This window comes from Nonomuraea sp. NPDC049269 (assembly GCF_043197155.1).
Lineage (GTDB): Bacteria > Actinomycetota > Actinomycetes > Streptosporangiales > Streptosporangiaceae > Nonomuraea.
This window is the reverse complement of the sequence record NZ_JBICSO010000009.1, coordinates 506,589-562,535: the sequence shown is the minus strand read 5'-3', so window position 1 is coordinate 562,535 and position 55,947 is coordinate 506,589. Positions and strand designations below refer to the sequence as shown.

53 protein-coding genes and 4 pseudogenes (1 of these 57 cut by a window edge) are annotated in these 55,947 nt (G+C 69.7%); 42 read left to right on the top strand and 15 right to left on the bottom strand.

The features are described from left to right. Both ACGFNP_RS45845 and ACGFNP_RS45840 read right to left on the bottom strand, forming a co-directional pair. Nucleotides 1-125 carry the beginning of an MFS transporter gene (locus ACGFNP_RS45845; protein WP_393329287.1) on the bottom strand. 1,066 nt of this gene lie to the left of the window's left edge, so 125 of the gene's 1,191 nt are visible here — the first part of the coding sequence; the start codon lies at nt 123-125; its stop codon lies beyond the left edge, outside the window. Nucleotides 126-209: 84 nt separating this feature from the next. Then, nucleotides 210-1,316 (bottom strand): cytochrome P450, encoded by a 1,107-nt coding sequence (locus tag ACGFNP_RS45840; RefSeq protein WP_393329285.1) that lies wholly within the window; start codon nt 1,314-1,316, stop codon nt 210-212. Nucleotides 1,317-1,560: 244 nt separating this feature from the next. Between ACGFNP_RS45840 and ACGFNP_RS45835 the strand changes: the two genes are divergently transcribed. From ACGFNP_RS45835 to ACGFNP_RS45815, 5 genes are all read left to right on the top strand, one after another. Further along, nucleotides 1,561-1,824 carry a phosphoribosyl-ATP diphosphatase gene (locus ACGFNP_RS45835; protein WP_214636287.1) on the top strand — a complete coding sequence of 88 codons (264 nt, stop codon included), beginning with the start codon at nt 1,561-1,563 and terminating at the stop codon, nt 1,822-1,824. Nucleotides 1,825-1,886: 62 nt separating this feature from the next. Next, nucleotides 1,887-2,738, top strand: a complete 852-nt coding sequence (gene hisG, locus ACGFNP_RS45830) for an ATP phosphoribosyltransferase (protein ID WP_219528546.1) — start codon at nt 1,887-1,889, stop codon at nt 2,736-2,738. Between the two features lie 115 nt (nt 2,739-2,853). Continuing rightward, nucleotides 2,854-3,387, top strand: coding sequence for a carbonic anhydrase (locus ACGFNP_RS45825; protein ID WP_393329283.1), 534 nt, complete (start codon nt 2,854-2,856; stop codon nt 3,385-3,387). 69 nt (nt 3,388-3,456) lie between these two features. Then, nucleotides 3,457-4,341 (top strand): ABC transporter ATP-binding protein, encoded by an 885-nt coding sequence (locus ACGFNP_RS45820; RefSeq protein ID WP_393329281.1) that lies wholly within the window; start codon nt 3,457-3,459, stop codon nt 4,339-4,341. Continuing rightward, nucleotides 4,341-5,075 (top strand): ABC transporter permease, encoded by a 735-nt coding sequence (locus ACGFNP_RS45815; RefSeq protein ID WP_393329279.1) that lies wholly within the window; start codon nt 4,341-4,343, stop codon nt 5,073-5,075. Before ACGFNP_RS45820 ends, ACGFNP_RS45815 begins: the two co-directional genes overlap by 1 nt. Nucleotides 5,076-5,176: 101 nt before the next feature. Here ACGFNP_RS45815 and ACGFNP_RS45810 read toward each other — a convergent pair. Then, nucleotides 5,177-6,280: pseudogene (locus ACGFNP_RS45810) on the bottom strand (RNA-guided endonuclease InsQ/TnpB family protein); the annotation flags it as partial. Nucleotides 6,281-6,366: 86 nt separating this feature from the next. Between ACGFNP_RS45810 and ACGFNP_RS45805 the strand changes: the two are divergent. Together ACGFNP_RS45805 and ACGFNP_RS45800 are read left to right on the top strand one after the other, a co-directional pair. Beyond that, on the top strand, nt 6,367-7,500 hold the full coding sequence (locus ACGFNP_RS45805; protein ID WP_393329277.1) for a sensor histidine kinase: 1,134 nt from the start codon (nt 6,367-6,369) through the stop codon (nt 7,498-7,500). Beyond that, nucleotides 7,497-8,102, top strand: a complete 606-nt coding sequence (locus tag ACGFNP_RS45800; RefSeq protein ID WP_358324645.1) for a response regulator transcription factor — start codon at nt 7,497-7,499, stop codon at nt 8,100-8,102. Before ACGFNP_RS45805 ends, ACGFNP_RS45800 begins: the two co-directional genes overlap by 4 nt. 155 nt (nt 8,103-8,257) lie before the next feature. Here the strand turns inward: ACGFNP_RS45800 and ACGFNP_RS45795 are convergent, their stop codons facing one another. Then, nucleotides 8,258-9,283: an EAL domain-containing protein gene (locus ACGFNP_RS45795; RefSeq protein WP_358324642.1), complete on the bottom strand. Its 1,026-nt coding sequence runs from the start codon at nt 9,281-9,283 to the stop codon at nt 8,258-8,260. 107 nt (nt 9,284-9,390) lie between these two features. On the opposite strand from ACGFNP_RS45795, the gene ACGFNP_RS45790 reads away from it, so the two are divergent. The 17 genes and pseudogenes from ACGFNP_RS45790 (at nt 9,391) to ACGFNP_RS45710 (ending at nt 28,719) form a co-directional block, all read left to right on the top strand. Next, nucleotides 9,391-10,062 carry an acVLRF1 family peptidyl-tRNA hydrolase gene (locus ACGFNP_RS45790; RefSeq protein WP_358324639.1) on the top strand — a complete coding sequence of 224 codons (672 nt, stop codon included), beginning with the start codon at nt 9,391-9,393 and terminating at the stop codon, nt 10,060-10,062. An 82-nt stretch (nt 10,063-10,144) separates the two neighbouring features. After that, nucleotides 10,145-11,062, top strand: a complete 918-nt coding sequence (locus ACGFNP_RS45785; protein WP_358324637.1) for an ATP-binding cassette domain-containing protein — start codon at nt 10,145-10,147, stop codon at nt 11,060-11,062. Further along, on the top strand, nt 11,059-11,829 hold the full coding sequence (locus ACGFNP_RS45780) for a hypothetical protein (protein ID WP_358324634.1): 771 nt from the start codon (nt 11,059-11,061) through the stop codon (nt 11,827-11,829). Before ACGFNP_RS45785 ends, ACGFNP_RS45780 begins: the two co-directional genes overlap by 4 nt. A gap of 233 nt (nt 11,830-12,062) precedes the next feature. After that, complete coding sequence (locus tag ACGFNP_RS45775; protein ID WP_393329274.1) at nt 12,063-13,754, top strand: histidine kinase; 1,692 nt, start codon at nt 12,063-12,065, stop codon at nt 13,752-13,754. Next, nucleotides 13,751-14,426 (top strand): annotated as a pseudogene (locus tag ACGFNP_RS45770) (response regulator). The gene ACGFNP_RS45775 and the pseudogene ACGFNP_RS45770 overlap by 4 nt, the downstream one beginning before the upstream one ends. Before the next feature lie 133 nt (nt 14,427-14,559). Then, entirely contained in the window at nt 14,560-15,633 is a 1,074-nt protein-coding gene (locus ACGFNP_RS45765; protein WP_358324625.1) for a substrate-binding domain-containing protein, read from the top strand. Further along, a complete protein-coding gene (locus tag ACGFNP_RS45760) occupies nt 15,633-16,286 on the top strand; it encodes a DUF1961 family protein (RefSeq protein ID WP_358324898.1) in 654 nt (217 codons plus the stop codon). Before ACGFNP_RS45765 ends, ACGFNP_RS45760 begins: the two co-directional genes overlap by 1 nt. 123 nt (nt 16,287-16,409) lie before the next feature. Continuing rightward, nucleotides 16,410-17,039 (top strand): YesL family protein, encoded by a 630-nt coding sequence (locus ACGFNP_RS45755; RefSeq protein ID WP_393329271.1) that lies wholly within the window; start codon nt 16,410-16,412, stop codon nt 17,037-17,039. Further along, nucleotides 17,036-18,586 (top strand): extracellular solute-binding protein, encoded by a 1,551-nt coding sequence (locus ACGFNP_RS45750; RefSeq protein WP_393329270.1) that lies wholly within the window; start codon nt 17,036-17,038, stop codon nt 18,584-18,586. Before ACGFNP_RS45755 ends, ACGFNP_RS45750 begins: the two co-directional genes overlap by 4 nt. Nucleotides 18,587-18,641: 55 nt before the next feature. Next, complete coding sequence (locus ACGFNP_RS45745) at nt 18,642-19,613, top strand: ABC transporter permease (RefSeq protein ID WP_393329268.1); 972 nt, start codon at nt 18,642-18,644, stop codon at nt 19,611-19,613. Nucleotides 19,614-19,624: 11 nt separating this feature from the next. Continuing rightward, a complete protein-coding gene (locus ACGFNP_RS45740; RefSeq protein WP_358324616.1) occupies nt 19,625-20,509 on the top strand; it encodes a carbohydrate ABC transporter permease in 885 nt (294 codons plus the stop codon). Further along, nucleotides 20,506-21,126, top strand: coding sequence for a rhamnogalacturonan acetylesterase (locus ACGFNP_RS45735; RefSeq protein ID WP_358324613.1), 621 nt, complete (start codon nt 20,506-20,508; stop codon nt 21,124-21,126). Before ACGFNP_RS45740 ends, ACGFNP_RS45735 begins: the two co-directional genes overlap by 4 nt. Then, nucleotides 21,123-23,759 (top strand): Tat pathway signal sequence domain protein, encoded by a 2,637-nt coding sequence (locus tag ACGFNP_RS45730; protein ID WP_393329267.1) that lies wholly within the window; start codon nt 21,123-21,125, stop codon nt 23,757-23,759. The genes ACGFNP_RS45735 and ACGFNP_RS45730 overlap by 4 nt, the downstream gene beginning before the upstream one ends. Before the next feature lie 115 nt (nt 23,760-23,874). Further along, on the top strand, nt 23,875-25,473 hold the full coding sequence (locus ACGFNP_RS45725) for an ABC-F family ATP-binding cassette domain-containing protein (RefSeq protein WP_358324607.1): 1,599 nt from the start codon (nt 23,875-23,877) through the stop codon (nt 25,471-25,473). 113 nt (nt 25,474-25,586) lie between these two features. Continuing rightward, nucleotides 25,587-25,802 (top strand): helix-turn-helix domain-containing protein, encoded by a 216-nt coding sequence (locus ACGFNP_RS45720; RefSeq protein ID WP_020547488.1) that lies wholly within the window; start codon nt 25,587-25,589, stop codon nt 25,800-25,802. Nucleotides 25,803-25,922: 120 nt separating this feature from the next. Further along, nucleotides 25,923-26,747, top strand: a complete 825-nt coding sequence (locus ACGFNP_RS45715; protein ID WP_358324604.1) for an enoyl-CoA hydratase/isomerase family protein — start codon at nt 25,923-25,925, stop codon at nt 26,745-26,747. Between the two features lie 85 nt (nt 26,748-26,832). Further along, entirely contained in the window at nt 26,833-28,719 is a 1,887-nt protein-coding gene (locus ACGFNP_RS45710; RefSeq protein WP_358324601.1) for an ABC transporter ATP-binding protein, read from the top strand. Here the strand turns inward: ACGFNP_RS45710 and ACGFNP_RS45705 are convergent. After that, entirely contained in the window at nt 28,691-29,575 is an 885-nt protein-coding gene (locus tag ACGFNP_RS45705) for a sulfotransferase family protein (RefSeq protein WP_393329265.1), read from the bottom strand. The genes ACGFNP_RS45710 and ACGFNP_RS45705 overlap by 29 nt on opposite strands. Before the next feature lie 76 nt (nt 29,576-29,651). Between ACGFNP_RS45705 and ACGFNP_RS45700 the strand changes: the two genes are divergently transcribed. After that, the gene (locus ACGFNP_RS45700) at nt 29,652-30,545 is read left to right on the top strand and encodes an LD-carboxypeptidase (protein ID WP_358324597.1); all 894 of its coding nucleotides are present in this window, start codon (nt 29,652-29,654) and stop codon (nt 30,543-30,545) included. Nucleotides 30,546-30,588: 43 nt separating this feature from the next. Next, nucleotides 30,589-31,458, top strand: coding sequence for a hypothetical protein (locus tag ACGFNP_RS45695; RefSeq protein ID WP_358324595.1), 870 nt, complete (start codon nt 30,589-30,591; stop codon nt 31,456-31,458). Nucleotides 31,459-31,476: 18 nt separating this feature from the next. Here ACGFNP_RS45695 and ACGFNP_RS45690 read toward each other — a convergent pair whose 3' ends face one another. Both ACGFNP_RS45690 and ACGFNP_RS45685 read right to left on the bottom strand, forming a co-directional pair. After that, nucleotides 31,477-33,240: a glycoside hydrolase family 15 protein gene (locus tag ACGFNP_RS45690; RefSeq protein WP_358324593.1), complete on the bottom strand. Its 1,764-nt coding sequence runs from the start codon at nt 33,238-33,240 to the stop codon at nt 31,477-31,479. Between the two features lie 78 nt (nt 33,241-33,318). Next, nucleotides 33,319-33,921, bottom strand: coding sequence for a YitT family protein (locus ACGFNP_RS45685; protein ID WP_393329262.1), 603 nt, complete (start codon nt 33,919-33,921; stop codon nt 33,319-33,321). A 64-nt stretch (nt 33,922-33,985) separates the two neighbouring features. Here ACGFNP_RS45685 and ACGFNP_RS45680 point away from each other — a divergent pair, with 64 nt between their 5' ends. Continuing rightward, nucleotides 33,986-35,419 (top strand): PLP-dependent aminotransferase family protein, encoded by a 1,434-nt coding sequence (locus ACGFNP_RS45680; RefSeq protein ID WP_358324588.1) that lies wholly within the window; start codon nt 33,986-33,988, stop codon nt 35,417-35,419. 16 nt (nt 35,420-35,435) lie between these two features. On the opposite strand, the gene ACGFNP_RS45675 is transcribed toward ACGFNP_RS45680, so the two are convergent. Further along, nucleotides 35,436-36,050, bottom strand: coding sequence for a trimeric intracellular cation channel family protein (locus ACGFNP_RS45675; RefSeq protein ID WP_358324586.1), 615 nt, complete (start codon nt 36,048-36,050; stop codon nt 35,436-35,438). Between the two features lie 11 nt (nt 36,051-36,061). Next, the gene (locus ACGFNP_RS45670) at nt 36,062-37,540 is read right to left on the bottom strand and encodes a peptide MFS transporter (RefSeq protein WP_358324583.1); all 1,479 of its coding nucleotides are present in this window, start codon (nt 37,538-37,540) and stop codon (nt 36,062-36,064) included. A 128-nt stretch (nt 37,541-37,668) separates the two neighbouring features. Here ACGFNP_RS45670 and ACGFNP_RS45665 point away from each other — a divergent pair, with 128 nt between their 5' ends. The 3 genes from ACGFNP_RS45665 to ACGFNP_RS45655 all read left to right on the top strand — a co-directional run bounded on the left by ACGFNP_RS45665 (nt 37,669) and on the right by ACGFNP_RS45655 (nt 41,679). Beyond that, nucleotides 37,669-39,507, top strand: coding sequence for an AMP-dependent synthetase/ligase (locus ACGFNP_RS45665; protein WP_358324580.1), 1,839 nt, complete (start codon nt 37,669-37,671; stop codon nt 39,505-39,507). Nucleotides 39,508-39,573: 66 nt separating this feature from the next. Beyond that, the gene (locus ACGFNP_RS45660) at nt 39,574-41,034 is read left to right on the top strand and encodes a hypothetical protein (RefSeq protein ID WP_393329259.1); all 1,461 of its coding nucleotides are present in this window, start codon (nt 39,574-39,576) and stop codon (nt 41,032-41,034) included. A 162-nt stretch (nt 41,035-41,196) separates the two neighbouring features. Then, nucleotides 41,197-41,679: a hypothetical protein gene (locus ACGFNP_RS45655; protein ID WP_393329257.1), complete on the top strand. Its 483-nt coding sequence runs from the start codon at nt 41,197-41,199 to the stop codon at nt 41,677-41,679. A gap of 91 nt (nt 41,680-41,770) precedes the next feature. Here ACGFNP_RS45655 and ACGFNP_RS45650 read toward each other — a convergent pair whose 3' ends face one another. After that, nucleotides 41,771-42,037, bottom strand: a complete 267-nt coding sequence (locus tag ACGFNP_RS45650; RefSeq protein ID WP_358324571.1) for an Atu4866 domain-containing protein — start codon at nt 42,035-42,037, stop codon at nt 41,771-41,773. A gap of 80 nt (nt 42,038-42,117) precedes the next feature. Here ACGFNP_RS45650 and ACGFNP_RS45645 point away from each other — a divergent pair, with 80 nt between their 5' ends. The 4 genes from ACGFNP_RS45645 (at nt 42,118) to ACGFNP_RS45630 (ending at nt 45,451) form a co-directional block, all read left to right on the top strand. Next, the gene (locus tag ACGFNP_RS45645) at nt 42,118-42,273 is read left to right on the top strand and encodes a hypothetical protein (protein ID WP_393329255.1); all 156 of its coding nucleotides are present in this window, start codon (nt 42,118-42,120) and stop codon (nt 42,271-42,273) included. 145 nt (nt 42,274-42,418) lie between these two features. After that, a complete protein-coding gene (locus ACGFNP_RS45640) occupies nt 42,419-43,183 on the top strand; it encodes a phosphotransferase (protein WP_393329253.1) in 765 nt (254 codons plus the stop codon). Nucleotides 43,184-43,292: 109 nt separating this feature from the next. Then, nucleotides 43,293-44,282 (top strand): GTP 3',8-cyclase MoaA, encoded by a 990-nt coding sequence (gene moaA / locus ACGFNP_RS45635; RefSeq protein ID WP_393329251.1) that lies wholly within the window; start codon nt 43,293-43,295, stop codon nt 44,280-44,282. A gap of 137 nt (nt 44,283-44,419) precedes the next feature. After that, a complete protein-coding gene (locus tag ACGFNP_RS45630) occupies nt 44,420-45,451 on the top strand; it encodes a DUF6457 domain-containing protein (protein ID WP_393329249.1) in 1,032 nt (343 codons plus the stop codon). Nucleotides 45,452-45,766: 315 nt separating this feature from the next. Here the strand turns inward: ACGFNP_RS45630 and ACGFNP_RS45625 are convergent, their stop codons facing one another. Then, nucleotides 45,767-46,081, bottom strand: a complete 315-nt coding sequence (locus ACGFNP_RS45625; RefSeq protein WP_358324893.1) for a DUF3099 domain-containing protein — start codon at nt 46,079-46,081, stop codon at nt 45,767-45,769. 99 nt (nt 46,082-46,180) lie between these two features. On the opposite strand from ACGFNP_RS45625, the gene ACGFNP_RS45620 reads away from it, so the two are divergent. Next, nucleotides 46,181-46,393: a dodecin gene (locus ACGFNP_RS45620; RefSeq protein ID WP_189126916.1), complete on the top strand. Its 213-nt coding sequence runs from the start codon at nt 46,181-46,183 to the stop codon at nt 46,391-46,393. A gap of 339 nt (nt 46,394-46,732) precedes the next feature. On the opposite strand, the gene ACGFNP_RS45615 is transcribed toward ACGFNP_RS45620, so the two are convergent. Beyond that, nucleotides 46,733-47,740 carry a helix-turn-helix transcriptional regulator gene (locus ACGFNP_RS45615; protein ID WP_393329247.1) on the bottom strand — a complete coding sequence of 336 codons (1,008 nt, stop codon included), beginning with the start codon at nt 47,738-47,740 and terminating at the stop codon, nt 46,733-46,735. A gap of 140 nt (nt 47,741-47,880) precedes the next feature. On the opposite strand from ACGFNP_RS45615, the gene ACGFNP_RS45610 reads away from it, so the two are divergent. From ACGFNP_RS45610 to ACGFNP_RS45580, 7 genes are all read left to right on the top strand, one after another. Beyond that, nucleotides 47,881-48,255 (top strand): nuclear transport factor 2 family protein, encoded by a 375-nt coding sequence (locus tag ACGFNP_RS45610; RefSeq protein ID WP_393329245.1) that lies wholly within the window; start codon nt 47,881-47,883, stop codon nt 48,253-48,255. A 177-nt stretch (nt 48,256-48,432) separates the two neighbouring features. Then, on the top strand, nt 48,433-49,299 hold the full coding sequence (locus ACGFNP_RS45605; protein WP_393329243.1) for an NmrA family NAD(P)-binding protein: 867 nt from the start codon (nt 48,433-48,435) through the stop codon (nt 49,297-49,299). Between the two features lie 203 nt (nt 49,300-49,502). Beyond that, a complete protein-coding gene (locus ACGFNP_RS45600; protein ID WP_393329241.1) occupies nt 49,503-50,444 on the top strand; it encodes an NAD(P)-dependent alcohol dehydrogenase in 942 nt (313 codons plus the stop codon). A gap of 181 nt (nt 50,445-50,625) precedes the next feature. Continuing rightward, a complete protein-coding gene (locus ACGFNP_RS45595; protein WP_393329239.1) occupies nt 50,626-51,057 on the top strand; it encodes a hypothetical protein in 432 nt (143 codons plus the stop codon). Nucleotides 51,058-51,263: 206 nt separating this feature from the next. Then, the gene (locus ACGFNP_RS45590) at nt 51,264-51,641 is read left to right on the top strand and encodes a nuclear transport factor 2 family protein (protein WP_393329237.1); all 378 of its coding nucleotides are present in this window, start codon (nt 51,264-51,266) and stop codon (nt 51,639-51,641) included. Nucleotides 51,642-51,804: 163 nt separating this feature from the next. Continuing rightward, nucleotides 51,805-52,575 (top strand): DNA/RNA nuclease SfsA, encoded by a 771-nt coding sequence (locus ACGFNP_RS45585; RefSeq protein WP_393329235.1) that lies wholly within the window; start codon nt 51,805-51,807, stop codon nt 52,573-52,575. A gap of 174 nt (nt 52,576-52,749) precedes the next feature. Further along, nucleotides 52,750-53,625 (top strand): recombinase family protein, encoded by an 876-nt coding sequence (locus ACGFNP_RS45580; protein WP_393329233.1) that lies wholly within the window; start codon nt 52,750-52,752, stop codon nt 53,623-53,625. A 176-nt stretch (nt 53,626-53,801) separates the two neighbouring features. On the opposite strand, the pseudogene ACGFNP_RS45575 reads toward ACGFNP_RS45580, so the two are convergent. The 3 genes and pseudogenes from ACGFNP_RS45575 to ACGFNP_RS45565 form a co-directional block, all read right to left on the bottom strand. Continuing rightward, nucleotides 53,802-54,317, bottom strand: a pseudogene (locus ACGFNP_RS45575) (TniQ family protein); the annotation flags it as partial. A gap of 23 nt (nt 54,318-54,340) precedes the next feature. Continuing rightward, a pseudogene (locus tag ACGFNP_RS45570) lies at nt 54,341-55,233 on the bottom strand (TniB family NTP-binding protein). A gap of 32 nt (nt 55,234-55,265) precedes the next feature. Next, a complete protein-coding gene (locus ACGFNP_RS45565) occupies nt 55,266-55,721 on the bottom strand; it encodes a Mu transposase C-terminal domain-containing protein (protein ID WP_393329231.1) in 456 nt (151 codons plus the stop codon). Nucleotides 55,722-55,947: the final 226 nt, after the last annotated feature.

Here is a 55,947-nt window from a genome sequence, read left to right as displayed (position 1 = left end):
GTCAGGGCGAACTGGGTCACGATCGTGCCCAGCATGCAGATGACGTGCGACAGGAAGATCGCCCGGAACTCGGGCACGGCCAGTGCGTCACGGTACCGGGCTCGGGCGGCCGCAGGCTGGTTCATCGAGTCCCCCCCAGGTGATGCCGGTCGCCGTGGCCGGCCCGGGCCACGGCGACCAGTCGGTCAGTAGGCGTACCGCATGTCGGATCACCTCCCCAGGTCGACGGGCAGAGTCCGAACTCCTCGCAGGGTGCCGCTGTCCCACATCACCGGCTCGGCGCGCGGCCGGACGGCGGGGTAGCCGCGGGCGAGCTCCGTGAACAGCGCCCTGGTCTGCATCGCGGCGACACCGGCGCCCAGGCAGGCGTGCAGGCCGCGGCCGAAGCCGAGGTGGGGATTGGGGGAACGGCCCAGCCGCAGGACGTCGGGGTCGGGAAAGACGGCCGGGTCGCGGTTGGCGGCCCCGATGATCAGCGTCACGCCCTCTCCTTCGCGGACCTTTCTGCCGCCGACTTCGGTGTCGGCCAGGCAGCCGCGGGCGAGCACCTGAACCTGACTGGTGTAGCGAATCAACTCTTCAACCGCTAAATCAGGATTTTTGGAGAATTCGAGGAGGCTGCCAGGATTATCGGTCAAGGCGAGGAGAGAGAGTGTCAGCAACCGGGCAGAGGATTCGAAGCCGGCGTGGAAGGTCGATCGGAGTGAATTCAGCACCAGGCGGCGGTCGGCTTCATGGGTACGATCACTGATAAACGCCAACATGCCGCCCGGATGATGGTCGGCCATCCAATGTTCTATTAACTCATCGAGTTCGGCCCGCGCGGCCATGCCCGCCGGTATCACCTCGGGGCGCAGTCCGCCGTCCATGGTGTCGATGACGGGCGGGGAAACACGGTTGAGCCAGTCGAGATCCGGGGGATCGACTCCCAGCACCTCGCAGATGGTCTCCACGGTCAGCGGGATGGCCAATTCGTGGACGAAGTCGAACTCGGTTCCCGCCAGCCCGGCCAGGCGCCGCCGTACCCGCTCCGAGGTGCGTCCGGCCAGCACCGCATGGTCCTGGGCCCGGTAGGCGGCGGTGAGCAGTCGCCGCACGGGCGGGTGGTCGGGTGGATCGACGGTCTGCAACATGACCAGCTCGTCGGGCGTTCGCTCGCCGAGCCGCCGCCAGTCGGAGGTGAAGCGATCCAGACCCTTGAGTACGGCGGCGCAATCGGCATATCGGGTGAGCACCCAGGTGCCGAGTTCGCCGTACCAGAAGAACGGGTCCGTTTCCCGCCAGGCGGCATAGACGGGAGCTGGATTGCGTAGCATTTCCGGTTTTAGTAGGACACGGAGCGAATGTGGAAAGGGACTTTCCGTCGACACCAAGTCTCCATATACCGCTAAAAACTGCGCCAATTGCCTTATTTAGCTCGTGTGACAATAGATGAGTAAGATGTGGGAGTCAACAGTGCGCTATAGTCGCCCGGTCGTCTCGCGTGGCGGACGGCGGGGCGGTGACCCGCGCGCGCAGACTAGGCTTGTCACGCACGCCTGCCGACCGACGAGAGAGATCATGAAGACCTTCGAAGAGCTGTTCGCCGAGCTGTCAGAGAAGGCACGCACCCGGCCCGCGGGCTCGGGCACCGTGGCCGCGCTCGACGCCGGCGTCCATGCCATCGGCAAGAAGGTCGTCGAGGAGGCCGCCGAGAGCTGGATGGCCGCCGAGCACGAGTCGAGTGACCGGGCCGCCGAGGAGATCTCCCAGCTGCTCTACCACGTGCAGGTGCTCATGCTCGCCAAGGGCATCGGGCTGGATGAGGTGTACAAGCATCTTTAGGGCGCCCCGCGCCCGTCAGCCCGTACACCTACCAGCCCGCGAGACATCAAGGACACACAGCCATGTTGCGTCTGGCCGTACCCAACAAGGGCGCGCTCAGTGAGGCCGCCCAGACCATGCTCAAAGAGGCCGGTTACCGGTCCCGCAGGGACAGCAAGGAGCTCGTCGTCGTCGACGAGGACAACGGTTGCGAGCTGTTCTTCCTGCGACCCCGCGACATCGCGGTCTACGTCGGCGAGGGCATGCTCGACGCCGGCATCACCGGCCGCGACATGCGCGTCGACTCCGGTGCCCCCGTCGAGGAGATCATGCCGCTCGGCTTCGGCGGCTCCACCTTCCGGCTGGCCGCCAAGGCGGGTGCCATGACGTCGGTCAAGGACCTCGACGGCCTGCGCATCGCCACCTCCTATGCCGGCGTGCTCGGCAAATACCTGTCCGAGTCCGGCGTCGACGCCCGCGTCATCAAGCTCGACGGGGCGGTCGAGACCGCCATCAGGCTGGGCGTCGCCGACGCGGTCGCCGACGTCGTCGAGACCGGCACCACGCTGCGCAACGTCGGCCTGGAGGTGTTCGGCGAGCCGATCATGCGCTCCGAGGCCGTGCTGATCAAGCAGCAGGGCAATGGCAACGGGGCGGACGCCGGCATCGAGCAGCTCGTCCGCCGCCTGCAGGGCGTCGTGCACGCCCGCGACTTCGTGATGATGGACTACGACATCCGCGCCGAGCGGATCGAGGAGGCCATCGCGCTCACGCCCGGCATGGAGGGCCCCACGGTCTCACCGCTGCACCGCGAGGGCTGGGTCGCCGTCCGGGTGATGGTCCGGCGGCGCGGGCACCAGCAGGTGATGGACCAGCTCTGGGAGATCGGGGCAAGGGCCATCCTGGCCACCGACATCTACGCCTGCCGCCTGTGAGATCTGTCCGCTAGGTGATGTCCCGTCCGGGAATCACATAGCTGTGCGTGACGAATCGCTTGCCACCCGTTATCTCCCCTTCTGTGATGCCGGGGCGTCGCAGGTGTGGGCTTCGTTGCAGCGCGGTAACCGGCGCTGGGCGGCGGGCGCGTCCCGCCGTCCGCGCCAGGACCCCGACCGCAGAAGGCAGGTGGCGGCGGGCCAGTCGCCATACGCGGTGGTGCTGTCGTGCATCGACTCACGGGTGCCGCCCGAGGTCGTCTTCGACGCCGGGCTGGGCGATCTGCTCGTCGTGCGTACGGCGGCGCACACCGTCGACCGGCTCGTCACCGCGGCGGTCCAGTTCGGCCCGCAGGCCTTGCACGCCAGGCTCGTCGTCGTCCTGGGGCACCAGCGCTGCGGCGCCGTCTCCGCCGCGGCCAGGGCGCTGCGCGAGCAGGAGACGCTGCCCGGCGAGCTGCCCAGCATCGTCGCCGCCCTCGAACCCGTCTACACCGGTTCCGGGGGCGAGGTGGACGCAATGGTCCGTGCGCACACCGTACGTACGGTAGCGAGTCTGAGAGCCGACGCCGTGTTATCCGGCCAGGCCGCCAGCGTGGTCGGCGCCTACTACAGCCTCGACACGGGACTGGTGCGGCGCGTCGCCTGACAAATGTCACCGCCAACCCCGGAGGTAACGCACTAACCAGGCAAGATCCACGAACCTACCGTTGACCTCATGAACGCCATCGTGTTCGACCACGTCAGCAAGGACTACGGGAACGTCCTCGCCGTCGACGATGTGTCCCTCTCCATAGAGCCCGGCAAGACCGTGGCCCTGCTCGGCCCCAACGGCGCCGGCAAGTCGACCTCCATCAACATGCTGCTCGGCCTGCTGCGACCGTCCAGGGGGACGGTCAGCGTGTTCGGCCGCACGCCCCGCCAGGCCGTCGCGGCCGGCCAGATGGGGGCCATGCTGCAGAGCGGCCAGCTCATCCCCGAGCTGTCGGTCAAGGAGCTCATCGACCTGGTCCGCAACCTGTACCCCGAGCCGCTGGGCCTGGAGGAGATCCTCAAGCTGGCCGACCTCACCGACCTGGTGAAGCGGCGCGCGAACAAGCTGTCCGGCGGCCAGTCCCAGCGCGTCAGGTTCGCCCTGGCGATCGCGGGCGCGCCCAAGGCGCTGCTGCTGGACGAGCCGACCGCGGCCATGGACGTGGAGTCGCGGCTGCGGTTCTGGGAGAGCATGCGCGGCTACGCGGCGGGCGGCCGGACCGTGCTGTTCGCCACGCACTACCTGGAGGAGGCCGATGAGCACTCCGACCGGGTGATCGTCATCGCCAAGGGCAAGGTGGTGGCCGACGGCACCGCCGCGCAGATCAAGGCGGACGTCGGCGGCCAGGCCGTCCGCTTCACCCTCGGCGAGCAGCCCGCGGCCGGGCTCGACCTGCTGCCCGGCGTCACCGCGGTCGAGATCGCCGCCGGCACGGCCACGCTGCGTACTTCCGACACCGACGCGACCCTCGCCGGGCTCTACCGGGGCACCACGCTCGACGTGCGCGACCTCCAGCTCTCCGGCGCCGACCTAGAGGACGCCTTCCTCGCCCTCACCAGGGAGTCCTGATGCTCTACTACGCCAAGATCGAGGCGCTGCGGATGCTGCGCAACCGGCGCTACATCATCTTCGTGGTGCTGTTCCCCGTCGTGTTCTACCTGATCAACGCCAACATCTACGGCGACCAGAAGGACGCCGGCGGCGTGCGGATGAGCACCTACCTGCTGGTGTCGATGGCCGCCTACGGCGCGCTCGCCTCGTCCATGATGAGCTCGGCCGTGCCCTGGGCGCAGGAACGCCAGTCTGGCTGGCTGCGCCAGCTGCAGATCACCCCGCTGCCGAGCTGGGCGATCATCGTCACCAAGCTCGGCGCCGCGATGGTCCTCGTGCTGCCGTCGCTGCTGCTGGTCAGCGCGGCCGGCGTGCTGCAGCAGGGCGTGTCGATGCCGGCCGGCCAGTGGCTGCCGCTGCTGCTGTCGCTGTGGATCGGCACGGTCCCGTTCATCGCGCTCGGGCTGTTCATCGGCTCGCTGCTGAGCGCCGACGCCGCCCAGCCCGCCGCGATGATCTGTATGTTCGCCCTGTCGCTGCTCGGCGGGCTCTGGTTCCCCATCGACGCCATCGGGGGCACGATGCGGACCCTCGCCCACTTCATGCCTTCCTACCACTACGCCAATCTCGGCTGGAACGTCATCGCGGGCAACGGTGTGCCGATGTCCGACGTGCTCATCGTGGTGGCGTGGGCGGTCGTGCTCGGAGGCGCCGCCGCGTACGCCTATCGGCGGGCTACTGTTCGGGCTTGACTGCTCCTCTTCCTTGAAGGGAGGGGATTCCTGCTTCACCGCCGGTCGCCCGTCGAGGAGGTCTCCTCTTGAGGTCTTACATCGGCTCCACAGGCGTTTCAGCTCTCCGCCAGCCCGGCGGCGAGCACGTTGTTGGCCGCGTTGACGTCCCGGTCATGGACCGCGCCGCAGGCGCATGTCCATTCCCGGACGTTCAGCGGCATCTTGTCGTGCAGCGTCCCGCATGCCGAGCACAACTTGGAGGAGGGGAACCAGCGGTCGACCGCCACGAGTGTGCGCCCGTACCAGGCTGCCTTGTACTCCAGCATCGAGCGGAGTTCGCGCCAGGACGCGTCGGAGATGGCGCGGGCCAGCGAGTGGTTCTTGACCATGTTGCGGACGGTCAGGTCTTCCACGGCGATCACTTGGTTCTCGCGAACAAGCCGTGTCGTGACCTTGTGCAGGTGGTCGCGTCTGCGGTCGGTGATGCGGGCGTGTATCTTGGCGACCTTCAGTTTCGCTTTGGCCAGGTTGGCCGAGCCTTTCTCCTTGCGGGCCAGCGCCCGCTGCGCCGTGGCCAGCTTGCGCCGGTCGCGGCTTTCGTGGCGGGGGTTGACGATCTTCTCGCCGGTCGACAGCGTGGCCAGCGCCGAGATGCCAGCGTCCACGCCCACATTCTGATCCACCGGTGGAAGCGGGCTGATCTTCTCCTCGACCAGCAGGGACACGAACCAGCGCCCGGCCGCGTCCCGGGACACGGTGACCGTGGACGGGAGCGCGCCATCGGGAAGCGGACGCGACCAGCGGATGTCCAGCGGCGCGTCCATTTTCGCCAGCGTCAGCGCGCCGTCTCGCCAGCGGAACGCCGACCTGGTGTACTCCGCCGACGTCCGCGACTTCTTGCGGGACTTGAATGTCGGGTACTTCGCGCGTTTGGCGAAGAAGTTCGCGAACGCCGCTTGCAGGTGCCGCAGCGCCTGTTGCAACGGGACGGACGACACCTCGGACAGGAAGTCGAACTCGCCGCTGCGCTTCCACGCCGTGAGCATCGCCGATGACTCGACGTAGGAGACGCGACGCTTTTGCAGCGTGTAGGCGCGGGTGCGTTCTTCCAGGGCTTTGTTGTAGACGAGGCGGACGCAGCCGAACGTCCGGGCCAGCTCTTCGGCCTGCCCGGACGTCGGGTAGAAGCGGTACTTGTATGCCCGCTTCACGATCTGCGCCACGCCTCACATTCTACTACACGATCATGTAAGTATCGTACGAGTGTTCGATATGGCCTGAAGGCGGGAGTTTCCCTCGGAGGTATCTGATGAACTGGGCCAATCTGCTGACCTTCGGCGGGACGAGAGGAGACTCGTCCCGCTACCGGCGGTTGTTCGGGATCTCCTTCGGGATGATCTACCTGATCTTCCCGTTGGCGGAGATCGTGACCGGGGAGGTCGCCGGCGTCAAGGCCGTCTGGGCGGGGCTGTCGCTGGTCGCGTTCGTGCTCTCGTACCTGGCGACCGTCGTGAGCCCGCGCAGCTTCCGTGAGCGGACGCCGTCGACCTACCCGCTGCTCGCCCTCACCACGACGCTGGCCGTGGGCGCCGCGCTGGTCTTCGGCGGCGGCTGGCTGAGCCTGCCCGTCTACACCACGGTGCTCTTCTCCATGATCCTGTCGCCCCGGCGGGCGGGGTTCGGCATCGTCGCCATGCTGGGGGTCGTCGTCGGCTGCGGGCTGCTGCACGGCAATGATGCCACCTCCATCGCCATACTGGGGCTCCAGGTGGTCACTCTGGGCGTGCTGTTCATCGGCGTACGCAACACCAGGGTCCTGGCCCAGCAACTGCGCGACGCGCAGGGCGAGGTGGCCCGGCTCGCCGCGGCGGACGAGCGGCTGCGCATCGCCCGCGACCTGCACGACCTGCTCGGCCACAGCCTCTCGCTGATCGTGCTCAAGAGCGAGCTGGCCGGGCGGCTGGCCGAGGACTCCCCACGGGTGTCCAAGGAGATCCAGGACATCGAGTCGGTGGCCAGACAGGCGCTGACCGAGGTGCGCGAGGCCGTGACCGGCTACCGCCAGCGCAGCCTGCCGGAAGAGCTCGACAACGCCAGGTCCGTGCTGCGGGCGGCGGGCGTGGAGCCGCAGGTGCGGATCTCGGGCACACCGCTGCCCGGTCTGCTCGACGGCCTGTTCGGGTGGGCGGTGCGCGAGGGCACCACCAATGTCGTACGGCACGCGCGGGCGCGTCGCTGCGAGATCGGGGTGACGTACGACGGCGAACACGCCATCCTGGAGATCATGGACGACGGGCAGGGCAAGGAGCCGTTCCGGCTCGGCAGCGGTCTGCAGGGCCTGACCGAGCGGGTGCGCGGAGCGGGCGGGACCGTGGAGGTGGGTCCGGGAGCCAGGGCGGGCTTCCGGCTGCGGGTGCTGGTCCCCGCCGGAGCGGCGGCGTGATCCGGGTGATCCTGGCCGAGGACCAGGGCATGGTACGCGGCGCGCTGGCGTCGCTGCTCGGCCTGGAGCCCGACATCGAGGTCGTCGGCGAGGCGGCCGACGGCGAGGCGGCGGTGGCCGTCGCGCTCGCGGAACGCCCGGACATCGCCCTGCTCGACATCGAGATGCCCGTCATGGACGGCCTCAGCGCGGGCGCCCGGATCACCGAACAGGTGCCCGGCTGCCGGGTGATGATCCTGACCACGTTCGGCCGCCCCGGCTACCTGCGTACCGCCATGGAGGCGGGTGCGGTGGCCTTCCTGGTCAAGGACAGCCCGGCCCGCGAGCTGGCGGCGGCGATCAGGCGCGTACACGCGGGGGAGCGGGTCATCGACCCGGGGCTGGCGGCGGCGGCGCTCAGCGCGGGGCCCAACCCGCTGTCGGCCCGCGAACGCGACGTGCTGGCCGCCGCGGCCGACGGATCGACCATCGGCGACATCGCCCGGCACCTGCACCTGTCGGAGGGCACCGTGCGCAACTACCTGTCGTCGGCCATCCAGAAGACGCACGCCCGCAACCGCATCGAGGCCGTCCAGCGCGCCAAAACCCAGGGCTGGCTCTAGTTCGGCCGGCACCGCGCTGCCGTACCTCCGACTCAGGGCGATCGGCCGCTGCGACAGCACCAGGAGCGAGGAGCTGCGCGCCTCGTGGTAGCCGTGTCTTGTTGCCTGGCCCGCCCACTCCTGCATGGCGATCACGTCAGGGTCGAGCTTGGCGATCACCCTGCCCAGGCCACCTGCCGGATGAGGTCCGACACCCGCACGATGCCCAGGCAGCGGTTCAGCTCGTCGGTCACCACGAGGTCGTCGTAGACGCGGCCCGAGTCCCGGCCCGCCGCCTGCATGGCCGCCACGGCGGGGGTGCTCTTCGGCACCGTACGCGGCGGGTCGGCCAGCCGCTGGGCGGGCTTCGAGCCGTGCAGCGCATGCCCGTAGCGGGCCGCGAACGACAGCAGGAACCGGCTGCGATCGAGGCTGCCCCTGGGCCGCTGGTACTCGTCCACCAGGATCACGCTGGTGATCGACGGCTCCTGCCCGAAGGCCGCCATCACCTCCTCCGCCTTCGCTCCGGCGGGCAGGGTCACGGCGGGCAGCAGGAGCTCCTGCACGCGCGGCCCGAGCCGTGCGGTGACGGACGGCTCCCCGGCGGTGGCCGGGAGCGGCACCCGTACCTTCCCGTCGGGTCCCGGGCTCAGCAGCGGCCCGCAGGCCAGCCGCACCTCCCAGCCGCGCACCGCGGCGAGCTGCGCCTCGTGCTCGACCCCCGCGACCAGCGCGTGCGCGCCGAGACCGCGGGCCAGTGCCACCACCGCCCGTGCCACCGCCGCCGGACGATGGTCGCCCGGCAGCCCCCCGGCCGGCTCCGGGGCCAGGGCCAGCAGGTACGGGGAGGCGTCCGCGATGATGTCGAGCGGCACGCTCTCCGTGCCCACGTCGCTGAAGCCCAGCAGGTAGCCGAGGTTGCGCAGCCCGTCGAGCGTCACTTTCAACACCGGCCGGTCGGCCGCCCCGCACGGGCCCGTGAGCAGCACGATGGCCTCGCGCGGGTGCCTGCCCGACCGCCGCATCGCCTCGTGCAGCGGAGCCAGCGCGCCCGCGCCCGCCAGCACGATCCGCATGGGCAGCTCCAGCACCATGGGCAGCGGGTCGGCCCTGAGGTAGCCCGCCGGGTCGATGACCGCCGGGCGTGCGATGACGGCTCCCGTGTCAAGATCCACTACGGGGCTGGTGAGCAGGGAGGACACGTTGCGATGATGGTGGTGCGCCACGTCGGGCAGAAGTGGCTTGAAGCGAAATTCACCGATATTTCCCACGGAGTTGGGCGTGGTCTCCGTTCGGATAGCCTTCCGGCATGAGTGCGCGACCGGCGAAGGGTGGCGGGCGGTGGGTGTCCGTGGTGCCCGAGCGCGTGCACCCGTGGATCGACGGCTTCGCCGACCGGCATGGCCCGTTCGAGGCCACCGGTGACGAGCGGGTCGTGCGCCTGGTGGCCGCCGACGGGGCGCTGGCGGAGCTGTACGTGCCCTTCCCGCCGCTGCAGGCCGGGCCGCCGTACGTGACCAGGCTTGTCGCCCACGCGCGGACGGAGCGGCACATAGGGGTCATATTGGTACGGATGGGCGGTTACGCGGCGGGCCTGTTCCATGGGTCGCGGCTGGTGACGTCCAAGGTCGGGTCGCGGCTGGTCCAGGGGCGTACCGCGGCGGGCGGGTGGTCGCAGCAGCGCTTCGCCAGACGCAGGCAGAACCAGGCGGGCCAGGCCTTCGAAGCGGCGGCCGAGACCGTGCTGCGCGTCCTGTCGCCGTGCCAGGGCGAGCTGGACGCGGTCGTGCTCGGCGGCGACCGCCGGGCCGTGGACGCGCTGCGCGCCGACCGGCGCCTGGCCGGCCTGCTGGCGCTGGAGACCGAACCGTTCCTCGTCGTCCCCGACCCGAAGCTCGCCGTACTCAAGGACACGCCCGCCCTGTTCCGCGCGGTACGCATTCGCGTGGTGGACCCACCCACCACAGGCGGGGCCTCGTAAGACCTGAGGCTGACACGCACGGCGGCCAAGACCAGACCCAGGGTGGTCGTGCGCCGAAGCGCCCGTCTCTAGCGTTGACCACGTGATCGAGATAAGGGAGCTGACCAAACGCTACGGGGGCGTCACCGCCGTCGACCACCTGTCCTTCTCCGTACGGCCGGGTCAGGTCACCGGCTTTCTGGGGCCCAACGGCGCCGGCAAGTCCACGACGATGCGCGCGATCGTGGGCCTCGACCGCCCGAGCGCCGGGACGGCCACCGTCAACGGCCGCCCCTACACCGACCACCCCGACCCGCTGCGGCAGGTCGGCGCGGTGCTGGAGGCGACACCCGCGCACCGGGGACGCACGGCCTACCACCACCTGCTGGCGCTGGCGCGCACGCACGGGATCGCCGCGTCCCGGGTGGACGAAGTGCTCGCGCTGACGGGCCTGGAGCCGGTGGCCAGGCGCCGGGCGGGCGGCTTCTCCCTGGGCATGCGCCAGCGGCTGGGCATCGCGGCGGCGCTGCTCGGCGACCCCGGCGTCCTTATCTTGGACGAACCGGTCAACGGGCTCGACCCCGACGGCGTGCTGTGGCTGCGTACCCTGCTCGGGCGACTGGCCGCCGACGGCCGCACCGTGCTGGTCTCCAGCCACCTGATGAGCGAGATGGCCATGACCGCGCAGCACCTGGTGATCATCGGCCGGGGCCGATTACTGGCCGACACCTCCACCACCGAGCTGATCGCCCGCTCCGGCGTGGATCGCGTGCGGGTCCGCAGCCCGCAGGCCACCGAGCTACGCGACCTGCTCGTCCGGCAGGGAGCCGCGGTGACGACCGATGAGCCGGGCACCCTGCTGATCGGCGGCCTGCCGGTCGAGACGATCAGCGCCCTGGCGAGGGGGCACGACCTGGCCCTGCACGAGCTCAGCCCGCGCCGCGCGTCGCTGGAGCAGGCCTATATGCGGCTCACCCGCGACGCCATGGAGTTCTCCGCGAAGGAAGGGAGCCTGCCGTGACCGCGTCCCAGATCACCTTCGGCCGGGTCCTGCGGTCGGAATGGACCAAGCTGTACACGCTGCGCGCTACGTGGTTCGTTTTCGGCATGATCCCGCAACTCCTGATCGGCCTGTCCGCGATCATCGGCTGGACCGCCGCCCGCGAGCCGGCGCCCGCGACACCGGTCGCGGATCAGGCGGTGGGCGGCGGGTTCCTGCTGTTCGCCCTGGCGATCGGCGTGTTCGGGGTGCTGATGATGACCAGCGAATACGGCGGTGGCCTGATTCGGGTCACGCTGACCGCGGTGCCGCGCCGGCTGCCGGTGCTGTGGGCCAAGGCGCTGGTCCTGGTCGCCGTCACCGCCCCCATCATGGTCGCGGCCTACTTACTGGCGTTCCTGGCCAACCAGGCGTTCGTCGACGAGACCGCCCGCCTCACGCTCGGTGACCCGCACATCGTCCGGGCGATCCTCGGGGTGGCGGCCGCCACGGTCGCGGTCGGCCTGCTCGGGCTGGGCATCGGCACGATGGTGCGGCACACCGCCGGCGCGATCGCCGTGTTCGTGGCCGTCATCGTGCTCCTTCCTCCGGTGCTGTCGGGCGCGCTGCCCGCCCCGGTGCGCGAGACCGTCCTGCCCTACCTGCCCACGCCCGCCCTGCAGGCCATGTACGAGATCGACGGCACCGGCGGCGTGCTGGAGCCCGTACCGGGGACGGTCGTGGTGCTCGGGTGGATCGTCTTGGCGCTGTGCGGTGCCGCGGTGATGCTGCGCGGGCGGGACGCATGAACGCCGCCTCCGCCCCTCGTAGGCCGCGTGCCTGGGCGGCGCCTGTCCGTCGGGTGCGTGTCTGGCTCGCCTCTGCCCGTCGGACGCATGCTGGGGCTGCTTCCGCCGGTCGGGTGCGTCCCGGGGCCGCTTCCGCCGGTCGGTTCCGTGCCGGGGCCGGTGCCGTCCGTCGGGTGCGCGTCTGGGCTGTTTCCGCTGGTCGGCTGCGTGCCTGGGCCGTCCGCCATCCGAAGATGGCGGACGCAGGGCTGGCCTGCCTGGTCGCGGCGCTGGCCATACCGGCGACGGCGGGGGGTGCGGATGCCCGCGGTGTGCTCGAACCGGGGACAGGTGTCACAGGGGCCGCCTGGCTGTGGTTCGCCGTCGTTCATGTTCCGCTGGTGTGGCGGCGGCGGGCGCCTGCCGTCGTGTTCTGGATCGTGCTGGGGCTGGTCGGCGTGAGCGGCCTGATCGGGGTCACTGGCGTGTTCCTGGTCTTCGTGCCGTTGCTGGCGGTGTATACGGTGGCCCGGCACCGCCCGCAGCGCCACCTGTGGCCGGCGGTGGGGGCGGTCGCGGGCGCCGTGGGGCTGAGTGGGTTGCGGGACGACCCCGGCTGGCCGACATTGATCGGGATGTCCTCGGTCCTGGTGGTCGTCGCGCTGCTGGGGGTCACCCTGCGGATGCGGCAGGGCTATCTGGCCGAGCGCGCCCGGCACCTGGCGGAGCAGCGCGATCACCAGGCCCGGCTGGCGGTGGCCGCCGAGCGGGCCAGGATCGCCAGGGAGGTGCACGATATCGTCGCGCACAGCCTGGCCGTCATGGTCGCGCTCGCTGACGGCGCTTCGTACACCGCCAGAGCTTCGCTCGCCGACAGGGCCCCGGGCACCGGCGGCATACAGTACGCCGCCGGTGCCGCGTTTACGGACGGTGCCTCACCTGCCGAGGGCGGCTCATGCTCCGGCGGGGGTTCACCTGTGGACGGTGCTTCGCCTGTGGACGGTGCCTCGCCTACCGACGGTGCTTCGCATGCCGCCAGAGACTCGCTGGCCGACAGCGCTTCTCACTCCGCCGGGGCCTCGCACGTCGACACTCCCTTGCACGTCGACACGCCCTTGCACGTCGACAGGGCCTCGTACTTCGCCGGAGTCGGTGACGAGCGGGTGGCGGTCATGATGGAGAAGGTCTCGGAGACCGGGCGGCAGGCGTTGTCGGAGATGCGGCGGCTGGTCGGTCTGCTGCGCGATGGCGGCGGTGAGTCGCGGCTGGGTGGAGGTTCGGATCGGGCGCCGCAGCCGGGGTTGGACGATCTCGACCGGTTGGTGGACCAGGTGCGGGAGGCGGGTGTACGGGTCGAGGTGCTCCGCGAGGGTGTGGCAGGCAACTGGGGCCCAGGGGCGGGGCTGGCCGTGTACCGGATCGTGCAGGAGGCGCTGACCAACGTCCTCAAGCACGCGGGACGGCGGGCCAGTGTGCGCGTCCAGCTCAGTTACACGACGTACGGCGCTGATCTGGAGATCACCGACGACGGCGCCGGCCGTCACGCACGTCCGGTGTCGGTTCGGCCGGACGGTGGCCGTGGATTGGTGGGGCCGGACGGTGCGCACGGGTTGGCAGGGTCGGATGGCAAAGACGGTCTGGCGGGGCCGGGTGGTCTTCACGGGTTGGCGGGCCCGGATGACGGAGGCGGTTTGGTGGGGCCGGATGGTGGCCCCAGCTGGGCGAGGCCGGATGGGGGCTACGGGACGGCGGGGCCGAGTGGTGGCCACGGGCTGGTGGGGTCGGGTGGTGGCTACGGGACGCCGGGGGCGGAGGGTGGTCATGGGCTGGCGGGGATGGTCGAGCGTGCCGCGTCGTACGGTGGCTGGGTTGAGGCGGGGCCAATCCCTGGCGGTGGGTGGCGGGTGCGCGTTCGCCTGCGGTTCGACGACAATATGCTCGCATGAGCATCCGATTACTGCTCGTCGACGATCAGCCCCTGCAACGGCTCGGGTTCCGGGCGGTGATCGAGACGCAGCCGGACCTGGAAGTGGTGGGCGAGGCGGGCGACGGTGCGCAGGCCGTGGCGATGACCGGGGCGCTGCGGCCCGACGTGGTGTTGATGGATGTACGGATGCCCGTGCTGGACGGCATCGAGGCGACCCGGCGGATCGTCGGGTCGGGGGCCGAGGCGAGGGTGCTGGTGGTGACCACGTTCGATCTCGACGAGTACGTTTACGCCGCGCTGCGGGCCGGAGCCAGCGGGTTCCTGCTCAAGGACGTGCCGCCGGCCGACCTGCTGACAGGTGTCCGGGCGGTGGCGGCCGGTGACGCGATGGTGTCGCCCGGTGTGACCCGCCGGCTCATCGACGCGTTCGCCGGTCACCTGCCCGACCCGGCGACCGGGCAGTCTCCGGCCGACCAGCTGCTCGGCCGGCTCACCGAGCGGGAGCGGGACGTGTTCAGGCAGGTGGCCCGGGGCTGGTCCAACATCGAGATCGCCGGGGTCGTTGACGATCTCTGAGGCGACGGTCAAGTCGCATATCGGGCGGATCCTTACCAAGCTTCACCTGCGTGATCGAGTACAGCTCGTGGTCCTCGCGTACGAGAGCGGCATCGTACGCCGTGGGGAGCGATGATGGCCTCGTGATCAGTGATCTGATGCGCGACGGCAAGCGAATTGGTATCTCATCGCCTTGAGTCGATTCAAAAAGATCATGTGTACGGCTATGATGAGGCCCGTTCAACACCGGAGCGGCCACGTGAGGATCAATGGCGACCACGAACATCAAGGAGGTCGCGCAGCGGGCACGCGTCTCCGTGGGCACCGTGAGCAACGTGCTCAACCGCCCCGAGATCGTCTCCCCCGCCACGCGTGAACGCGTTTTCAGCGCGATCCGCGAGCTGGGCTTCGTCCGCAACGAGGTGGCTCGCCACCTGCGGGTCGGCCGCAGCCGCACGGTCGGCCTGATCGTGCTGGACGTGGCCAACCCGTTCTTCGCCGACGTCGCGCAGGGCGCCGACACCCTGGCGGATGAGCACGACACCATGGTGGTGCTGTGCAACAGCGCCGCCGACCCGGCCCGCGAGCTGCGCTACCTCTACCAGCTCGAACAGCAGCGGGTGATGGGCATCCTGATCACGCCGGTCGACGCGGGCAACCCGCGGCTGGCGGAGCTCGCCGCCAGGGGCACGCCCGTGGTGCTCGTCGACAGCGCCGCCACCGGGCTGCAGTGCTCGGTGGCGGTCGACGACCGGCTCGGTGGCCACATCGCCGGATCGCACCTGATCGAGCGGGGACACCGCAAGATCCTGTTCGTGGGCGGGCCGCAGTCGATCAAGCAGGTGGCCGACCGGCACGCGGGCTTCACGAGCGCGGTCACCGAGGCGGGCGACACCGAGCCGGGCGGGGGAGTCGACCCGGGCGGCGGGATGGGACCGGGTGGTGGCGTCGAACTGGTCGCCTGGTTCATGCCCGCGCTGAGCGTCGCCAACGGGCGGAGCGCGGGTGAGCGGGTGGCGGCGCTGCCTTCCGGGGAGCGGCCGACGGCCGTCTTCTGCGCCAACGACCTGCTCGCCCTGGGGTTCCTGCAGGCCATGGCCGCGCGTGGGCTGCGCGTGCCGGACGACATGGCGATCGTCGGCTACGACGACATAGACTTCGCCGCCGCGGCGACCGTGCCGCTGTCGTCGGTCCGCCAGCCGCGTGAGCTGCTCGGGCGCACGGCCATCGACCTGTTGCTGGAGGAGGTCGCCGAGCCGGAGCTGCACCGGCACCGGCAGGTCATCTTTCAGCCGGACCTGGTGGTCCGGCAGTCCAGCGACCTGCACAGGAGTCCTCATTGATGGAGATCTACCGCAATCCGCTCGCCGGCCCCGACGATCTGGCCGGGTTCCGGCTGGAAGGGGACGGTGCGACGACGTTCCCCATGGGGCGGATGCGGCTGGAGAGTCTCAGGCCGCCGGCCGACGGGCAGGCGGCGAACGTGGTGCTGTGGTGCCCCGAGGACCTGCCCGCCGACGTGCGGATCGAATGGGACTTCTGGCCGGTCAGGGAGCCGGGGCTGTGCATCATGTTCTTCCATGCCCGCGGCCGGGGTGGCGAGGATCTGTTCGATCCGGGCCTCGCGCCGCGCAGCGGGCCGTACGAGCAGTACCACCACGGCGACATCGACGCCTACCACGTGTCCTACTTCCGCAGGATGTGGGCGTCGGAACGCGCCCTGCACACCTGCAACCTGCGCAAGAGCCATGGATTCCACCTGGTCGCGCAGGGTGCCGACCCGCTACCCGCGGTGCTCGACGCCGACGGTCCGTACGCCATGCGCCTGGACGTCGAGGGCGGCGTGATCACGTTCGCGATTAACGATGTCGTCTCGTTCCGCTGGACGGACGACGGCAGCACCGGCGGCCCCGCGCTGGTGGGCGGCAAGATCGGGTTCCGGCAGATGGCCCCGATGATCGGGGAATATGCGAATCTGCGGGTTTCTCGTCATTGACTTTGAGTCGATTCAACACTAATTTCGCACCAACCGCCGTTCACCCGTGCGAAACGGGCAAGGAACGGCGGCGCAACACTCCACCCCCGTGTCCGCGCACACGCCACGAGAAGGTGGTGCCGGATGAACCATCCCGCCACGTCGATCAGGATTCAAGCTGCCTGCTCAGAGCTCATCTGGGCGGCTCGCCTGAACCTCCTGTGGATCCTGTTCACCCTCGCGGGTGGCGTGATCCTGGGCCTCGGGCCCGCCACCGTAGCCGCCTACACGCTGGCTCGGCGGCATGCCCGCGGTGAATCGATTCAGGCCTGGACCGAATTCTGGACCGTCTACCGACGGGAGTTCGTCCGCGCCTCACTGCTGATCCTGCCGGTGGCGGTGCTCGCCACCGTCCTCGTGGGCAACTACCTGTACTTCTCCGCTCTCGGGCCCGGCTCGGGAGCGTTGCGGATCGCGACCCTTCTGGCGCTGGTGGCGCTGGCCGGGGTGGGGGCCTATCTTGGGCCGCTCTACGCGCACTACGACCTGCCGCTCTGGGCCTATGTTCCCAAAGCTTCGCTGTTAGCGCTAACTCGACCCGCTTCCTCAGCGCTGCTGCTGTTCGCGCTCGCGGCCATCGCCTTCGTGACCTCGGCGATGCCCGTCCTCGCAGCGGTGATCAGCATCGGTGCGTGGATCTATCTCAACACGTGGCTCTGCCTGCGTTTCTTCGAGGAGAACGAGGCGCGCCTGCATTCGAAAGGGAACTCATGAGCGCATCTCGTCGACGCCGGCTGGTCGCCGGTGTGCTGACGCTAACGGCTGCTCTTCTCGCGTCCGCCTGCTCCAGCGGCGGCGGGGGGAGTGAGACCGACAGCAGCACGGTGACCATGATGGTCCCGCTGTTCGGTACGGCCCCCGACCCCAAGGGCGAGATGCAGCAGGCGGTCGAGAAGCTCGTCGGCAAGAAGCTCCAGATCACCTGGGTGCCCAACGCCGACTACAACGACAAGACCAACGTCACGCTGGCCTCGGACAAGATGCCGCAGATCATGGTCATCCAGGGCGACAAGACCTCGTCGTTCGTCCGCGCCGCCCAGGCCGGGGCGTTCTGGGACCTGACCGACAAGCTGGACAAGTACCCGAACCTGAAGAACCGGGACGCGCAGACGGTCCGGAACTCCTCCACCAACGGCAAGATCTACGGCCTCTACCGGATCCGCCCCCTGCTCCGCTCGGCCGTCGTGATCAACAAGCAGTGGATGGACAAGCTCAAGCTGAAGACGCCTGAGACCGTCGACGACCTCTACGACATCGCCAAGGCGTTCACCGAGAAGGACCCTGACGGCAACGGCAAGAAGGACACCTACGGCCTGATCATCCCCAAGTGGCCGTCCCCCCAGTACGGCAGCGCCAGTCCGTACGACGTGATCGAGACCTGGTTCGGCGCCCCGAACGTCTGGGGTGAGCGGGACGGCAAGCTCGTCCCCGGCTTCGACACCCCTGAGTTCATCGAGGCGAACAAGTTCGTCAAGAAGATGGTCGACGAGGGCCTGGTCAACCCCGACTACGCCACCCTCGACTCGGCCAAGTGGAACGACCCGTTCGTCCAGGGCAAGGGCGGCATGATCATCGACGTCAACGTCCGCGGCACCAACCTCCTCGACCTGCTCAAGGAGAAGGACCCCAACGACTTCGACAAGGTCCTCACGGTCGGCAACCTCAAGCGCTCCGACGGCAAGAAGTTCTCCTACCCCTTCACCGGCTACAACGGCGTCATCGCCATCCCGCGGCAGAGCGTGCAGACCGAGCAGCAGCTCGACGAGGTGCTGGCGGTCCTGGACAAGCTGGCCTCCAAGGAGGGCGGGATCCTGCTGAGCAACGGGCTCGAGGGCCGCAACTTCAAGGTCCAGGACGGCGGCGCCGCCCGCATCAGCCAGGACGACCCCAAGGTCAAGCAGATCCAGCAGGACGTGGACAAGGCGTTCATCCAGCTCGGCACCACCGCCAGCGTCGGCCTCGGCGCCTACCCGGACATCTATCCGGACAAGCCGCACCAGGACCAGGTCACGCTGCGTAACAAGCTGGCCGAGGAGGACCTGAAGACCGCCGTGCACAACCCGGCGCTCGCGGTCATGGCGCCCACCACCATCGCCAAGGGCCAGACCCTCGACCCGATCATCACCGACGCCCGGATCAAGTTCATCTCCGGCGCGATCGACGAGGCGGGGCTGAAGGCCGAGATCAAGCGCTGGTACGACAACGGCGGCACCCAGATCGCCGCCGAGACCAACGACCTGGTCTCCAAGCTCGGCAACTGACCTCGCCCGAGGGGCCCGGGACATTCCCGGGCCCCTTCTGTGAAAGGAGGTGGCTGTGGCCACCGACCTGGCGCCGCCTCCCACGAAGGCGGCCACCAAACCCGGGCGCCGTCGCGAGAGGCTGACGTTCCGCACCGCCGTGCTGCGTTACCGCTGGCTGTACCTGATGCTGCTGCCCGGTCTCGCGTACTTCATCGTCTTCAAGTACCTGCCGATGTACGGCGTGACCATCGCCTTCCAGGACTTCCTGCCGTTCCTCGGCTACTCCGGCAGCCCGTGGGTCGGCTTCAAGCACTTCGAGGAGCTGTTCAACGGGCCGGACTTCGGCCGCCTGATGTTCAACACGCTCATCCTGGCGCTGCTGACGGCGGTCTTCGTCTTCCCCGCGCCGATCATCGTCGCGCTCATGCTGAACGAGCTGCGGCACAGCGTGCTCAAGCGGTCGATCCAGTCGCTGGTCTACATCCCGCACTTCCTGTCCTGGACGATCGTCGCCTCACTGACGTACCTGCTGTTCTCCGTGGACTTCGGGGTGATCGCCACCTTCTTCCACGAGTGGCTCGGCGGCAAGAAGATCGACTACGTGGCCCAGCCCGACTGGTTCCGGCCGATCATCGTCTTCCAGCTGCTGTGGAAGCAGACCGGCTGGGGCACGATCATCTATCTGGCCGCGCTGGCGGGCGTGAACACCGACCTGTACGAGGCGGCCCGCATGGACGGCGCCGGGCGCTTCCGGCAGTTCTGGCACGTCACGCTGCCCGCGATCCGCCCCACGATCGTGGTGATGGCCGTCCTGACATCGGGTCACCTGCTCGACACCGGCTTCGAGCAGATCTGGCTGATGACCGGCGCGCTGAACCGCTCGGCGGCGGACGTGTTCGACACCTTCGTCTACTACATGGGCATCACCCAGGGCGCCTTCAGCTACTCCACGGCCGTCGGCCTGTTCAAGGGACTGGTGGGCGTCCTCCTGATCTTCGGCTCCAACTGGCTGGCCAAGCGCCTCGGCCAGCGTGGACTGTTCTAAGGAGCGCTTGAATGCCCAACCAGTCGCCCACACACCAGCACACGCTCGGCAGTCGCGTGTTCGACGTGCTCAACATCGCCGTGCTGCTGTTCCTGGCGCTGATCACGATCCTGCCGCTGCTGTACGTGCTGGCCGGGTCGTTCGCCTCGGAGGCGGAGATCGCCTCACGGCCGTTCTTCCTGTGGCCGGAGAAGTTCGTCACCACCACCTATGAGTACATCTTCGACTCGGGCACGTTCGTCCGGGCGCTGCTGACCACGATCTGCGTGACGGCGGTGGGCACGGTGGTGCAGGTGCTGCTGACGTTCACGATGGCCTACCCCCTGGCCAAGCGGTACCTGCCGGGACGGACGTTGGTCCTGAACCTGGTCATCTTCACGCTCGTCTTCACCGGCGGCATGATCCCCACCTACCTGGTGGTGCGGGACCTGGGGATGCTCGACAGCTACTGGGCGCTGATCCTGCCGCTGGCGATCAACCCCTTCTACCTGATCATCGTGAAGAGCTTCTTCCAGGAGCTGCCGCAGGCGCTGGAGGAGGCGGCGCGCATCGACGGCTGCAACGAGATGGGCGTCTTCTTCAAGATCGTGCTGCCGCTCTCGAAGCCGATCATCGCGACGTTCTCGCTGTTCTACGCGGTGGGCATCTGGAACGACTACATGTCGCCGCTGCTGTACATCGACGACTCCAAGAAGTGGACGCTCCAGGTGCTCGTCAGGCAGCTGACCAGCCCCGACGCCCAGAACGCGATGGCCATGCTGGAGTCGGTGTTCTTCCCCACCCAGGGACTGAAGTTCGCGGTGGTCGTCATCGCGACGCTCCCGATCCTGTTCTTCTACCCGTTCCTGCAGAAGCACTTCTCCAAGGGTGTGCTGCTCGGGTCGGTCAAGGAGTGACCCGTACGGTCCTGCTGGCGGGTGACTCGACCGTCGCCTCCTGCCCGGCGGCCGAGGCGCCCATGTCGGGGTGGGGCGCGCAGCTCGCGGCCCACACCGGCGGCCCGGTGCGCAACTTCGCCAAGGGCGGCGCGACCACCGCCAGCCACCGGGCCGACGGGCTGTGGGCGGCGCTGCTGTTGGAGATCACGCCTGGTGACGTGGTGGTCCTGCAGTTCGGGCACAACGACCAGAAGGAACCTGGCCTGCCGTACCGGGAGAATCTCCGCCTCTTCGCCGAGGAGGCGCGGCAGGCGGGCGCGCTGCCGGTGCTGTGCACGCCGGTGCAGCGGCGCAGGTTCGACGGCGACCGGCTGGTGCCGACCCACGGCGGCTATCCCGGCCAGGTGCGCGAGCTGGCGGCAGCCGAGGGCCTGCCGCTGATCGACCTGACCGTCGCGACCACCGAGCTGTACGAGCGGCTCGGACCCGAGGGCTCCAAGGCCCTGTTCACCCATTTCGCGCCCGGCGAGCACCCGCTGTACCCCGACGGCGTGGCCGACGACACCCACTTCTGCTTCCGCGGCGCCGACGCGGTGGCGGTGATGGTCGCCGGGCGACTCAAGGAGATCTTTTGACCACGCTGAACTGGCTGGATCGGCCCACGGACCAGGGCGTGACCTGGGGGGTGCCGTGGCGGCGCGGCGAGGTGGAGCGCGCGGCCCCGTTCGCGCTCGCCGACCCCGAGGGGCGCGCGGTGCCGGTGCAGAGCTGGGTGACCGCCACCTGGCCGGACGGGTCGGTCAAGTGGTCGGCGCACGCGATCGGACCGCAGGCCGAGCCCGCCGCGTCGTACGAACTCACGACAAAGCGCCCGGCCACCGGCCAGGAAGGACAGGCGGCCGCCGACCAAGCCCGGCCGCGGGCCGCCGAGCCGGAGCGGCCCGTCACCGTCGTCCGCGAGGACGGCGTGCTGCGGGTGAGCACGGGACCCGTCACCTGGACGATCGAGGAGACGGGCGACACGCTGGCCCGCTCCGTCTACCACGGCGCCCGCGAGATCGCCAGGGACGTCCGCCTGATCAGCCTCCACCAGGACGGCCCCACCCCGGACGACGCCGGCGCGGTCACCCGCGAGCAGGCCACGGGGATCGTCCGCGAGGTCACCGTCGAGCAGGACGGCCCCGTCCGGGCCGTGATCCGCCTCACGGGCGACCACGACGGGCGGCTCCCGTTCACCGTCCGCCTGTACTTCTACGCGGGCGCCGAGGATGTGCGCGTCATGCACACGTTCGTCTGGGACGGCGACCCCGAGCGGGACTTCCTGGCCGGGCTCGGCCTGCGCGCCGACGTGGTCATGCGCGACGAGCTCCACGACCGCCACGTGCGGCTGGCCGGGCAGGACGGCTTCCTCACCGAGGCGGTACGCGGCCTGACCGGGCTGCGCCGCGACCCCGGGGAGGCCGTACGGCGGGCCCAGGTCGAGGGTCGGCCGTGCGGCCCGATCGGCAACCCCGAGGTGGCCGACCGCCTGCACCTCATCCCCGCGTGGAACGACTACACCCTCGACCAGACCTCGGCCGACGGCTTCACCCTGCGCAAACGCACCGCCGGCGGCCACGCCTGGGTGACCGTCCCGTCGGGCACCCGCTCGGCCGGGTACGGCTACCTCGGCGGCGCGAGCGGCGGCCTCGGCTTCGGCCTGCGCGACTTCTGGCGGCTGCACCCCACCCGGCTCGACGTCAGGGGCGCCGCCACCGGCCTGGCCACCGCGACCGTCTGGCTCTGGTCGCCCTCCGCCCCCGCCATGGACCTGCGCTTCTACCACGACGGCATGGGCCAGAACACCTTCGCCGAGCAGCTGGAGGGCCTGGAGATCACCTACGAGGACTACGAGCCGGGCTTCGGCGACGCCCACGGCATCGCCCGTACCCACGAACTCACGCTGCGCGTCCACGACGCCACGCCGTCGTCGGCGGCCCTGGCCGGGCACGCGGCCGCGATGAACGAGCCGGCGCTGCTGACCGCCGCCCCCGAACGCCTCCGCGCGGCGGGCGTGTTCGGCGACTGGGCGCTGCCCGACCGCTCCACGCCCGCCCATGCCGCGATCGAGGACCGGCTGGACCTGCTGTTCGACTTCTACCGGCGCGAGCGGGAGCAGCGCAGGTGGTACGGGTTCTGGGACTACGGCGACGTGATGCACACCTACGACGCCGACCGGCACACCTGGCGCTATGACGTCGGCGGCTACGCGTGGGACAACTCCGAGCTCTCGCCCGACCTGTGGCTCTGGTACCAGTATCTGCGCACGGGACGGGCCGACGTCTTCCGCTTCGCCGAGGCCATGACCCGCCACACCGGCGAGGTCGACGTCTATCATCTCGGCCGCTGGAAGGGCCTGGGCACCAGGCACAACGTGCAGCACTGGGGCTGCAGCGCCAAGCAGTTGCGCATCTCCAACGCCGCCTACCGGCGCTTCTTCTACTACCTGACCGCCGACGAGCGCACCGGCGACCTGCTCGACGAGCTGGCCAGGCCCGAGGAGACGTTCCTGGCGATCGACCCCACGCGCAAGGTGCGCCAGGACGTCTACACCCCCGACCCGTCCGCGCTGGCGGTCGGGCTCGGCACCGACTGGGGCTCGCTCGTGGCGGCCTGGCTCACCCGGTGGGAGCGCCACGGCGACGAGCACGCCAAGGACAGGCTGCTGGGCACGATGGCCGGCATCGGCGCGCTGCCACGGGGGTTCCTGACCGGTGAGGCCCGCCTCGACCTGGCCACGGGCCGGTTCGACACCTCCCGCGACCAGATCTCCGTCTCCCACCTGTCGTCGGTCTTCGGGCTGCCCGAGATGTGTTCCGAGCTCATCTCGCTCGGCCTGGACGTGCCCGGGTTCGAACAGGCCTGGCTGGACTACTGCCGGCTCTATCTCGCCCCCGCCGAGCAGCAGGCCGCCGAGGTGGGCCATCCGCTGAGCGGCATCTCGCTGGTGCAGGCGCACAGCCGCCTCACCGCGTACGCCGCCGCCCGCTCGGGCGACGCCGGGCTGGCCGCTCTGGCCTGGCGCAAGTTCTTCCTCGACGAGGGCGACCAGCTCAACCGCAACCCGCTGCAGCGCGAGCCGGACTGGCGTCTCACCCGCGTCGAGGGGCCGCACGTCCTGGCGCACGTGCTGGAGGCGCCGTTCGTCTCCACCAACGACGCCGCCCAGTACGGCCTGGCCGCGATCCAGAACCTGGCGCTGATCGGCGGCCACTTGGCGACGGATTAAGCAGAGGTGGGGTTCCCGGCGGGGGCCCTACACTGATCTGTATGCACACTCCCGATTGACCGGCGTCGCCACGCCCAACTCTTCTTACCCCTAGCTCGGGAGTGTTCCGTCAATCATGATCATCGCCAGTGACATCGAGCTGCGCGCGGGCGCGCGCCTGCTCATAGAGAACGCCTCCTTCCGGGTCAATCCCGGCGACAAGATCGGCCTCGTCGGCCGCAACGGCGCGGGCAAGACCACGCTGACCAAGGTCCTGGCCGGTGAGGGGCTGCCCGCCGGCGGCACCGTCACCACCAGCGGCGCCGTCGGCTACCTGCCGCAGGACCCGCGCACCGGCGACCTGCAGGTGCTCGCCCGCGACCGCATCCTGTCGGCCAGAGGGCTCGACGAGGTGCTGCGCAAGCTGCGCGCGGCCGAGCTCGGCATGTCCTCCGCCGACGTGCGCACCCGCGACAAGGCCGTCCGGCAGTACGGCAAGCTCGAGGACCAGATGCACGTGCTCGGCGGCTACGCGGCCGAGTCCGAGGCCGCCTCCATCGCCTCCAGTCTGGGCCTGCCCGACCGGGTGCTCGGGCAGCCACTGGAAACGCTTTCAGGCGGCCAGCGAAGGCGCGTGGAATTGGCACGCATTCTTTTCAGTGGAGCGGAAACTCTCCTTCTCGACGAGCCGACAAACCACCTAGATGCGGACTCAATCGGATGGCTTCGTGATTTTTTGCGATCCCATCAGGGCGGCTTGGTGATCATCAGTCACGACGTGGGCCTTCTTGAAGCGACGGTCAACAAGGTGCTGCACCTCGACGCCAACCGCAGTGTGATCGACCACTACAACGTCGGCTGGAAGGCCTATCTGGCCCAGCGCGAGACCGACGAGAAGCGCAGGAAGCGCGAGCGGGCCAACGCCGAGAAGCAGGCGGGCGCGCTGCTCTCGCAGGCCGACAAGATGCGGGCCAAGGCCACCAAGGCCAAGGCCGCCCAGGACATGATGCGCCGCGCGCACCGGCTGCTGGCCGGCACGGAGGAGGAGCGCCAGAGCGACAAGGTCGCCAAGCTGCGCTTCCCCGACCCACTGCCCTGCGGGCGCACGCCGCTGACGGGTGCGGGCCTGTCCAAGACGTACGGCTCGCTGGAGGTCTTCACCGACGTCGACGTGGCCATCGACCGAGGTCACCGGGTCGTGATCCTCGGGCTCAACGGCGCTGGCAAGACCACGCTGCTGCGGCTGCTGGGCGGGGTCGAACAACCCGACAGCGGCGAGATCAGGCCCGGACACGGCCTCAAGATCGGCTATTACGCCCAGGAGCACGAGACCCTCGAGGCCGACAGGACCCTCCTGGAGAACATGCGCTCGGCCGGTGGCGAGTTCACCGACACCGAGTTGCGCAAGGTGCTCGGCTCGTTCCTGTTCTCCGGCGACGACGCCGACAAGCCGGCGGGTGTGCTGTCCGGCGGCGAGAAGACTCGGCTGGCACTGGCCATGCTGGTCCTCTCGAGTGCGAACGTACTTCTGCTCGATGAGCCCACGAACAACCTAGATCCAGTCAGCCGCGAGCAAGTTCTGAACGCTCTGAGGTCGTATTCAGGAGCAATCGTCCTGGTCACCCATGACGAGGGTGCCGTTGACGCCTTGTCACCGGATAGGGTGATCTTGCTACCAGACGGAACTGAAGACGCATGGAGCGAAGAATTTTCCGATCTTGTGGCACTTGCCTGATCTTAATTTGGGTGGGTACGGATCTTTTCCCGTGGAGTAGGTAGCCGATCCCGCTGAAATGACTGATCATGGCGGAGTAACGCTGCGGAAGTCCGGCACTACAGGAGGTACTCGTGGCCGAGACACTGAAGAAGGGCACCCGGGTCACCGGGGCCGATCGTGAGAAACTGGCCGGCGATCTTAAGAAGCGCTACGCCGCGGGCGAGAGCATCCGCGCCCTGGCCGCTTCGACCGGTCGGTCATACGGGTTCATCCACCGCATCCTGAGCGAGTCCGGTGTGACTCTGCGCGGGCGCGGGGGAGCGACTCGAGGCAAGTCCAAGCGCTGACGGCCGCCTCGGTACGTGCGACCGCAGCCGCTCGTCCCAAGTCAGCCGCCGTCGCGCCCGAGCCAGAATCATATTCTGTAGGCTCGGGCGCGACGGCTAAGGCGAATGAGGGAGCGGGCGATGGCGGAAGCGAAGGCAGCGCCACAGCGCGGGGGGTACGCGGAGGAAGTCTCTGCCGAAAGGCTGGCGGAGATCGGACTCCGTTTCGAGGTGGACGGTGAGATCGCGACGATCGCGCTGGATCGGCCCAGTAAGCGCAACGCACAGACGTTCGCGACCTGGGCGGCACTGGCTGACATCGGGGGCAACCTGCCTGAGCAGGTGCGCATCGTCGTCGTGAAAGGTGAGGGACCGTCCTTCTCGGCAGGTATCGACCTGCAAATGTTCACGCCTGAGGGAGTGCCCGGACAGGGCTCGTTCAGCTCGGCGGCTCAACTCGACACCACAGCGTTCGAGGAGCGCATCAGGACATTCCAACAGGGATTCCTTTGGCTTCGCCGACCAGAGATCGTCTCCATCGCGGCTGTACAGGGGCACGCGATCGGCGCGGGATTCCAGCTCGCGCTCGCCTGCGACCTGCGCATCGTGGCCGACGACGTCAAGTTCTGCATGAAAGAGCCCGCCATGGGGCTGGTGCCCGATCTGACCGGCACCAAGCCACTGGTCGAACTGGTGGGCCTGGCCAAGGCGATCGACATCTGCCTGACCGCCAGGACCGTCCAGGCCGACGAGGCCATGCGGATCGGCCTCGCCGAACGCGTGGTCGCACCGGGCGACCTGGCGGGCGCCGTACAAGACAAGATCGCGGAGCTGCTGTCGACCAACCGGGACGCGGCGGCGGCGACCAAGCGACTCCTCCAGGGGGCGCGGGCGCGCACCCTGGAGGAGCAGAGCGCCGCGGAAGGGGCCGAGCAGGCCCAGCGCCTCAAAGCGCTGTTCGGCTGAGCCGCGCCGGGGTTTTTACGCGCTGAGCTGACCTGGGAATCGCCCGGCCGTCCCCGGTGCTGAGCCGGGGGAGGAGGACCCCCCGATGGCGATGATGGGAGGGGGCTTCGGCCCCCAGATATTTACGTCCCTGCGGCGCGACAACTCCGTGACCCAGCAGCGGCTCACACCCGGCACGGTCCGGCGCATCGCACGCTACGCACGGCCATATACCGGGCAGATCACCGCGTTCCTGCTGCTGGTGATAGCGGGCGCGGTCATCGTGATCGCCAACCCGCTGCTGATGAAGGCGATCATCGACGACGGCATCCTGCCCAGGAAGAGCGGCGTCGTGGCCGGCCTGGCCGTGGCGATCGCCGCGCTCGCGCTGGTCGACGCGGGTCTCACGCTCGTGCAGCGCTGGTTCTCCGCGCGCATCGGCGAAGGGCTGATCTACGACCTGCGCACCGAGGTGTTCGACCACGTGCAGCGCATGCCGGTCGCCTTCTTCATGCGCGCGCAGACCGGCGCGCTGGTCAGCCGGCTCAACAGCGACGTGATCGGCGCCCAGCGCGCTGTGACCAGCACGCTGTCGTCGGTCGTCAGCAACGTGATCAGCCTGATCCTGGTGCTGGGCGCGATGCTGGCGCTGTCGTGGCAGGTGACGCTGGTCGCGCTGGTGCTGCTGCCGATCTTCATCGTGCCCGCCAAGTGGGTCGGGCGGCGCATGTCCGCGCTGGCCCGCGAGCAGATGCAGCTCGACGCCGAGATGAGCTCGGTCACGACCGAGCGCTTCAACGTGGCGGGCGCGATGGTGGCCAAGCTCTACGGCCGGCCCGAGGACGACGCCGCCGTCTACGGCGCCCGCGCCGCCCGGGTGCGCGACGTGGGCGTGACGGTCGGGATGTACGGCACGGTGTTCCGGGTGGCGCTCGGCCTGGTCGCGGCGCTGGCCACCGCGCTGGTCTACGGCATCGGCGGCGTGCTGGCCGTCGGCGGCGCCTTCGAGCTGGGCACGCTGGTGGCCCTGGCCGCGCTGCTGATGCGGTTGTACGGCCCCCTCACCTCACTGTCCAACGTGCAGGTGGACGTGATGACCGCGCTCGTCAGCTTCGACCGGGTCTTCGAGATCCTCGACCTCAAGCCCATGGTGGCGGAGAAGCCCGACGCGAAGCCGCTGCCGGACGGGCCGGTGACGATCGACTTCGACGGCGTCCACTTCCGCTACCCGGCGGCCGAGGAGGTGTCGCTGGCCTCGCTGGAGTCGGTGGCCAGGCAGGACACGGGCCCGTCCCAGCCGGTGCTGCGCGGCGTGTCGTTCACGGCCGGCCCCGGCCGGCTCATCGCCCTGGTCGGTCCCTCGGGGGCGGGCAAGACCACGATCACCTCGCTGGTCTCCCGGCTCTACGACGTCAACGAGGGCGCGGTCCGGATCAACGGGCTCGACGTGCGCGACGCCACGCTCGCCTCGCTGCGCGACACCGTGGGAGTGGTCATGCAGGACGCTCATCTCTTCCATGACACGATCGGGGCCAACCTCCGTTACGCCAGGCCAGGGGCGAGTGACGAGGAGATCTGGGACGCTCTCAGGGCCGCGCAGATAGGCGACCTCATCGAGGGGCTGCCCGACGGGCTGGACACCGTCGTGGGCGACCGCGGCTACCGGCTGTCCGGCGGCGAGAAGCAGCGGCTGGCGCTGGCCAGGCTGCTGCTGAAGGCGCCGCGCGTGGTGGTGCTCGACGAGGCCACCGCGCACCTCGACTCGGAGTCGGAGGCGGCCGTGCAGCAGGCGCTGAAGACCGCGCTGGCCGGCCGCACCTCACTGGTGATCGCGCACCGGCTGTCGACGATCAGGGAGGCCGACGAGATCCTCGTCGTGCAGGACGGCCGCATCGCCGAGCGGGGCGGCCACGAGGAACTGCTGGCGCGCGGCGGGCTCTACGCCGAGCTCTACCGCACCCAGTTCAGTTCCTCAGGTAGCCCAGTCGCGTGAGCTCCTGCCTGGCGACCTTCTCCACCAGCGTGAGGTCGCCGGGCCGCAGGCGGGCGCGCCAGGAGCCGACCTCGGAGACGCGCGGGGCGTACAAGCCGATCTTGGAGACGCGCGTCTCCAGGAACTCCGTCAGCGCAGCCACCGGCTCGGCCGGCTTCCGCACGAGGTCCTCGTAGCGCAGCGTGAGCAGCTGGCCGGCGGGCAGGTCCTTGCGCAGCGTGGCGCTGAGCCGTACGGCGCTGCGCCAGCGCAGGGCGCTCTTGCCCGCGGCGGGCATGCCCTTCCACCGGTCGCGGTGCTCGTCGCGGTTGACGCCGAGGAAGGGATTGGGGAACTCGGTCTCCTCCGACAGCATCACCGGCTTGAACCAGGCCAGGCAGGCCGGATCGTCGAGCATGTCGGCGACCACGTCGCGGCCGTCGCGGATGAGCTGCACGAACCGGGCGTCGGGGAAGGCCTGGAGCAGCACGGGAGCGCTGTAGATCAGGTCGGGACTGCCGTCGCCGAACCTCGTCACCTCGCTCGTCGCCACGCACGGGCCCATGCTCGTGACGCCGCCGGCCTCCCTGCACGGCTCCGAGCACTGGCCGCACGATCGAGGCAGCACCTGCCACGCCTCGGCGAGCGCGTCGCGCAGCACGCGTACGGCCCCCGACGTCTGGCCGATCGACGGCTTGCGGGCGAAGGCGTAGACCACGTGCGCGACGGACGCCCGGCCCATCGTGACGTGGAAGCCGGGGGACCGTTTCAGGGCGCGGGCGAGCAGGTCCGCGCCGGAGTGCGGAGCACCGAGCAGGAAGACCGGCCTGCGGACCTTGATGCCGTTGACCACGAGGATGTGGGGCGGAAGTCGCATACGAGAGGTAAGTGTGACACCGTTTGGCGGGTGAAAAAGCCAACGTCGGTGTCGGTCCTCGTCAAGGAGTTGGTCGATGCGGCAGGGTGACACCGTCGCCGTCGTCTCGCCGTCGGGCTCGCCGAACGCCATCCTGCTCAGACGGGGGGTCGAGCGCCTGGAGGGGCTCGGGCTGAAGGTCGTGGTCGGCGAGCACGTGCTCGGCCGCCAGGAGCTCCCCTACCTCGCCGGAGCCGACGCCTCGCGCGCCGCCGACCTGCAGGCCGCCTGGTGCGACCCGGCCGTCTCCACGGTGTTCTGCGCCAGGGGCGGTTATGGCGCGGCCAGGCTGCTCGGCCTGCTCGACTGGGCCGCCATGCGCGCGGCGGGACCCAAGACGCTCATCGGGTCCAGCGACATCACGGCGCTGCATCACGCGTTCGCGATGGAGCTGGGCGTGCCCACGCTGCACGGGCCGATGCCGGCCTGCGACGTGATCGCCGACGAGAAGCGGCCCGAGCCGCGCACCTGGGAGCACCTGCGGGCCGCCCTGGACCGCCAGGCGCCACCCGTCATCGGCGACCTCGTGCTGTCTCCCGGCCGGGCCGAGGGTGTGCTGGCGGGCGGTAACCTGTCGCTGCTCGCCTCCATGTGCGGCACGCGCTACCACCCGTCGTTCGCCGGGAAGATCGTGCTGCTGGAGGACATCGGTGAGGAGCCGTACCGGATCGACCGGATGCTCACCCAGTTACTTCAGGCGGGCGCCTTCAACGGCGTGCGCGGGATCGCCCTCGGCTCGTGGGTGGGCTGCGGAGATCCCTACCCCGTCCTTAAAGACCGGCTGCTGCCGCTCGGAGTGCCGGTCCTGGCGGGGTTGCCGGTGGGGCACGGCGCACCACAGATGAGTGTGTGGCTTGGGGCTCTTGGGGCTATCGATACCGAATCGTGCTCGCTGGCTGGTCTGTTCCGCAACGAGGAGCAGGCAAGGTAGGAATACACGGATAGGGATGAAACGGACAGAGGGGACGCGGCGCGTGAACTTGTTCAAGCGTGACCGGGAGCCCTCTCGGCGGTCGATCGAGGATGTCGATCTCGACTCGCTGCTCGGGCTCGTCGCCGAGTCCCTAGGGTACACCTGCGTCTTCGCCGCCGACGGCGCCTCGCTGGCGCTGAGCGGCGACAGGGAGATCCTGGTCAGGCTGACCGGGTTGCGCCGCGAGGTGGGCCGCCGGCCAAGGGACGACTGGCCCATGCTGGTCTCCGAACACCTCGCGAACGCTCTCGCGGCGGCCGACGAACGCCTCGACGTCTGCGACCTCGACCAGGTCAAGCCGCTGCTGCGGACCCGTGTCGAGGCGGTCGACGAGGTCGCCGACCTGACCAGGGTGGTGGGTCGCCATCTCAACGGCGACCTGGTCGAGCTGCTCACGGTGGGCTCCAGGCCGGTACGCCCCGAGGAGGCCGGCTGCTGGCCCGTGCCGTCGGGCCGGGCGCTGGAACTGGCCATCACGAACGTCGGGCGGGACGAGCGGCTGGAGCTCGAGGCCATCGAGCTGTCGGGCACGCCGGTGTGGCGCCTGACCGGCCGGACCCCGGCCGCGGCCACCCATCTGCGCTGGCTCGGCGACTACCTGCCGATACCCGCCGACGGGGTGCTCGTGGTGCTCCCGGATCCGTACACACTGATCGTGCACCCGGTCGACGGGATCGGCGTGGTGCGGGCGCTGGAGCGCCTGCGCGTGCACGCCGTACGCACCGACGGGCTCAGCCCGCAGGTCTACTGGTGGCACGAGGGGCGGCTGACGCTCATCAGGGCGGACATCGTCCTGCAGGACGGCCTGGCCCGCCTCGTGGTGGCGCCGCCACCGGAGTTCGCCAAGGTGCTGGCCCGGCTCGCCGTCTGACCGCCGGGCCAGTGGAGCTCAGCCCGGTTGGGAGAGCGCGCGGGCGGCGTGTACGAGGGGGACGTGGCTGAACGCCTGGGGGAAATTTCCCACCATCCGAGCGTATCGCGGGTCGTACTCCTCGGCCAGCAGCCCCACGTCGTTGCGCAGCGCCAGCAACCGCTCGAACAGCTGCTTGGCCTCCTCCTTGCGCCCCTGCATGGCCATCACCTCGACCAGCCAGAAGCTGCACGCCAGGAACGCGCCCTCGCCGCCGGGCAGCCCGTCGACGTCGTTGTCCTCGGCCACCGGGTAACGCAGCACGAAACCGTCGGACATCAGCTCCTTCTCGACGGCCGCCACCGTGCCGGCCACGCGCGGGTCGTCGACCGGCAGGAAGCCCACCAGGGGCATGAGCAGCAGCGCGGCGTCGACGTCCGGCGAGCCGTAGGACTGGGTGAAGGTGTTGCGCCTGGCGTCGAAGCCCTTCTCGCAGATCTCGGCGTGGACGGCGTCGCGCAGCTCACGCCACCGCTCGACGGGGCCGGTCCTGCCGAACCGCTCCACGTACTGGACGGCCCGGTCGAGCGCCACCCAGCACATCACCTTGGAGTGGGTGAAGTGCCGGCGCGGGCCGCGTACCTCCCACAGCCCCTCGTCGGGCTCGTCCCAGTGCTCGGCCACGTAGTCGAGCAACTGGCGCTGGATCGCCCAGGCGCGGTCGTCGGCGGCCAGGCCGGAGGTCCTGGAGACGAACAGACAGCTCATCACCTCGCCGTAGACGTCCAGCTGGAGCTGCTTGACGGCCTGGTTGCCGATCCTGACCGGGCGGGAGTCCTCGTAGCCGTCGAGCCAGTCGAGCTGCATCTCCGGCAGCCGGCGCTCGCCCGCGACGCCGTACATGATCTGCAGGTCCTGCGGGCGGCCGGCGATCGCGCGCAGCAGCCACGCCCGCCAGGCTTCGGCCTCGTCCAGATAGCCGGAGTTGATCAGCGCGTCGAGCGTCATCGTGGCGTCACGCAGCCAGCAGTAGCGGTAGTCCCAGTTGCGCACGCCGCCCAGGTCCTCGGGGATGGAGGTGGTGGGGGCGGCCACGATGCCGCCGGTGGGGTCGTAGATGAGGCCCTTGAGCGTGATCAGTGAGCGGACGACGGCCTCGCGGTAGGGGCCTTCATAGGTGCATTTGGCCACCCATTCGGCCCACATCGCCTCGGTCTCGGCGAGCTGGGTCTCGGCGTGGATCCGCGGCGGCATCGGCTGGTGCGACGGGTGCCAGGTGAACACGAACGGCAGCCGCTCGCCCTCCTTGACGGTGAAGGTGGCGCGGTGCGCGTAGTCGCCGCCCTTGAGCGGGACGGGGGAGTGCAGCCAGATCGAGTCCGGGCCGCCGATCGCCTGCAGGTGGCCGTTGGTGCGGCGCACCCATGGCACGATCCTGCCGTAGTCGAAGCGGACCCTGAGCTGGGTGGACATCTGGACCGTGCCCGAGACGCCCTCGACGATGCGGACCACGTCGGGGTTGCGGTCACGGGGCGGCATGAAGTCGATCACGCGGACCGTGCCCGTGGGGGTGTCCCACTCGCTCTCCAGGATCAGCGTGTCGGGCCGGTAGCGCCGCCGGGTGGCGGCCCGCCTGCCGGTGGGGCCGAGCCACCAGTGGCCGTTGCGCTCGCTGCCGAGCAGCGCCGTGAAACAGGAGGGGGAGTCGAACCTGGGCAGGCAGAGCCAGTCGATGGAACCGTCTCTGCCGACCAGGGCCGCCGACTGCATGTCGCCGATGAGCGCGTAGTCCTCGATCCGCATGTACCGACGCTACCGGCGGGAAGGCGATCTCGCGGCCGCTCCGTGCACGTCGCGTCGTGAGCGGGCACGGCCGCGAGATCACGTCAGGGGGAACCGGCGGGCGAACAACTGGGTCACCGGGCCGATGGCCAGCGCGTAGACCAGCGTCGCGACGCCGACCGTGCCGCCGAGCAGCCAGCCGAGGACCAGCACCGTGACCTCGATGAGCAGGCGGCTGAGCCGGAGCGACAGGCCGAGCTGGGCCAGGCCGGTCATGATGCCGTCCCGCGGTCCCGCGCCCAGCCCCGCGCCGATGTACAGGACGGTGGCCAGCGCGATCGACACCACGCTGAGCACCAGGTACAGCCAGCTCGCCGCCCAGTGCGTGGCGGTGGGCAGCACGTAGACCGCGGCGTCGGCGAACAGGCCGACGAAGACGACATTGCTGATCGTGCCGATCCCGGGCTTCTCCTTCAGCGGGATCCACAGCAGCATCACCAGCGCGCCGACCACGATGATGACCGTCCCGATCGACAGGCCCGTCCGCATGGCCAGGCCCTGGTGGAGGGCGTTCCACGGGGCGTTGCCGAGCCCGGAGTCGACCTGGAAGCCGATGCCCGCGCCGTACAGAGCCAGACCGCCGTAGAGGCGCAGGAGGCGGATGGGCAGGGTGTTCGGGCGGGGGACGGATGCTTCGCTCATAGTGGTCACAGAGTGGCAGGGCCACCGCTTGCCAAACCAGGGCCAATCCCGGAAAGTGGCCTTTATGAGGTTTTTGTCGGCGACGCAGGTGGCCAGGCTGGTGGACATCCCGGCGGGCGCCAGGCCGTACTACCGCGCGCTCGCCGACGCCGTGCGTGAGCTCATCATGGACGGCCAGCTGCCGGTCCGGGTGCGCCTGCCGGCCGAGCGGGACCTGGCCCAGACGCTGGCGGTCAGCCGCACCACGGTAACCGCCGCCTACGACCTGCTGCGCGAGCGGGGCTACCTGGAGAGCAGGCAGGGCTCGGGAAGCTGGACCGTACTGCCGGACCCGGCCATGTCGGCGGAGAACCCGTGGCTGTCCCAGGACGGCGACGGGCTCATCCCGCTCCACTGCGCCGCCCCGCCCGCCCCGTCGGCGCTGGCCGAGGCGATGGCCGAGGCCGTGGCGGACCTGCCCAGGTACGGCATGGGCCACGGCTACGACCCGATGGGCCTGCCCGTGCTCAGGGAGCGGATCGCCGCCCACTACACCGGCCGCGGGCTGGCCACCAGGCCGGAGCAGATCCTCGTCACCACCGGTTCCCAGCACGCGATCCAGCTCGTGCTCGGCCTGCTCGTCGGCCCGGGTGACCCGGTGCTCTTCGAGTCGCCCACCTACCCGCACGCCATGGACGTGGCCCGCGGGCGCGGCGCCCGGATGGTGCCCGTCGGCATCTCGCACGAGGGCTGGCAGACCGACCTGGTCTCCTGCGCCATGCGCCAGTCCGCGGCGCGGCTGGCCTACCTGATGCCCGACTTCCAGAACCCGACCGGCGCGATCATGGACGACGCCACCAGGGCCGCGATCGCCGGGGCCGCCAGGCGCACGGACACCATGCTGGTCATCGACGAGACCTGGTCGGAGCTGGCCCTGGACGAGGTGCCGCGTACGGCGCCCATGGCCGCCTTCGACACCGACAGCAGGATGATCAGCATCGGCTCGGCCTCCAAGCTGTGGTGGGGCGGGCTGCGCATCGGCTGGGTGCGCACCACGGCCGCGCTGGCCCGCCGCCTGGCGGTGCACCGCGGGGCCGTGGACATCGCCAGCCCGGTCCTGGAGCAGCTCGTGGTGGCGCGGCTGTTCGACCGGATGGAGCAGACCAGGGCCGAGCGCCGCCGCACGCTGCGGGCCTCCCGCGACACGCTCGTCGCCGAGCTCCGCGAACGGCTGCCCGGGTGGAGCTTCACCGTGCCCAAGGGCGGCGGCACGCTGTGGGTGCGGCTCGACGGCGGTTCGTCCGTCGCCCTGGCCGACGCCGCGGCCCATCATGGGGTACGGCTCGCGCCGGGGCCCTGGTTCGGGCTGGAGGGCACGCTGGAGGGTTACCTGCGCCTGCCGTACACGCAGCCGCCCCAGGTGCTCACCGAAGCCGTCACCCGCATCGCGGCGGCCCACGAGCGCGGGCCAGTCGGCGTCCGGCCGCGGCTGCCCGACTCGCTCATGCCGATGGTCTGACCGGCACCGGCCCGGTTCACTCTGCCGGTTTGACGCCCCTGGCCAGCGGGGCGCGCCAGTTGTAACGCATCGCGGCGATGCGCAGGACGAAGGCCAGCACGGCGGCGGCCAGCGTGGCCTGCCAGCCGTGCAGGTCGATCGTGTAGAGCGCCGCCATGGCCGCCGAGCCGAGCATCGCGGGCACGGCGTAGAGCTGGCGGTCGTACAGCAGCGTCGGGATCTCCCCGGCCAGCACGTCGCGCAGCATGCCGCCGCCGATGGCCGTCGTGACGCCGAGCAGGGCCGCGTGCAGGGGGCCGAGCCCGTAGTCGAGCGCCTTCTCGGTGCCCACCGCGCAGAACAGGCCGAGGCCCGCCGCGTCGAGCACCAGGATGGCGGGCATCACCTTGGCCACGTGCGGATGCCAGAAGAACACGATGGCCGTGGCCACCACCGGCACGAGCACGTAGCCGGAGCTCTGGAAGGCGGTGGGCCGGACGTTCAGGATCAGATCCCGCACCACGCCGCCGCCCAGGGCGGTCATCTCGGCGATCACCGCCATGCCCACCACGTCGAGCCGCTTGCGTACGCCCATCAGCGCACCCGACAGGGCGAAGACGAAGATACCTACGAGATCGAGAATTACCGACACAAGACTGATTTCTACCTGAAAGTGGTCGGATGGTGCTCGGCCATCAACGCCCGCAGCCGCCGCGTGAACACCAGCAGCACCGCTCCGCCCACGACCGCCATCGCGGCCAGGAGCAGGTAGTACGCGGGCTCGGACAGCACGGCGCCGAGCCGTCCGGTCTGCCCGCCGACCGCGTCGCCCACCGACACCGCGATGAACCAGATGCCGAGCATCTGCCCCTTGAACGCCCGCGGCGCCAGCTTGGCGGTGACCGAGAGCCCCACCGGGCTGAGCGACAGTTCGCCGAACACCTGGATCAGGTAGACCAGCACCAGCCACCAGACCGAGACCTTGCCCGTCTCGGCCAGCCTGGCCGCCACCGCCATGACCACGAAGCTCAGACCCGCCATGAACAGCGCGAACGCGAACTTCTGCGGCGTTCTCACCCGGGTCCCCAGCTTGGTCCAGAGCGCCGCGAACACCGGCACCAGGATCAGGATGAACAGCGAGTTGAACGACTGCGTGGTCGCCGCCTGGATCGGGATGCCGAACAGCGACAGGGCGGTGTTGTTCTGGGCGAAGAACAGCAGCTTGCTCGGCGCCAGATCGAAGATCATCCAGAAGATCGCGGCCGCCACGAAGAGCCAGATGTAGGCCTTCATCCGCAACCGCTCGTCCTCGGTCAGATCGTGGCTGCCGAGCATGATGTAACCGAAGTAGAGCACCGGCACCGCCAGCACCACGACCGTCACCACCACGGTGAACCTGGACAGCGTGAACGTGCCCGTCGCCACCCAGATCGCCATGGCCACCACGGTCAGGGCCATCGCGAACGAGACGATCTTGATGGCCTGGTCCCGCTCGGGCGGCGTCAGCGGCAGGCCGGGCTGGTCGCCGACGCCTCTGAGGCTCTTCCTGCCCAGCGTGTACTGCAGCAGGCCGAGTGCCATGCCGACCGCCGCCGCGCCGAAGCCGAGATGCCAGCGATCGCCCGCGGCCAGCCCGCCCACCACGATCGGCGCGATGAAAGCGCCCAGGTTGATGCCCAGGTAGAACAGCGAGAACCCGGCGTCCCTGCGCCCGTCCTCCTCGTCGCGGTAGAGCCGGCCGACCATGACCGAGATGTTCGGCTTGAGCAGGCCGGTGCCGGAGATGATCAGCAGCAGCCCGAGCCAGATGAAGGACGCCCCACCGACCGGGAGGGCCATGCTGATGTGGCCGCACATGATGATGAAGCCGCCCCAGAAGACCGACTTGCGCGGGCCCAGTATCCGGTCGGCGATCCAGCCGCCGGGCAGCGCCACCAGGTAGATCAGCGCGCCGTAGACGCCGACGACCGCCTGTGCGGTCTGCTCGGTCATGCCGAGGCCGTGCTGGGCGGGTGAGGCCGCCATGAAGGTGGCGAGGATGGCGCGCAGGCCGTACCAGCTGAAACGCTCCCACATCTCGGTGCCGAACAGCGTGGCAAGGCCCCACGGATGCCCGAAGAACGTCCGCTCGCCCTTGCTCATGCGCCGTCTCCTTCCGCGTGCGACTCATCACTCTACGTGACGGTGGTGCCGAGGCCTTGCCGCTACCCCGGTGGTGTGGTGCGATGCATGCCAGCTCAGCAAGTGACCACTGACTGGAGGCGGGTGCCATGGCAGATGTCCTCGAGGTCCGGGCGGAGATCGAGCGGTCAATCGCCGGACGTACCGTATGCGGGCAGCTCAGCGAGCTCGCCGAGCGATACCCCGACGCGCCCGCCTACTCCGATCCCGTCGACGGTGGCTGGAGCACGCTGAGTTACGGCCAGGCCAGGCAGCGGGTGCTGGAGATAGCGGCCGGATTCGCCGCACTCGGCCTGGAACCCGGCGAGTCGGTCGCCCTGATGATGGTCAACAGGAGCGAGCACGTGCTGGCCGACCTCGGCGCCGTGCACGCGGGCGGCGTCGGCTGCACCGTCTACTCGACGTTCGCGCCCCACCAGGTCGCGTTCGTCGCGGCCGACGTGGGCGCCCGGATCGTGGTGCTCGGCGGGCCCGCGGAACTGGCCCGCTGGCGGCCGGTGCTCGGCGAGCTGACCGGACTGCGCAAGATCATCATGCTGGAGGGCGCGCCCGACGACGATGACCGGTTCATGTCCTGGCCGGACTTATTGGAGCTGGGGAGCTCCGCGCTGGCCGCGCACCCGGAAGAGGTCGAGGCCCGATGGCGCGCCGTGACGGCGGGCGACGTGGCCACCGTGCTCTACACCTCGGGCACCACCGGCCGGCCCAAAGGCGTCCCCCTCACCCACGCGAACGTCTTCTACGAGGTCGAATCGACCGACCGCATCACCTCACTGCCCATCCAGGGCACGCAGATCTCCTACCTCACCTACGCCCACATCGCCGAGCGGGTCCTGAGCCTCTACCTGCCGCTGGTGAAGGTCTCCCACGTGCACTTCTGCACCGACCTGGCCAACCTCGGCGCCACGCTCGGGCAGGTCAAGCCGATGATGTTCTTCGGCGTGCCACGCGTGTGGGAGAAGATGATGGCCCGCCTGCTGGCGGTCCTGGCCACCCAGCCGGAAGAGCAGCAGGCCGCCGTACGCCAGGCCATGGCGGCCGGCGTCGCCTACGTCGAGGCCGGGCAGTACGGCGGCACGATCACCCCCGAGATCAGGGCCGCCTACGAGCAGGCCGACTCCTCACTGCTGTCCATCATCCGAGGCATGATCGGCTTCGACCGCGCCGAGTGGACCGCCACCGGCGCCGCGCCGCTCCCCGCCGAGGTGCAACGCTTCTACGCCGGTCTGGGGCTGAAGGTCATCGACGTGTACGGCATGACGGAGACGACCGGCGCCTTCACCGGCAATGGCCCCGCCTGCTACCGCCTCGGCACCGTCGGCCGGGCCGAGGCGGGCGTCGAGGTCCGCATCGCCGCCGACGGCGAACTCCTCACCCGCAGCCCCCTGAACACCCGCGGCTACCTCAACCGCCCCGAGGAGACCGCCCAGCTCATCGACGACGAGGGCTGGCTGCACACCGGCGACATCGGCACGGTCGACGCCGACGGCTTCTACCGCGTCGTCGACCGCAAGAAGGAGCTGATCATCACCGCCGGCGGCGAGAACATCTCCCCGGCCGAGATCGAGAACCACCTCAAGGAACACCCCCTCGTCGGCCAGGCCCTCGCCTACGGCGACAACCGGGCCTACCCGGTGGCCGTGCTTACGCTCGACGCCGAGGTGGCACCCGGCTGGGCGCAGGCGCGCGGCATCACGTTCGGCTCGCTCGCCGAACTGGCCGAGCACTCCGACGTGCTCAAGGAGGTGGAGGCCGCCGTCGCGGTGGCCAACGCCAAGCTGGCCAGGGTGCAGCAGGTCAAGCGGTGGGCGCTGCTCGGCACCGAGTGGACGGCCGAGACCGAGGAACTGACGCCCAGCCTCAAGCTCAAGAGGCGGGTCATCCACGCCAAGTACGCCGACGTCATCGAGGGGCTGTACTCCGGCTGATCCTTTGCCGTTGGGAGCGTGAGTCGTGGTCGTGGTCATTACCGGGTGGTTCCTACCGTCTCGATCATGACCAGAAGTCTTCTTCTCGTCTCGCTCGCGGCGGGGGCGCTCACGGTGCCCATACCGGCGTCCTCCGCCGCGACCGAGCTCGCGATCCGTGAGATCAACATACGACCGGCGAGCCCTGTGGTCGGGGCCGGGAACTCCGTCCGGCTGGTGATCGACGTGATCGCCAAGGGGGTGAAGGGGAGGGACGGGGTGACCATCCAGGTCGAGCCCGGGTCCACACCCGACGCCACAGGCTCTGTCACCAGCGGATCCCCCATCACCTCCAAGCCCTCCCCACCCGGCACCGGGGTGCTCGCACCCGGCCCCACAGGGTCCGCCGCCGCGGCTCGGTCGGCCGCAGCGGCTCCGGCCCCGGCTCCACGCGCCGCCGTCGGCGGGCACCGTGGCGCCCTGCGCGTCGCGGCCACCAGGCCCGGCGGCGCCTTGCGGGTGGCAGCCGGCGGCCCCGATGACGCCTCTCGCGCCCAGGGGCTTCCCGCCGCTCTCCTACAGCGCACCGGGCACGCCCGTCTGGCCGAATGGTCCGCCTGGGACGCACCACCGACCGCCCACGACGCGAGGCCAACCCAGGGCGTACGACTTTCCACCACCCCCGCTACTCAGGGCGCGAACGCGACCCCCGTCCAGGGCACGGACACGACGCCCGCCCAGGCCGCGAACACGACGCCCGCCCAGGGCACGGACACGACGCCCGCCCAGGGCACGGACACGATGCTGGCCCAGAGCGGGAACACGGCCCCTGCCCAGGGCGCGAAGACGGCGATCAACCCCGTCTCAGACGCCAAGACGGCCATCAACCCCGTCCCGGGCGGAGAGGTCGCCGTGGACCGTGCTGCCGGGGGCGTCAACACGGCTGCCGAGCCCGGCCGGGCCGGGTGGCCGTCATGGTTCGGGCCGGGTGCCTGGACGGCGGCCAGGGAGCCGCAGCCCCGCCCCGTCAACGTCGAACCCGCCCTGGCACTCATGCCGGTCTGGCGTACGACGCCGGGCGGGATGCGGATGAGAGACGACTGGCAGACCTGGCGGTTCCTCCCCGACAAGGCACTCAACCGCTTCTACCCCTCGGGAACGTGGACGATCACCGCCACCGCGACGGGCGACGACGGCACGAGCGTGACGCGGCATCAGACGTTCCAGCTCAAGCGCGAGACCAAGCTGTCGTCCGTACGAGCGGAAAAGGCGGGCGCTACCGATTCCGTACGACTGCACGGCTCCCTGACCAGGGTGGACCCGCGCGGATACGCGGAATATGCGCCGTTCGCGGACCAGCGGGTGGAGATCCTGTGGCGCGCGGAGGCCGACGACGAGTGGGAGCGGGTGGCGGTCACGACCACCGGCGAGACGGGCGACTTCGCCAAGACGGTGCAGGGACGCGCCGACGGCTTCTGGCGGGCCCGCTACCTGGGCACCGACCACTACGCCCCAAAGGTCTCCCGGATCCACGAGAGCTCCGAATAACCGGATAAAAGCATAAAAATCGTGCGATAAAGCCCGTCAGGCGAATTGTCGTTGCACGATTGTGATCGAGGATTTCGCAACTTTTCCTTTCTTTTGGGCGTCATTGGCGTTGACGTGCTCTGTCCTTGGGGCGCGTTCTCCTACGGGGAAGGAAGTTCATTCATGATGCGACGTCTCGCCGCCGGACTGGCGGCGGCTGCTCTGGGCGCCACGGTCGTGGCGACCGCCGCCACGCCGGCGCTGGCCGATCCCGGGTTCGACGGTGGTCACACCCGCCTGCAGTTCGACGCCAACCCCGAACCGGCCTGGCGCGGCAAGCCGCTCACGCTCGAAGGCAAGCTGTCGGTGGAGTGCGAAGAGGACTACATCAGCGGCTTCGTGTCCGTCCACAACGCCGACTACTGCAAGGAGTCGGAGTCGTGGCACCGCCTGGGCCGGAAGCGGGTCGCGATTCTCTTCCAGGCGGACGGCAGCGGCCGCTGGGAGTACGTGGAGTCGGTCAGGACCAGCGGTGACGGCTACTTCTCCACCCGCGTCCCCGCGTACACCTCGGGCACCTGGAAGGCCGTCTTCGAGGGGTCCAGGTATCTCGATGGCGCGCAGGCCACCGACTGGGTGAAGGTCGTCGGCGGCCGCCGCCACTGACCACGCACCCGGCTCGCGAATGCGCCCGGTCCCCAGGAGGGCGCCGGGCGTTTTCGTGTCTTTCACCGCCCCGGATCCGGAAGCGACGGATTCACGCTCCGGGGCGCGGCTCCTCCCGGTAGAGCACGAGGTGCTCGTGGTAGAGGACGCCGTCGCGGATGTCGCCCGTCGCGGTGAACCCGGTGTCGTCCACATAATCCAGGTGGGCGCCCGTCACCGTGTAGCGGCCGGTGTAGGCGCTGCGCCGATCACCGCGAGCTTCGTCGTAGCGGCCGTTCGCCAGCAGTTCCTGCCGGATGTAGCCGTCGGCCGTCACCCACATGCCGACCACGTTCACGTCGGCTGCCTCGCCGGACATCGCATCCCCCTCGTCGGTTGCCTGTTCCGGCGTCAGTCTCCCGCCCGCCCGTAGCCGGTGACAGGCTGCGCTCTTCCTGGGTGCGCGACACCCAGGAAGCCGATGGTCGAAGTACCGCTGATGGCCTGATGGAGGTGCGTCGAGCGATCGTGGTGATGATGATCGCGCGGGTCGGCTGGCTCCCGGACATCGCGCATCTCCTGGTCATCACCGACGGACCACGTGCTCGATCTTGAGGCCGAGGTCCTATGAGACGGTCCTCGTGAGGCGCCGTCCCTGAAGCGGGGATCCCGAGGCCGGGTGCTCGTGAGACCGCGCTCCTCGATCCCAGACCACAGGGCTCTCAGCCGAGGGTCGCGGCCATGGCGTAGAGTCCCGCGGGTGATCGAAGAGCCTTTGGCCGGAGGCGGGGTCAACTTGGTCGTCCGGGTCGGTGCCACCGTCCGGCGGCCGGTCGGTCCCTGGACGCCGGCCGTGCACCGCCTGCTGGAGCACCTCGCCGCGGCCGGGTTCGAAGGGGCGCCCCGCGCTCACGGGCTCGACGAGGCCGGTCGGGAGATCCTCGACTTCGTCCCGGGAGACGTGGCGCACTACCCGGTGCCCGCCTACGCCTGGAGCGACACCGCGCTGGAGGCGCTGGCCGTACTCATGCGGGCCTACCACGACGCCACCGCGGACTTCACAGAACAGGACGCCGAGTGGTACTTCCCGGCGCGCGAACCGGCCGAAGTCATCTGCCACGGTGACATCGCGCCCTACAACTGCGTCTACCGCGACGGCCTGCCGGTGGCGCTCATCGACTTCGACACCGCCCATCCCGGGCCGCGCCTGTGGGACGTCGCCTACGCCGCCTACCGGTTCGTCCCGCTGTCGGCCGTCGGCAACGGCGAGGCCGTACTGACGGTGAAAGAGCAGGCCAAGCGGCTGCGGCTGCTCGGCGACGCCTACGGCCTTTCCGACGACGAGCGGGCGGCGCTGCCCGAGGTGGCGGCGGAACGGCTGCGGGCGCTGGTCGACCACATGCGGCAGCAGGCCGCGGCCGGGAACGAGGCGTTCGCCGCCCACCTGGCCAATGGGCACGCCGACCTCTACCTGACGGACATCGAACACATCACCCGCCACGCCACCACGTTCCGGCACGCCTAGCCAGGAATCACCTGATCGCGAGCCGCGTTGTCGTCGGGTGACTTGTCGGTTTTGGGGCGGCCGGAAGACCGACATAGGCTGGCGTTCTAGCGATACAGGAGGTGACGCCATGTTGCGAGACTCGTTCGGACGGGTGGCGACGGATCTGCGGGTGTCCCTCACGGACAAGTGCAACCTGCGCTGCACCTACTGCATGCCACCCGAAGGGCTCGACTGGCTGCCCAACGCCCAGCTCCTCACGGCCGACGAGATCGTCAGGCTGGTCACGATCGGCGTCGAACAACTGGGTGTCACCGAGGTCCGCTACACCGGGGGCGAGCCGCTGTTGCGCCGCGAACTGCCCGACATCGTCGGCCGTACCGCCGCGCTCAGCCCCAAGCCGCAGGTGTCGCTGACGACCAACGGCATCGGGCTGGCCCGGCTGGCCGGGACGCTCGTCGAGGCGGGTCTCGACCGGGTGAACGTCTCGCTCGACACGCTCGACCGCGACACGTTCAAGCGGCTCGCGCACCGCGACAGGTTCGAGGACGTCATCGCCGGGCTGAGCGCCGCCCATGACGTGGGCCTGCGTCCCGTCAAGGTCAACACCGTACTGATGCGCGACGTCAACGACCACGAGGCCGTACCGCTGCTGCGCTACTGCCTTGATCGGGGCTACGAACTGCGCTTCATCGAGCAGATGCCGCTCGACGCCCAGCACGGCTGGAGCCGCGAGGGCATGGTGACCGCCGACGAGATCCTCGCGCTGCTGTCGGTCTCGTTCGACCTCACGCCCGACGACCTCGAGGAGCGCGGCAGCGCGCCCGCCGAGCGGTTCCTGGTCGACGGCGGGCCCGCGCGGGTGGGCGTGATCGGGTCGGTGACACGCCCGTTCTGCGGCGCGTGCGACCGCGTACGGCTGACCGCCGACGGGCAGATCCGCAACTGCCTGTTCGCCACGGAGGAGTCCGATCTGAAGACACCTCTGCGGGACGGCGCCTCCGACGAGGAGCTCGCCGCCCGCTGGGTCGCCGCTGTGTCGCGCAAGCGCGCCGGACATGGCATCGACGACCCGTCGTTCCTCCAGCCGTCCCGGCCGATGTCGGCGATCGGCGGCTGACCGCCTTTTATCGTGCGTCGTACGGAACGGCTTCACTTTTTCCGTACGACGTGCGGTAGGAGTCGCCGCCCGGCGAGAGTCGCGTGCCGAAACGGGGTGGCCGGTCGGCTCCCCGCCGGAGTGCGTACCGTGGGGGCGTGACGATCGGTGGAGAGTACGACGCGATCATTCTGGCCGGGGGACAGGCGCGTCGGCTGGGCGGCCTGGACAAGCCCGGTCTGAGCGTCGGGGCCCGGGCGATGATCGAGAGCGTCGTGCTGGCGGCGTCAGGGGCCCGCACGGTGATCGTGGTCGGCCCCGAACGCCCGCTCCCGGGGGCCCGCGAGAACCACGGGAAGGTGGGGCCTTCGCGCGAGGCCCGGCAAGAAGCGGAGCCCACGCGCGAGGGCTGGAAGGGGACGGCGCCCTGGTTGGAGGAGCGGCCGCGGATCGTCTTCGCGCGGGAGGACCCGCCTGGCAGTGGGCCGGTGCCGGCGCTACGGGCTGGGCTGCGCGAGGTCACGGCGCCACGGGTGGTGCTGCTCGCCGGAGATCTGCCGCACCTCAGAGCCGGGCACATCACAGAACTGCTCCACGCCTCGTCCCAGGCAGCAGCCGCCGGGCGGGGCGGCGGAGACGTGAGAGCCGATGTGAGCGGCGGCGACCTGAGCGGCGCGTACATCGGCGGCTATGTGAGCGCCGACCACGAGAGCGCTGGCGACGTGGGCGGTGGGGTCGTGGTGGTCGACGATGGCGGGCGGGAGCAGTGGTTGCTGAGCCTGTGGCCTGCCGAGACGCTGCGCCGGGCGCTGGACGGCTATACGGGGCGCTCCCTGAGAGGGTTGCTCGGACCGCTTGTCCACGCGCGCGTGGCGCTGCCCGGCCGGCCGTGGTTCGACTGCGACACAATGGACGATCTAGAGGAGGCTCGCATGAACGTGCTGAACGAATGGACCGCCCTGGCCTGCAAGGAGCTGGGCGTCGACCCCGCCCGCGTCGACCGGGACCTGATCCTGGAGCTGACCAAGGAGGTGGCGCACGGCGTCGCCAGGCCCGCCGCCCCGCTGACCGCCTATCTGCTGGGGCTCGCCGAGGGCGCCGGCACCGCGCCCGCCGACGCGGTCGCCCGGATTACCGAGCTCGCCAGGAACTGGGGTGAGGCCACGGCCGAGACGCTGACCGACAGTTGACACTCCAACGAACTGTTGATGTCAAGCCGTGCTCAAAGTTGCGGATTTCGTGCGAACAATGAGCGCCGCGGAGCGTAAACGATTTCGGGAAAGCGGCCCTACCCAAGAGGGTTCCAGGGCTGTTGGACTGATCGTCCGAGAGGGAGTTTCCCCAGGAAAGGGGCGACGCCGGGTGGTTACGGGGGCAAACCACCCGGCGTCGCTTCATCGGCGTTCCGACGGGGGCCCGGAACGCCGGCACCAGCACTCCGACGGGGGACCGGAGCGCTTGTCTAAAGCGTACACCTACAACCCATGGGATGCGTCAAGACTTAGTCACGACCCGATCTCGCGTCGATGCCTTGGTATCTCGCTTTGGTTAGCTTCCGGTGTGTGAAAGGTCGAGGGAGGGGCATCCCGACCCCTCTCATTGGCCCCGATTACCGCTATGTATGGCAAAAAAACTGCGGCGGCGATGAACAGCAGCCGGTACGGCCACGGCACCGGCACCACCACGGCCAGGATCAGGCACATCGTGCGGATGCCCATCTTGATGAGGTAGCTGATCTCCCGCCGATGGATGTCCGAGCTCAGCGACGGTTGCGCGTCGGTGACCTGGTGGACGTCCTGCTTCTTGCGCCACCCCTTCATGACTTCCACGGTAGACCCCGTAGGGGTCGCCTGCGACAGGGACCTGGGTCGGCGGCAGCGGTCATGCGATCATGGCCTTCGAGTAAGGAGGATGTGGAGATGACGGATCGTACGTACCGGGTGACCGAGATCGTCGGCACGTCGGGGGAGAGCGTCGACCAGGCCATCCGCAACGGGATCAGGCGCGCGTCGGAGACGCTGCGGCACCTGGACTGGTTCGAGGTGACGGAGGTTCGCGGGCACATCGACGCGGGCGAGGTCGCGCACTTCCAGGTCGGCATGAAGGTGGGCTTCCGCCTGGAAGACTCCTGACGGCCCGCGAATGGCTGCCCGCGGATGGCTTGTCAGTTTCCGAAGTCGAGTGCACAAAAGTGCGAAGTGGTCTGCACGCCCACTGGGCGTGCAGACCACTTCGGTGGTGATGTCCCGGCTTAGCGGTGGGTGATCCACAGAACAGCAGGCCGACGAGGCCGGCACCCGTAGCGTGGGCGGTACCGCCAGCGAGGGCGATACCGACGGTGCGGCGGAGACGGCGGATGCCGGCAGAGCCGCGTCGCGGCGAGGACGGGGCCCTGCGGGGCACCGGGATATCGGTGTTCGTCATGCCCGCATCAGATCCAACCCGTGGGTCTGCAAGTTGCGCTGGTAGTCCTACCGATTGTCGGTGTCAGCGGTGTAGCGGGCGGCGACCTCGGCGGCCTTGCGGGCCAGCGCCTGGCGGAGCTCGGCCGGGGCGAGGACTTCGGCGTCGGTGCCGAAGGCCAGCAGTGCCTCGGCTGCGGTCAGGGAGCGGAAGCGCAGTTCGACGTGCACCCGCTCCGGTTGGCCGTCGGTGTCAGGCGTGAGGTCGGTGGGAGGTGGACCGGCCAGGTCGGCTTCGTGGATGCGCAGGAATTTGGCGAGGATCTCTCGCCGCACGCTGACCGTGACGGGTAGCGGGGCGGGGATGTCGTCGATGTGGCGGCGCAGGTTGTCCCAGACGTCGGTCAGTTCGAGGCCGTGGCGGCGCTGGACGGATTCGTCGAGGATGCTCGCCGATAGGGCTCGCTCGGTGCGGAAGAGCGCGGGTTCGCCGCGGTGGTCGGCGACCAGGTACCAGATGCCTGCCTTGTTGACCAGGCCGTAGGGGTCAAGGGTGTAGGAGCGGACGCGGGTGTCGCGGCCGTGCCGGTAGCGCAGGCGCAGCCGCCGGTCGGTGAAGACCGCTTGCTGGAGCACGGCCAGGTCGACGGCGGAGCCGGTGGCGGGGTGTGCGGGTCCGCCGCGCCAGCGCACGGGGTCGATGAGGATGCGGCGGCTGGCCAGGTCGGCGTCGGGCCGGTGCGGGGCGGGCAGGGCGGCCATCAGCTTGCGCAGCGCGGAGCCGAGGGCCTGTCCCAGTCCCAGTTCGGTGTGAGCCTGGTCGGACAGTAGGACGAACAGGGCGCGGGCCTCGTCGGTAGTCAGGCCGGTGACGTTGGTGCGGTAGCCGGGCAGCAGGGCGATGCCGCCGTGGGGGCCGCGCACGGTGTAGACGGGCACGCCGGCCGCCGAGAGTGCCTCCACGTCGCGCATGACGGTGCGGACCGACACCTCCAGGCGCTCGGCCAGGTCGCTGGCGGGCAGCTGCCCGTGGGTCTGCAGCAGCAGCATGATCGACAGCAGCCGCTCTGATCTCATGACTCCAAATTTACCGAGGTATATGACACTACCTGACATATACCTCGGTAAAGCTGCAGAGCAGACGAGCCACCCACAGGGGGCGGCTCCGAGCGTCCCTGGCCTTGCCAGGGATAAAGCACCACGAAAGGAACTGTGCTGTGACCGCAACCAGCGCGCTCGCCCAGAAGATCGCCGAGGACTTCGTCCGCGCGTGGACCAGCAAGGACGTCGAGAAGGCGCTGAGCTTCCTCGCCGACGGCGTCGTGTGCGAGGCCCCGAACGGCAGGTTCGAGGGAATAGAGGGCTACCGCGGGTTCCTCGAGCCGTTCGCGAGCTCGATCATCAGTGCCACCGTCATCGACGTTCTGGGCAATGACACCCACGCGGCGACCGTGTACACCACCGACACGCCCTTCCTGAAGGACTTCCGCGGCATCGACTACATCACCGTCGAGAACGGCAAGATCACGCGCGTGGTCAGCGTTTTCGACCTGCTCCCGATGGCTCAGGCCGGGGGCGACATCCAGCACTGACCCGGCCGGACGCAGGCGGGCCCGTATACGCGAAGAGCAGCACCCTCCGTCATGGCTGCCGGCCCCATGCGCAGGTGGCCATCCGTCATCGCGCCTCACTCACTCATGCGCCCGACGTGGCTGCCTGCGTTTCGCCGCTATCACCTCGCAACGTCTCAGAAGGAAACCGACTTCACCATGATCACCATCACCGCGGCCACCGGCCAACTCGGCCGTCTCGTCATCGCAGAACTGCTGGAGAGCGGCGTGCCCGCCAGCGAGATCGTCGCCGCTGTGCGCAACCCCCAGAAGGCGGCCGACCTGGCCGAGCGCGGCGTGCAGGTCCGCCACGCCGACTACGACCAACCGGAAACGCTCGAGCCCGCCTTCGCCGGCACCGGCAAACTCCTGCTGATTCCCTCCGCCATCTACGGCCAGCGCTTCCCCCAGATGAAGACCGCGGTGCAGGCCGCCGTCGCCGCGCACGTCCCACTGGTCGCCTACGCCAGCTTCGTCAACGCCGCCACCAGCACCCTGCGGCTGGCTGATGAGCACAAGCAGGCCGAAGCCTGTATCCGCGAGTCCGGTCTGCCCTTCGTCTTCCTGCGCAACGGCGCCTACACCGAGCTGTACTGCGGAGAACTCGGAGACCTCGCCCCGGCGCTGGAGTCGGGCAGGATGATCGGTTCGGGCGGGAACGGCAAGATCTCCGGGGCCGCCCGGCCCGACCTCGCGGCGGCCGCGGCGGCCGTCCTGACCGGCGACGGCCCGGTGAACACGGCCTACGAACTCGGAGGGGAGGCGTTCACCCTGGTGGATGTGGCCGCCGAATTCGCCGCGCAGTCCGGCAAGCCGCTCGTCTATCAGGACCTGCCGGTCGAGGAATACGCGAAGACGCTCGTCGGCTGGGGTGTGCCCGAGCCGTTCGCCGACCTGCTGGCCGACACCAGCTTCGCCATCAGCCGCGGTGACTGGCACACCGGCAGCACCGACCTGCAGCAGCTCATCGGCCGGCCCGCCACGCCCCTCGCGAACGTCGTCACCGCCGCGCTCAAAGCCCTCTAAGGCGCGGCCGCGCCGAGGCAAATCCTCTGCGCCCACGGCATGGGGCCCATCGCTTCAGTACCCGACTGTGCGAGCGGCGTCTCCAGGGGCTGCCTCGCGACCCCTGGAGATCACGCCGTGCAGCGGCACCTCGCGCAACACGGCGGCCCACGTCACTCTGCCCGACACCCCTGCGACCCGATCACCTTCAGGAGCACCTTCACATGCGCAGGATCCAATACCACCACTACGGCGGCCCGGAGACCATGCGGCTCGAGGAATTCGAACTGCCGTCGCCCCAGGCCGGCGAGGTCGCTGTGACCGTCAAAGCGGCCTCGGTGAACCCGATCGACTGGAAGCTGCGCCAAGGCCAGCTGAAGATGCTGACCGGCCGGTCCTTCCCTCGCGGGATGGGCTCGGACTTCGCCGGCGTGGTCCGCGCGATCGGCCCAGGCGTCACGCAGTTCAAGCCGGGCGATGAGGTCTTCGGCATCGCGCGCCTGAAGGAGAGCGGCGCCTACGCCGAAGCGGTCGTCACCCGCGAGTCCTACCTCGCGCTCAAGCCGGCCGAGCTGCTGTTCGAGCAGGCGGCCGCTCTGGCGACCGTGGCCGTCATGGCCTGGGACGGGTTGGTCGAACGCGCCCGGCTCCTTCGCGGCCAGCGCGTCTTCGTCAACGGCTGCACCGGCGGCGTCGGCGAGGCCGCCGTCCAGGTCGCCCGCATGCTCGGCGCCGACATCGCCGGCAGTTGCAGCGCCGCCTCGGCATCCCGGGCCCGCGAGCTCGGGGTGACCACGGTCTACGACTACGCCACCTTCGACCTGTCCGAGCTGCGGGGCATCTTCGATGTCGTGTACGACACCTCCGGCACCCTGCCGGTCAAGACCGCGATGCGCATGCTGAACACCGCCGGCGTCTTCCTCGACATCAACGCCACACCCGCCAAGTTCCTGCATGCGGCGTTCAACCGCCGCCACAAGATCTTCAACTGCTCCCCCACCACGCCGATCCTCACCGAGGTCGCGCGCGCGGCCGTCGACGGGAGCCTGTGCATGCTGATCGGCGAGACGGTCACCCTCGACTCCGCCATCGATCTGATCACCGACCTGGAGAAAGGACGCAAGATCGGCGGCAAGGGACTCATCCTCATGGGCGCAAACCGGTGAGTCGAGGCGGCGACCGCTATCGCCGCCTCGACCGGCGGTCCGGCTTCCGCGCAGGGCGGTGCGAGGCGCCGGGCAGCCCGCCTGCAGCAGCACCGTGGGCCTGCCTCGGCCAGGCGCCGCTGAACCTGAGTCGGCCCGCTGCCGTTTGAGGGGCAACGATTCTCGTGGCAAGGAGGTTTTCATGATCGGATACCGGCAGATGATCGGAGCGTGCGTGATCGTACTGGTGACCAGCGCCTGCGCGGTGACCGCGGCGGACGCCACCCCGGCGGACTCCGGGACGACGCGGCACTCCGTCCACGGCACCCCCGCACCGACAGGTGATCCGGTGCACGGAAGACCCGCGCCGATGGGCACGCTCGAGGGAAAGCTCGTCGTGATGGGCGGTCCCGCCCCCGGCAGCGCACGGCCCGCCGACGGATTGGTCTCCATCCTCAGCGGAGGCGACCCGGTGACCGTCGTGGAGGTGTCCGGCGGCACCTTCACTCAGCAGTTGCCGCCGGGCCGCTACACCCTGACCGCCGAGCACGGCGGTGCCCCCTGCACCCCAGCGGATGTCACCATCACCGAAGGTGGCACCGCCACCGCTGAGGTGATCTGCCATGTTCCTTGAGCTGGCCGGTCAAGGGTTCCGCGGCCGAGACCCGCTCCAAGAAATTACCTCGGTATATGACACAGGATGACATATACCGAGGAGAGATTGCAGGTAGACGGGTTGCCCAGCCGCGGGTGGCCCAGAGCGTCCCAGGCTGCAGGGATTGACGGCGTCCAGGTCTGAGCGGCCCGCTGCCGGGATGAAAGCAACGAAAGGATCTTGGTGTGACCGCAACCAACGGCGCCGCGCTTCAGGTCGCTCTGGACTGGTTCCACGCCCGAATCGGCCACGACATCGACAAGACCATGAGCTGCGTCGCCGACGACATTGTCTGCGACGCCCCGGGGGCCCACGTCGAGGGCAGCGAAGGGTTCCGCGCCTTCGAAGAGAGCTTCCTCCCCATGATCACCGGCGCCACGCTACTGGCGGCGTTCGGTGATGAGGAGACCGCCTTGCTGATGTACGACCTCGCCACCATCCCCGTGCCCAGCAACATCACCACCGTGCGCGCCACCATCACTGACGGCAAGATCGCCACGCTGCGGATCGTGTACGACCAGACCCCGTTCGCAGCGCTCCAGGGCGGGCCGCAGGCGCAGTGACGGTGACTCCAAGCATCCGCGGATGGGCCCCAGGGGCGGGGGAGAGATCGGCCAGGCCCACACGGCCGCTCTCCCGCCCGTCGCGCGGGCCGTCCGTATCAGCCCGCATGGTCGCGACTGGGCCGCCGGGCCTAACGCCGCCGCATCGGGGAGACGAGACAGCATGACAGAGCAGGCTCTGCACGTCCGGGACGGGAAGATTTACTTCCCCGAACCGCTGGCACCGGCGATCATCGTCCGGCGGCCCAACCGCTTCATCATCGACGTCGACATCGCCGGGGAAGTCGTCGGCTGCCACTGCCCGACCACCGGCCGCATCGGCAATCTCGTCCTGGACGGCCTGCCCTGCCTGCTGTCACGCAGCCACAGCAGTTCCCGCAAGACGCCCTACACGGTCGAGGGAATCTCCGTCGACGCACCCGAGAACCCCGACCCCGCATGGATCGGGATCAACCAGAACGCGGCCAACCGCTACGTCGAACAGGCACTGCACAGCCGGCTCCTGCCCGGCATCGTCACCGCCGACACCGTCCGCCGCGAACAGGCCCTGGGACAGTCGCGGCTGGACTTCCTCGTCAACGATGACACCTACATCGAGGTTAAGACCCCGCTGGACAACCTCCAGGTCACCCTCGACGATCACGTCCGGACCCGGCCGCACATCCCACTCGATGCGACCGACCGACTGGTCCGGCACATCGGCGAACTGGGCCGCAGCCTCGCCGCACACGAACGCGCGATCATGCTGGTCTGCTTCCTCTACGACAATCCCGGCTTCCAGGTCCTCAAAAGCAGTCGGCACGACTGGGTCAAAGCCCACGTCGCCGAGGCCGTGCGCCAGGGAGTGGAGATCTGGCAGGTCAACTTCCAGCTGGACACGACCGGCGCTTGCGTCCTTGGCCACCACGAACTCACCCACCAGTTTCTTCACTAAGCCAAGCCCGGCCGAGCCGGACCCCGGGACGGCTCCGGCGTGCCTGTCTTGCTGTTTCATAGGCAACCGCCTATGAAACACCGCCTCCGGCGAGACACGTCCAGGGCAAACGCTGTTTCATGGGTCGGTGCAAACAGGGAGCGCTGTGAAACACTCCTATGAAACACTTCCGGGGTGCGCGACGACGACTACCTCCGTGTGGAGGCCCACGCCTGCCCGATGACCTCCTGCGCCGCCCCGGCCGGCTCGCCCTGCCGGACGGGCAAGGGCAAGGTTGCCGTCCAGTACCACACCGCCCGCTTCCGGCTCGTGCCCGCGCTCGCCAAGGCGCTCACCGTGGCCACCCCGGCCGTCCGCAAGCCAGGCACGGCCTGGATCGAGCTGCCCCGCCCGGCCACGGCGGGCGCCGAACCGGCCGGGTACGTACGCATCGGCTACGCCCGCGCCTCCACCGTCCGCCAGTCCGTCGACACCCAGTTCGACGCGCTCCAGGCCGCCGGCGTCACCCGCGTCTTCTCCGAGAAGATCTCCACCCGCGCCACCACCCGCCCCGGACTCGACAAGGCCGTCGCCCTGGCCCGCGAGCTGCGATCGGCGGGTGTCGCGGTTACGCTCGTGGTGCACGAGCACAAGCGGCTCGGCCGCGGCCTCGACCTGGCCGCCCTGGCCGAGCAGCTGCGCGCCGCCGGCATCGGCCTGGAGTTCCTCACCGGCGAGCTGCAAGGCAGCCACGACCCGTCCGGCGTCGTGTTCACCGTGCTCGCCGCCCTGTCCGGTATGGAACGCGAATACATCCGCGACCGCACCCTGGAAGGCCACGAATCCGCCCGCAGCCGCGGCAAGACCATCGGCGGCGCCACCGTCACCGACGACGCCATGCTCGCCATGGCCCTGCACCTGCGCGCGCAGAATCTCAGCTTGCGCGACATCGCCGCCCGGCTCGTCATCACCACGGGCAAGAAGAAGGGGCGGCATCCGTCCCCGGCCACCGTGCTGCGGATGCTGCGCGAACACGACGACAACACGGCAGCGGCGCCTGCCACGGCCTGACCCACCTCACCGCGGCCTTTGCCGCCCGTCGGGAACCGGCTGTAGCGCCGAGCCGTGATGCCTTCGAAGGTGAGCCGGTCCAGCGCGGCGACGGCGGCCGGGACCGGGCGAGGGGGCATCGGCTCGCCGTAGCGGCAGGCCCGGCGCACCTCATGAAAGTTCTCCAGGCGGCAGCCGTGTTCCGCGCAGCTGGCCATGAGCGGGAGCGCGGCGAGCAGAACGACGCCGCGCCCCGGGTCGGCTGAGCACGTAGGGCAGATGCGCCGGGCCGTCCGCCATGGGCGGCCGCTCACCGGCAGCCAGGGCAGCCAGCGGTTGATCACGTGGTATCCGGCCTGGCCCAGTGGCAGCAGCACCGAGTCCTGCCGGACATAGGCGGCGAAGGCCTTCGGGCCGTCGGCGGGATTCAGGGTGGCGGCCAGCCACGGCACGCGCCCGGTGATCGTCATCGGGCGCAGCCGGCCTACCGCGATGCCAGTCCGCGTGGCGAGCGCGTGTAAGACGGTAGCGGGCACCTGGTAGTCCAGGTCTGCGTCGCGTAGGCGTACGACGTCGAACTGCGCCGACGCCGGGCCGAGATTATGGGTCAGCAGCTGTTCGACCGACAGGCGGTACAGCCCGGCGAGACAGCCGAGCCATGAGGTGAGCGCCTCACCGGGGCCGGGCTCGGGGTGAACGGGCCAGCGGCGCACACTATTCGGCACAGGCGCGGACCTCACACCAGCTCGCGTTCGAACTTGCGGCGCCGCTCGGTCGGGCCAGCGTAGCTCGCCATGAGCAGGGTGCGCTGGTTGATGGCCTCCTCGCCGGACTCGATCGCCGCGCGGCGGCGGCCTCGGTGAGCAGCGCGGCCAGTTCCCCGATGGTGCCCTCGCTGCGGGTCAGCAGGTAGTCGGTCATCTCCGGGGTGGCCAGGTGGGAGGGGCGGCGAAGCTGGCCAGCAGGGTGCTCGCCTCCCGGTCGGGTTGCCAGCGCGGCAGGACGAAGGGGGCGAAGCGGTTCTCCAGCTGGTCGTCGGAGCGGATCGCCAGGTAGGCGTCCCGGGTGCCGATGCCGACCAGCGGGATCTTCAGTTCGTTGCCGAGGAAGCGCAGGAGGTTGAGGAACTCGCGGCGCGCCTCGTCGCGCCCGGCCAGCAGGTTGTGCAGTTCGTCGATCACCAGCATGCGCGCGCTGGCCTGCCGCAGCAGCCGCACCGCGAGCTGCTCCGGTTCGGCCAGCCGCTGACGGGGGCGCAGCGGCGCGCCGAGCGCGGTCAGCAGCGCGGTGTAGAAGCGGGGCCACGTGCGGATCGGAGGGCATCTGCACCATCAGCACCGGGATCTCCTCCCGGTCCGGGTGCGAGGTCGGCGGGTGCAGGCGCCGGAACTTCTCCATGATCATCGACTTGCCGTTGTTGGTCGACCCGATCACCAGCAGGTTCGGTATCCGTTGCTTGGCCGGTCAGTTCAGCAAGGTGTGCAGCTGGTCCAGTGCCTGCGTGGCGCGGGTGTAGCCGATCCACCGATCCGCCCGGACCCGGGCCAGCCGTTCGGCGGCGGGCAGCCGGGCCACCGGCCGGGCGCTTTCATGCAGGTTCGGCAGGTCTTCTGCCGGCCCAGGCTCCAGCTCGATCTCCGGCCCGGTCTTCGGTTCGCTGCTCACCACTGCTCGATCACCTCGAACGGCCGCACCAGCGTTGCCCGGCGGGTCTTGGCCGCCGCGTTCTCGGTGATCTGCCGCATCTGCTCGACCATGGCGAACAGGGCGTTCTCATCGACCTGGGCGCGGCCGTCCTGGCGCAGCCGGGCGATCGCGGCGCGCTGTTCCCACACGCTGATCGGCGGGCGCGACAGCATCCGGTACGGCACCGGCAGGTAGGCGTGCCCGTCGGGGTCCAGCACCCAGACCCGGGAGAGGTCGCGCGGGTCGCGGCGCAGCACGAACTTCTCCAACCCGTCGCGGCGGGCGATCCAGGGCTTGAGCACGTTGCTGTAGTACTGCACGTGGTCGATGGTGAAGCCGGTCCGCCTCAGCGTCCGGCGGATCACCGGCAGGAAGTCGACCAGGAACGCCGTCTGACTATGGGCAGACCGGCTGTTCGCAGTCCTCTGCACAGATTCCGAACCCCCAGGACAGCCGTGCACCCGACTTCGAAAAGTGACATGGCTGCACGCGCGAATGACGGCCCGTGGATGACGGCACCGCGAAGCGGGGGGGGGGGGGGGGGGGGGGGGGGGGGGGGGGGGGGCGGGGGGGGGGGGGGGGGGGGGGGGGGGGGCGGGGGGGGGGGGGGGCGGGGGGGGCGCGGGCGCGGGGGGGGGGGGGGGGGGGGGCGGGGCC

What these genes read in the sequence shown, in the direction of transcription:
- ACGFNP_RS45835 (WP_214636287.1), top strand. Translation starts at nt 1,561, where the DNA reads ATGAAGACCTTCGAAGAGCTGTTCGCCGAGCTGTCAGAGAAGGCACGC.
- ACGFNP_RS45805 (WP_393329277.1), top strand. Translation starts at nt 6,367, where the DNA reads ATGAACTGGGCCAATCTGCTGACCTTCGGCGGGACGAGAGGAGACTCG.
- ACGFNP_RS45625 (WP_358324893.1), bottom strand. Translation starts at nt 46,081, where the DNA reads ATGAAGGGGTGGCGCAAGAAGCAGGACGTCCACCAGGTCACCGACGCG.
- ACGFNP_RS45740 (WP_358324616.1), top strand. Translation starts at nt 19,625, where the DNA reads ATGCCCAACCAGTCGCCCACACACCAGCACACGCTCGGCAGTCGCGTG.
- ACGFNP_RS45755 (WP_393329271.1), top strand. Translation starts at nt 16,410, where the DNA reads ATGAACCATCCCGCCACGTCGATCAGGATTCAAGCTGCCTGCTCAGAG.
- ACGFNP_RS45605 (WP_393329243.1), top strand. Translation starts at nt 48,433, where the DNA reads ATGATCACCATCACCGCGGCCACCGGCCAACTCGGCCGTCTCGTCATC.
- ACGFNP_RS45715 (WP_358324604.1), top strand. Translation starts at nt 25,923, where the DNA reads ATGGCGGAAGCGAAGGCAGCGCCACAGCGCGGGGGGTACGCGGAGGAA.
- ACGFNP_RS45760 (WP_358324898.1), top strand. Translation starts at nt 15,633, where the DNA reads ATGGAGATCTACCGCAATCCGCTCGCCGGCCCCGACGATCTGGCCGGG.
- ACGFNP_RS45585 (WP_393329235.1), top strand. Translation starts at nt 51,805, where the DNA reads ATGACAGAGCAGGCTCTGCACGTCCGGGACGGGAAGATTTACTTCCCC.
- hisG (WP_219528546.1), top strand. Translation starts at nt 1,887, where the DNA reads ATGTTGCGTCTGGCCGTACCCAACAAGGGCGCGCTCAGTGAGGCCGCC.
- ACGFNP_RS45660 (WP_393329259.1), top strand. Translation starts at nt 39,574, where the DNA reads ATGACCAGAAGTCTTCTTCTCGTCTCGCTCGCGGCGGGGGCGCTCACG.
- ACGFNP_RS45790 (WP_358324639.1), top strand. Translation starts at nt 9,391, where the DNA reads ATGAGTGCGCGACCGGCGAAGGGTGGCGGGCGGTGGGTGTCCGTGGTG.
- ACGFNP_RS45685 (WP_393329262.1), bottom strand. Translation starts at nt 33,921, where the DNA reads ATGAGCGAAGCATCCGTCCCCCGCCCGAACACCCTGCCCATCCGCCTC.
- ACGFNP_RS45620 (WP_189126916.1), top strand. Translation starts at nt 46,181, where the DNA reads ATGACGGATCGTACGTACCGGGTGACCGAGATCGTCGGCACGTCGGGG.
- ACGFNP_RS45665 (WP_358324580.1), top strand. Translation starts at nt 37,669, where the DNA reads ATGGCAGATGTCCTCGAGGTCCGGGCGGAGATCGAGCGGTCAATCGCC.
- ACGFNP_RS45600 (WP_393329241.1), top strand. Translation starts at nt 49,503, where the DNA reads ATGCGCAGGATCCAATACCACCACTACGGCGGCCCGGAGACCATGCGG.
- ACGFNP_RS45750 (WP_393329270.1), top strand. Translation starts at nt 17,036, where the DNA reads ATGAGCGCATCTCGTCGACGCCGGCTGGTCGCCGGTGTGCTGACGCTA.
- ACGFNP_RS45765 (WP_358324625.1), top strand. Translation starts at nt 14,560, where the DNA reads ATGGCGACCACGAACATCAAGGAGGTCGCGCAGCGGGCACGCGTCTCC.
- ACGFNP_RS45655 (WP_393329257.1), top strand. Translation starts at nt 41,197, where the DNA reads ATGATGCGACGTCTCGCCGCCGGACTGGCGGCGGCTGCTCTGGGCGCC.
- ACGFNP_RS45710 (WP_358324601.1), top strand. Translation starts at nt 26,833, where the DNA reads ATGGCGATGATGGGAGGGGGCTTCGGCCCCCAGATATTTACGTCCCTG.
- ACGFNP_RS45705 (WP_393329265.1), bottom strand. Translation starts at nt 29,575, where the DNA reads ATGCGACTTCCGCCCCACATCCTCGTGGTCAACGGCATCAAGGTCCGC.
- ACGFNP_RS45775 (WP_393329274.1), top strand. Translation starts at nt 12,063, where the DNA reads ATGGCGGACGCAGGGCTGGCCTGCCTGGTCGCGGCGCTGGCCATACCG.
- ACGFNP_RS45840 (WP_393329285.1), bottom strand. Translation starts at nt 1,316, where the DNA reads ATGCTACGCAATCCAGCTCCCGTCTATGCCGCCTGGCGGGAAACGGAC.
- ACGFNP_RS45725 (WP_358324607.1), top strand. Translation starts at nt 23,875, where the DNA reads ATGATCATCGCCAGTGACATCGAGCTGCGCGCGGGCGCGCGCCTGCTC.
- ACGFNP_RS45815 (WP_393329279.1), top strand. Translation starts at nt 4,341, where the DNA reads ATGCTCTACTACGCCAAGATCGAGGCGCTGCGGATGCTGCGCAACCGG.
- ACGFNP_RS45700 (WP_358324597.1), top strand. Translation starts at nt 29,652, where the DNA reads ATGCGGCAGGGTGACACCGTCGCCGTCGTCTCGCCGTCGGGCTCGCCG.
- ACGFNP_RS45650 (WP_358324571.1), bottom strand. Translation starts at nt 42,037, where the DNA reads ATGTCCGGCGAGGCAGCCGACGTGAACGTGGTCGGCATGTGGGTGACG.
- moaA (WP_393329251.1), top strand. Translation starts at nt 43,293, where the DNA reads ATGTTGCGAGACTCGTTCGGACGGGTGGCGACGGATCTGCGGGTGTCC.
- ACGFNP_RS45680 (WP_358324588.1), top strand. Translation starts at nt 33,986, where the DNA reads ATGAGGTTTTTGTCGGCGACGCAGGTGGCCAGGCTGGTGGACATCCCG.
- ACGFNP_RS45820 (WP_393329281.1), top strand. Translation starts at nt 3,457, where the DNA reads ATGAACGCCATCGTGTTCGACCACGTCAGCAAGGACTACGGGAACGTC.
- ACGFNP_RS45595 (WP_393329239.1), top strand. Translation starts at nt 50,626, where the DNA reads ATGATCGGATACCGGCAGATGATCGGAGCGTGCGTGATCGTACTGGTG.
- ACGFNP_RS45615 (WP_393329247.1), bottom strand. Translation starts at nt 47,740, where the DNA reads ATGAGATCAGAGCGGCTGCTGTCGATCATGCTGCTGCTGCAGACCCAC.
- ACGFNP_RS45670 (WP_358324583.1), bottom strand. Translation starts at nt 37,540, where the DNA reads ATGAGCAAGGGCGAGCGGACGTTCTTCGGGCATCCGTGGGGCCTTGCC.
- ACGFNP_RS45690 (WP_358324593.1), bottom strand. Translation starts at nt 33,240, where the DNA reads ATGCGGATCGAGGACTACGCGCTCATCGGCGACATGCAGTCGGCGGCC.